Raw genomic sequence first — 53,204 nt, forward strand, 5'->3', positions numbered from 1 at the left:
ACGGATGGGTTTGGCTTCATGCGGTATTTGGCTGGGAATCTTGGGGATATTATGCTTTCATAGTCGCATTTATTTCATATGCGTACATTCTCGTGCAAGTGTTTAAGTTTTTGCCATTTCTGCGAACGATAGGTTCGATTTGGTTTGCGGTCATACAATATGCGCTTATGTTGTTGCCATTAGCTGATATTATGGTCTTTCTTTTACAGTTTTCAGTAGAGAAAGAAGCGGCAATTATTTGGACAGGGGCGGCTGTGATAGTTGCATTTATCTTTATCTTTGCGTATGGAGTATTTAATGCGTATAGTCCGGTAGTAAGAAAGTACGAGGTGCACATACCGAAAAAGGTAGAGGGGCGTAAAAGTTTACGCATTGCGATGGCTTCTGATATGCATTTCGGTAAACTGTCTGGCGTTTCGCATTTAAAAAGACTTGTTCGTCATGTAAATGAGATGGAACCTGATATTATTTTACTGCCAGGTGATATTATCGATGATCATCCAGGTGTGTTCATTCAAAAGAATATGGGACCAATCATGAAACAAATGAAAGCTCCATTAGGCGTATATGGCGTTTTAGGAAACCATGAATATTACGGCAGAGCAGTTCCAGAGTTTTTACAAGAGATGGATAAGATTGATATTCGTATTCTTTTAGATGAAGTAATTACAATTGAAGATGACTTTTATCTCATTGGAAGAAGAGATAAAACAGAGCGAGATCGCCAAAGCTTTGAACAATTAATGAGTACGGTAGATAAATCGATGCCTGTTATCGCAATGGATCACCAGCCATTTGAATTGAAACAAGCAGCAGCGGCAGGTGTAGATTTATTATTATCCGGTCATACGCACCGCGGACAAATGGCGCCCAATCATATTGTAACGAGAAGAATGTACGAGCTAGACTGGGGATACGCACAAAAAGGTGCGTTCCACGCAATTGTTTCTTCTGGATTTGGATTTTGGGGACCCCCGCTTAGACTTGGTAGTAGGTCGGAGATTGTGCAGGTAGAAGTTACGTTTGAATAGGGGTTATGAAATAGAGAGTTGATGGCTCTCTATTTTTTTTAATAAAAACAAATAAAAATAAATATTTATGTTGGTGCTAATTTCATAAAAGAGATACGATTATAAGACTCGATTAAAATAAAGGGGGATTGTAAGTGATCATATCAGATGTACTATACGGAGAATTTGAAGTGGATCAAGTAGTAGAAGAATTAATTTCAAGTAAGTCTATGCAAAGACTAAAGGGAATTCATCAAAATGGCGCAAGTTACTTAGTGAACGAGAAATGGAATGTAACGCGCTTTGATCATTCAGTTGGTGTTATGTTATTAGTTAAAAAACTAGGTGGTTCAGTAGAAGAACAGATCGCTAGTTTACTGCATGACGTATCGCATACTGCCTTTTCCCACGTGATTGATTACGTTTTTGATAATGAAGATGAAAGTTATCATGAAGAGATATTTAGTTCTGTTGTGAAAAACTCAGAAATTCCAGCGATCCTTGCGAAGCATGGTTATAACTATGAAGATATTTTATTAGATGATTCGAAGTGGACATTACTGGAAAGGTCAGCGCCCGAATTATGTGCAGATCGAGTGGATTATACGTTACGAGATATGTATACATACGGATATATTTCTTTAGAAGAGGTTCATAGATTTTTAGAGGATATTATCGCAGTAGAGGGGAAAATGGTCCTTCAAAGTATCGAAATGGCAGAGTGGTTTACAGAAACGTATTACAAAGAAGTAATCGATTTCTTTATGAAACCAATGAATATTTACGGAAATGATATGTTAGTGAAAACGTTAAAGTTAGCTCTTCATAAAAAGGTTATTCATGCAGGTGATTTCCTTCTTGAAGATGCTGAGCTTATTTCGAAATTGCAGCAATGTAATGATTCAGAAGTCCATGCTTTATTAAGAAAAGTTCATCCCAATGTAAAAGTAAAAGAAGATAGAGACGATTACGATTTGTATCAGAAAAATAAAGTCCGTCTTATTGATCCTCCGTTACTTCGTGAAGGTGAAGTTATTCCAGCATCTGTTGTGTCAGAAAACATAAGACAGATGAGTGATATTGCTTATGAAAAAGCGGTGAGAGGGATGTATGTGAAAGTGATTTCGAATTAAAAAAGAAGTAGCGCATCGTTTTTAGAGCGCTACTTCTTTTTTATTAATGATCAAACCAATTCCAAATCTCAATATCTCCAAGAGTCGCATAACGTACGTGCGGGGAGTTTTGTAATTTTAATAACTCTTTCGATGGGCCAGTAATAACAATTCCGTATACTTTTACACCGTTGTCCTTTACATATTGATAACGTTTATCTAAGTTTAGTTCTTTCTCAGAAAGCGCTGCTATTTTGCTTACCGTTTTTTTATGGATAGAAAGGACGCGCATCATTTCGGTTACTTTGTCTTCTTGCGTTTTCTGCCCGTCAGTTTCATTATCGAGGAATCTTACATGTTCTGGAAACCCTATAGCTTCTCCGCCATGTAGGATATAGTCATCTACATTTTTTCTTTCTTGTCCTGTATCTAAAGCGTACCATAAAGGAGTTGGAGGGAGTTCTTGTGCCTCGAATGTGCTATATAAAAGCGGTTCTAATTCTTTTAAAGTGTAAGCTTTATCAAAAGAAATTGCTACTTCTGCAACGGTTCCATCATGTACTTTTGCAAGTGTATCCCATACTTTTTTTGATGAATCCTTTAAATAATCACCCTGCTCTGTTTTTGGATGAACAAAGAAGAGTTTTGGTTGATAGAACGGATTCATCCAAGTTCGCTTCGTAACATCTACAGATGATAAGAAGCTTTTTGTTTCTATTGTACCGAGGGGCATTTCTTTTTTACCGACGGTTCGTACTAAATCAAATTGGCTATTCGTACGGAAAAAAGCTTCTACACTTGTTCCGCCTCCCATAACACGGCTATTTGGGATCGTTGCTTCAAGTGCAAGCGAAGGAACCTCTCTAATTTCTTCTCCTTTATAATAGTCAATATGGACGAGCATTCGGTAAAATGTTTCTTGCATGAGATCTTCCGCATAGTGGGAATCTCCGGTTAGGGAGAGAAGATAGCGAAATAAATCTTGCATATGCTCTGAGTAAATTTCTTCTAATGATTGTTTACGTTTCACTACATTTCCCTCCCTTCATACATAACAACGAAATACATATAAAAAAGTTACAATTTTTTATGGAATTATAGTAAAAAACGTCAAGAATTGGATTGCGTTCTCTTTTATCATAATACATATAAGGCGGGTGAACAGAGATGGAAAGCTATGAAACACAAATTCAAAGGTCAATTGATTATATTGAGGAAGATGTAATGGAAAAACAAACGCTGCGTAATTTAGCGCGGGTTGCAGGTTTTTCTGAGTCTCATTTTCATCGTGTATTTCAGGCGTTAGTAGGTGATACGGTAATGGAGTATGTTCGAAAGAGGAGGTTAGCCCGGGCAGCTTATCAACTTTCTCATACGGATGAAAAAGTTATTGATATCGCGTTTGAACATGGCTTTCAATCTCACGAAACGTTCACGAGAGCCTTTAAAAAATTATTTCAAATGACACCGAGTGAATATCGAAAACAAGAAATCGAAACACCGATGTATTACAGAGTAAATGTAAAGCAAAGAAAATTAAATCCGTATTTAGGAGGCATACAAATGGAATATCGTATTGTAAATAAACCAGAATTTTTAGTGGCGGGTTATGAACTGAAGACGACAAGTAAAGAAGGGAAAAACCATCAAGACATTCCAGCATTTTGGCAAGAATATTTACAAAAAGATCTTGGAACGACGATTCCGAATCGTAAAGATACGAGCCAATGGGTAGAGCTTGGATTATGTACTGATTTTAATTTAGAAACAGGAGACTTCACTTATATTATCGGAATGGAAGTTACAGACTTTGAAAATGTACCAAATGAAATTGCAAAGCGTACTTTCCCGGCAGCAACATATGCAGTATTTACAACGCCGAAAGTTCCTCATGAAGAAATGGTATCGTCTATCCACCAAACTTGGAATGCAGTATTCTCAGAATGGTTTCCGCATTCAGGCTATGAACATTGCGGCGTTACAGAGTTTGAATTATACGATGAGCGTTGCCACGAAGATAAGAGTGAGTTTGCACAAGTAGAGCTTTGGATACCGGTGAAGAAAAAATAATAGGGTAAGAGCGAATCATTGGGAGATGGTTCGCTTTTTTTATAAGTGGATTGTTAAATTTGTATTGTTTTATCTGTAATACATATGAAAATGGTAAAATAAAATAGCAATTAAATATTGCGGGTGGAAGGTTATGCCCTTTCTTCATTTTGTGAAGAAAGGAGGTGTAATCGTATGGAATTTCTTTTGCAAATTTTGTTGGAAATTACAAAAACTATAGCTAGAGAAGGTATAGTTTTTGGATTTAAGAAATTAACGGCAAAAAAGCGCAAAAAGAAGACCACCCGTCTGCCTGCGAAGCGTGGGAAGTCTTCTAAGCGCAAATAAGCTTTAGTTGCAACCTTCCACCTTGCGGTAATTAGTTGCAGTGACGGGGTGTTGGAAGCACCTCGTCTACTTCATTTTATGCAAAACTTAGTTAGTTTATACTTCTATTTATAGTATAACAGTTTAGAAATGTATTTGTTAATAGTTTTATTTTTACTTTTACTTTGTATAGTAGGGAAGCATGTTAGTATTGTCGGTTTTTGTCGGTAAGTCGATATATCTAGAAAATCGCTGATATAATTCGAGTTGCGCTGATATATTCAAAAAATCGCCGATATAATTTCATATACCTCTAAAACACCTCAAAAAAAACGATCCACATAATTTCAATTACAGTAAAATCATCCTAGAAAAGAAAAAAGACGCCACATAGCGTCTTTCCTACGAACGAAACGGAAATACAAGAATAATCGTCGTTCCTTTTCCGAGTGTACTATCAACGGAAATTGTTCCGTTATGAGCATGAACGAGCTGTTTTGTAATGGCTAGGCCAAGTCCAGTTCCGATGTTGCTTTCTTCTGTGTTTGTTCCGCGGTAATATCGTTCAAATAGAAGTTCTTTCGTTTTTTCATCCATTCCTTTTCCGTCATCTGAAATGGAGAGTGTAAAGGAATTAGCGTTTTGTGATAATTTTACGATGACAGTAGTTGTTTCGTTATTATGTTTTACAGCATTTACGAGTAAGTTTTCGATAATACGCTGGAACCATTTTTCTTCAATGAAATATTGAATTTTATTTGAGCTCGGTACGAATTCAATATTTTGATTTTGGAGTGTTGGATTGTTAATAAATTGCAATAACACTTTTTGAACGAACTGATTGATTTCAACGTTTACGTGTTGGGCAGGAAGGCTGTTATTTTTTAATTGATACGTTAAGCTTAAATCATCAATTAATGTCGTCATATATTGAGATTTCTCTTTCATAACACTACCAAATTGCTGAATATCACAATCAGTCCAGTTATATTGATTCGATTCGAGTAATAATGCGTAGCCATATATAGAGCTAAGTGGTGTTTTTAAGTCGTGTGTTAGACCGGTAATCCATTCTTCTCGTGTTTGCTGGAGGACTTGCCTCATCGCATCATTTTTTTTGAGTGTAATAGAAAGGTGTTCTAGTGAACTTGTTACATCTCTAAACAAACGGAATGACCATTTTTCTTTACCAGATCGCCGGAACCTGACGGGTTTTCCTTTTTTACTAATAGGTTCTTCATACTTTCCACCAGCGATATTTTTAAGCCAGCGCATCGCATGTAATAACGGTTTCCCGAATTTATTACCGTACCAAATAGAAAGAATGACTAAATAAACAAATACGATAAGAAGGATTAATCCGCATCCGATGAGAAACTTCTTAGTAAATACATCTTCAATTTCGTCACCTGGATAGTAGTGCTCATTTTTTGCAGTTACAACGAGAAGGTTGCCACTATTTGCATCGTAAAAGCTAGACGTATTTTCTTTATGATTCCACGGTTCTTTTTCATTAAGGGCGATTTGTATTGCTGAAAATGTTTTTTTCTTTCCAGCTGGATAGGCAAAAACCTCTTCGCCATTTTGATTAAATATTTGAAGTGCTGCTTTTTCTTTAGACAGTAACTGTTTTTCTTGATCTGTTAATGTGAACGAATCCATCGTTAAAGAGGAGTGATCCTTTTGAATTGCTGTCAGTAACGCATTGCTTTTTAACATACCACCATAAATAACAAGTACTTTCTTTTCTTCTAATTCAATTTCCCAATATGTAAATTTATAATTACTTTCGATATGATGTTGTATATATGCGACTAAAGATGTCTTCGTATAAGCATTCGGAACATCATTTGGTGTATTAAAGTGGTAGAGGATTTTTCCGTTTTCATCTACAACTTGGAGCCAATCATTTTTCTCCTTTATTAAATCTTGCACTTCAGATTGTAACGAAATATGCCCATCTTCTGAAGAGATGTATCTTGAAATTGTAAAACTATCAGAATCTGGAATGTTAAGTTCGTATAAAGTACTAGTAAGAAGAAAAATTAAATAAGTAAAAGCAGCAACTACAGCGATAAGTAATGTAACTAAAACAAAAACGTGTTGCATGATAAATTGAATAATAAGTCGTTTATTAAAATTCATATCGTCACCCTACTTTGTAACGAACTTATAACCAAGCCCGCGAACGGTTTTTATATATTCTGGTTTACTTGGATCATGTTCAATTTTTTCACGTAGTTTTCGAATGTGGACCATAACAGTGTTGTCATCGCCATTATAGGCAGGTGCTCCCCAAACTTTTTCGTATATTTCCTCTTTCGAAAATACGTAGTTCGGATTCTCGCAAAAGAAGAGTAGTAGTTGAAAGAGTTGAGCGGAGCATTCGACAATGTGCCCATCTACTGTTAGTTCTGCAGAGTGCTGATCAATTTCAAATCTTCCAAATGAAATCGAGTGTGATTTTTGTTCGTGTGGTACGGTTTGTTTCATATGTCTCCGAAGCTGTGCTTTCATGCGTGCTACTACTTCTAATGGATTAAATGGTTTCGTAATATAATCATCTGCACCGTATGAAAATCCGGATATTTTATCTAAATCAGATGCTTTTGCTGATAGGAAGAAAATTGGACAATCTGTTTGTTGGCGAATGATTGGACAAATATCAAAACCAGATTGTCCAGGAAGCATTACATCTAAAATAATTAAATCGTAATTGTTTTGCTTAGTTAGAGATAAAGCCATTTCAGCTGATGTTGCAGTTGTAATATGAGAAAAGCCTTCTTTTTCAAGAATGGTAGTTAGTAATTGTAAAATTGCTGTTTCATCATCAACGAGTAAAATATTTGCTTGGTACATAAACATCCCTCCTAATTTTCTCGAATATCATATCATCATTTTGTAACTTATGGAATTTTTAAGGAAATTTTAAGGTTTTCTTTCGCAAAAAATTAAGAATCAAATGATATGATAAAAGTAACATAGGGGAGGAGATGAGTGTGAACCCGTTTCAAGTGATGCGAGCTAGATATTTTTTAATTGTATTTGCACTATTAATTTTAATAGCGAGAAGTAGTGGCGATTTGCTAACAAGTATATTTCATATACAAAATTCTTCTTTTATAAATATCCTTATATTCTATATCCTTCCGATGGTATGGATTTCTTATGAGTATAGAAAGCACCACATTTCATTTTCATTATTTGTTAATAAAAATGAAACATTTAACTTGGTACAAGTTTTATACATTACGGTTATGTTATGCATGTTTAGTTACGGGTATCTTATTTTGTATATGTATAGTTTTGCATGGATTACACCGGACTTTATTATGAACGCCCTGCATGAACCAATTGTAGATAGTACTGGGGGATATGTATCTCAAGTCATTAGGGTCGTATTCATCGCACCAATTATTGGGGAATTTGTTTTTCGCGGATTTTTACTTCAACGTTTTGCAACAAAATGGGGAACGAGCATAGCGACCATCGTTGTAGCAATATTGTTTGCGTTGTTACATGTTGATTTCCTCGGTGCAGCCATATTCAGCATCGTATTGTCAATCGTATATATTCGTACGAAAAGTTTACTCATGCCAATTGCAATACATATGTTAAACAATGCATTTGTAATAGGTGCGTCTTTTCTAATAAGTAGAGAAAAAATTATGAGTTTTGCCGATTTCTCAAATTATACGACATTCTTTCCTGGACTTCTTATTTTTATAACAGGATTAAACTTAGTACTTATCTTTTTATTTGTTAATCGTAAATATTGGAGTAAAGAAGTGCCAGTTATATATGCAGAGCAGGAAAAGAGCTTTTCAGATGTAGTCGGGAGTAAATAAGATGAAGAAGACGGTTGAAAAAATATTAAAAGACATTATAGATTCTACGTCTATTACAGATATGTGTGATAAAAGCGTTTGTCATTGGCTTCAACCTGTAGTAGATACGATTGTGTTTCCAGAGTATTACGTATTTTCTAGTACTCATTTAAAAGAAAATATTATTTCTCTTCTTATTGTGTTCGGGGTTTTACTAATATTTGGTCTAATTGTAGAAGAAATGATGAAGCGCATCTTCAAAAAGAATGAAGAAAAGTATATGTGGATTCATAAAGTATTCGAGAAAGTAATGGTGGCTTTCCTTTTGTTTTATGGTATGAAAACAATCATTTACTTTATAGCTTTGAAACATCATTAATTCGAAATTTGAAAGGGATGTATAAAATTATATGAATGAAACGATATCATCAAATAAGTTTTTTTATTTGATTTTACTTAGTCTAGTGTTAATAACGACAGTGAATGTTATTTTGCGCTGGGAGGAAGCTTACTTTTTCATGTATTTAGCGCTCCATTTGTTGGGGATTTTATGTATAAGTGGTGGAGTCGTTACTGAAAAAAAGAATGAAGAAAGCGTTAACTATATGTGTGTGATCGGTCTTGTTTTACTTTTAGCTGTACAGGGTATTATGAAATATAGTTCTTTCTCTTTACAAGATTTTAGTTTATTAATAGATGTACTTCCTTAAAGAGGCTTTTTATGTTATCTAAAAAGCAAGTAGGGTACGTGCTGGTTTGTAAGTGCGATTCTTATTCCGGATTATGAACCGAAGAAAGTGTTTAAAGATAGGTAAAACTCTTCTTATGTAGAAGAGTTTTTTTATGTAAATAAAAAGATCCAGAGCAATTCACATAATAAGCTTGTTCTAATTTAGCGTGTACGAACTTACAATAATAATAGACAGGCAGCATAGAGGAGGGAATAGCGTGAGGAAGGTTATCGGTTGGTCGCTTTTTTTGTACGTTGGATTTGCGTTACTTATATATTGGTATTTATTTGGATGGAATCATGAACTTATTCCGGACATGTATAAGGGAACGAGTGCAGATCCAGAAACGTTTATGAGTGCTAGAGAGCTTACGCTAAGCCAAGATTATTCGCGCGTGAAAAATTTACTATACTTTTTAGCGACGCCTCTTGAATGGATTATTTTATTATTTGTACTTGTGCTAGGTATTTCAAGAAAGTTTGAGAAATGGTCGAAGGAAACGACTAAAATAAGTGTTTTGCAAGTTGCGATTTATTTCTTTTATTTATCATTATTGACAACAGTGCTTGCCTTACCGATGCAATGGATTGGCCGGAAAGTGTCCGTTGATTACGGCATTTCAACGCAAAGTACACAAAGCTGGATAAAAGATCATGTTATCGGTTTTTGGGAAAGTTATGCGACTATGTTAATCGTAGTTACCGTTCTATTATGGCTTATCCGAAAATTTCCGAAGAGATGGTGGCTAGCAGGATGGGCGCTCTCTGTTCCATTTACAATCTTTTTAACATTCATACAGCCTGTCGTTATTGATCCACTGTATAACGACTTCTCGACGCTGAAAAATAAAGAATTAGAAACGAAAATTTTAGCGATAGCAGACAAAGCGGACATTCCTGCTAAACACGTATATGAAGTAAATATGTCAGAAAAAACGAATGCATTAAATGCTTACGTAACAGGAATTGGCCCTAACGCCCGTATTGTAATGTGGGATACAACGCTTAAGCAGTTAAAAGATAAAGAGATTTTATTTATCATGGCTCATGAAATGGGACATTATGTTATGAAGCATATATATTTTGGCGTTGCAAGTTATGTGTTGCTATCGTTTATAGGTATGTTTTTAATTAGTCGTATTATAAATATGTGTATTCGCAAATGGGGAGATACATTGCAAATTTCAAAAGTAGCATGTTTCTCCATTTTACCTTTATTTTTCTTAATTTCTTCTGTACTCTCATTTGCAGTACAACCAGCAACAAACTACGTTTCACGTATAGAAGAAAGAGCGGCAGATCAATATGCTTTAAATATGACGAAGGACGGAAAATCTGGTGTGAAAACTTTTCAATATTTATCAAAAACGAGTTTAAGCCAAGTGAATCCGCCTGCGTTAGTGAAATTTTTCTTATACACGCACCCACCAATTTTTGAAAGAATTCATACGTTTGAACAATATGAGAAACAAAGAAAAAAGGAGTAGCTATTATGCTACTTTTTTTTATAGAGATATAAGTTTCATATTGGGAATATTTATCATTGCTTTTTATTGCGATTTTGTAAATAATAAGCTATAAAATTCTAAAAATCTATATATAAAGGAATAAAGGTGAAAAAATGTATTTTTTACAAAATTTAAAAGTGAAATATAAATTATTAGCGCTTATTTCATTAGCAGTTTTAGGTATGGTAATTATAAGCAGTGTAGCAATTCATTCTATTAATAAGATTAAGCACGATACAGAGGTTGTAGTAGATGATTATCAATATTCTGCAATTTTATTAGAAGGAATGCTTCGTACACAAAATTCACTAGAATATAACTTATTAGAGTTAATTACGGCATCACAAAATGAAGTGGCAAATAAAGAGGGAATAATTAATAATATTGAAAAGGATCTTAAAAAATATGATTCTTTATTAAAAGAATATGATGATGGTTTTAATTTAAGTAAGCAAGAGGATGAACTGTTTCAGAAGATGAAGAAATCTTTACCAAGTTATAAAGATACATATAAGAAATTATTTGAAAAGGCGAAGGCAACAAACGAGCCGCAAATGGTAAATGAATTTCAGAAGGAATTAAAACCGAAGGGAATAGAGTTAGCTGGTTATGCAGTGGATCTAGAATCGTATGTTTCAAATTTAGCTGACCAAGTATTTAAAGATTCGCAAAAAATGATTGATCGTTCCGTTATTACCTTTATCATTCTTGTAGTAGTTACTACAATCGTTATATGTATAGTAAGTTATATTATTAGCAAGCTTATAGTTGCTCCTTTACAAACGGTTAGTCGTATGATGGAAAGAGCGAAAGAAGGAGATTTAACTGTACATGGTAATTATACTGCTAAGGATGAATTAGGTGTATTAGTAAGTAATTTTAATGAGATGATTGCAGGGCTAAGAACAAATATGCAAGAAGTAGAGAATAATATTCAGCTTCTATTTCAACATGCAGACGGAGTAGTATCTGCATCAGAAGTATCTAGTAGTGCAGCGAAAAAAATCACTATGGATATTGAAGAAGTCGCAAATGGTGCAGAGAGTCAAATGCAAGCAATGGAACAAACTGCGGGTGCGATGGAAGAGTTGACACAAGGAATGCAGAGTATAGTCAATACATCATCCTCTGTAAATGAATTATCTGCTCAATCAGCATTAGATGCAGAGAGTGGTAACAAATTAATGAAACAAATGATTCAACAGATGGATACAATCCAAAATTCGGTACATAGCGGTGTGAAACAAGTAGAGACTATGAAAGAACAATCAGAAGAAATTGTTAAAATCATTGATGTTATGCAAGGTATTACCTCCCAGATTAACTTATTAGCATTAAACGCCGCAATTGAGGCTGCACGTGCTGGTGAAAGTGGTAGAGGATTTGCAATTGTGGCAGATGAAGTGCGGAAATTAGCAGAACAATCTAGTGATTCTGCAAAACAAATTGAGAATCTTATTACTCAAGTTATGGGAACAACGAACCATACAGTACATATGATGGGGAAAGTAGATAATGAGGTACAGGCAGGTACACAAGTAGTAATGCATACAGAAAAAGTATTTGGAACAATTACAGAAAAAGTACAGCAAGTATCTGAGCAAATTCAAACGGTATCTATGTCTACAGATGAAATTGCAGCGAGTAGTGAGGAAATCTCGGCTTCTGCAGAAGACATGGCTCAAATTTCTCAAAGATCATCTGACCGAACTGATAGGGTAAAAGAGTCTATTCAACAGCAAGAAAAATCTGTTCAAGAGATTTCGGTTTCAATTGAACATATGCATAACGCAGCAGGAAAACTAAAACAAATAGTTGCCCAATTTACTCTTCAAAAGTAGTAGCATATTTGAGTGTTAATAAAGATAAAAAATCATCCTCTTTTAAGAAAAAAGGATGATTTTTTTATCTCGTTATTTGCTGGGCAGTAAGACCCCCACCTCAAAATTCAGCGAAAAATGCTACCCCTGAAATATAAACCATGAATATAGTAGCCTATCTCCTTTAGGTGCCAATAAAGGGAAGTTGTAAAGTGAAAAGGAGTTTATAAAGAGATTGTAGAATGTTTTAGTATATAACACCTTAGATGTGACAACTTCCTTTTTGAAAAAGAAAGAAGGGAGTATAAAGCAGAAAGGTAGTGGAAATATTTCTTCTAGAAGATTTACATTTTATCTTACATTCACCAAAAAATAATACTCCTGAAACAATGAAGTTCATTTTATTTGAATGAAATAGGGAGAGAGGACAATGAAGAAAAAAATATTGGGTGTAATGATGATTGCGACAATGGCAGGAGGTATATTTGCAGGGACGAATGTGACGCCTGTAAAAGCGGAAGAGTATCCACAAATGATTGTGTTTGAAGATGTTCCATACGGATTTTGGGCATATGATGCTATTATGGACTTAGCATATCATAAAATTATATTAGGGTATGGAAACGGGAAGTATGGTGTTGGCGATCTTATAACACGTGAACAAGTAGCTGGGACTATTTACAGAACACTTGAGATAAAAGAAGAAGGGCCAGTAGCGAATCCATATAAAGATGTTTCTGATAGTACAACAACTTTTAAAAAGGAAATTTTGGCGTTAACAAAACGTGGTGTTTTTTCAGGGGATGGCCAAGGGAATTTTAGGCCGAAAGCACCAATCTCTAGAGCGGAAATGGCTGTCATTTTAAAACGAGCATTTCATTTTGAAACGAAACAAAAACATACATTTAAAGATATTCCAAAAGGCCACTGGGCAGAAGATGCAATTAGTGCGTTACAATCTAATAATGTTGTGAGAGGAACTGGGAATGACATGTATGAATTAAATCGCCCTGTACCTAGAGAACAATATGCTCAGTTTATTAATAATGCGATTATTAATTATCATTTGAAAGAGGATTGGAAGTAGAGTGAAATATGAAAGCACAAATAGAAATATTTGTGCTTTTTTGTTTGTTTAAAAAAGAATTATTATTCGTATTTATGTATTTTTATGGTTATACACAAGCTTTATAATCAACCCGATGAAAAAGACATGATGTTTAATATGATTCACAAAACCGTCACGAAATGTGTCGAAAAATATATTGTCACTATACCATTTATTCTGTATATTTTTAAAAAAACATATACATATTGGGGAGATAATTTGATGAGCAAAAAATTATTAAAAACAGCTACAGCATTAACAATTATGGGTGGGGTGTTATTCTCAGCAGAGAGTAACAGTGTAAAAGCGGAAAGTGCACCGTTGCAAAAAACAAATACAATTGTATTTAAAGATGTACCACAAGGGCATTGGGCATATGAGGCAATTCATGAATTAGCGGAACAAGAAATTATTTTGGGATATGGCGATGGAATATTCGGTTTTGGGGATAATGTAACACGTGAGCAAGTTGCAGCTTTAATTTACCGTGTGTTTGATATAGAAGAACAAGATGAATATGAAAACCCATATGGAGATATTGATGAAAATTCAACAAGCTTTATCGAGGAGATATTGGCTTTAACGGAAATGGGAATTTTCCAGGGAGACGAGAATGGAAACTTTAGACCGAAGGCGACGTTAACGCGTGCGGAAATGGCACAAGTTCTTACGAATGCTTTTGACTTACAGGCAAAGGGATCTCATAACTTTAATGACGTTTCAGCAAATTCATGGGCAACGAATGCAATTAGTGCAGTACAAACAAATGGTATTACAATGGGAATCGGAGAAGGTAAATTCGGTCCGTCTATGAAGGTAACGAGAGAACAATACGCACAGTTTTTACATAGAGCAATATTGCATGATATGGAACAAGGGCAGTAATAAAGTTTAACTAGTCAAAGTGAAATTTAAAAATAATACAAAAAGGTCGTTGTTGTATAACAGCGGCCTTTTTTGTATGAAATAAAGCGCGAAAGAATGGCGTTTTGAAAAAAAAATGAAATGAATTTTCAAAAAAAACTTCCTTTTCTGAAGATTTGTTATATAATATAAAACATGAAATCAAATCTGTTATAAAACAGTTTAAGAAGGGGATGCTAATATGTCGACGCAAACTTCACGGGTTACACTCGTTGGAGAAATGTTACCAGCGTACAACGAAATATTGACACCTGAGGTGCTTAGTTTTTTGAAGGAACTACATGAGAATTTTAATGAGCGCCGCATAGAACTTTTACAAAAACGTGTAGAAAAACAAAAGAGAATTGATGCAGGGGAGTTTCCGAAGTTTCTAGAAGAAACAAAACACATACGTGAAGCGGATTGGACAATTGCCAAGCTGCCAAAAGACTTAGAGGATCGTCGCGTAGAGATTACTGGACCGGTAGATAGAAAGATGGTCATTAACGCTTTAAATTCAGGAGCGCATCTTTTTATGGCGGATTTTGAAGATTCGAATGCACCAACTTGGGAAAACGCAGTTGAAGGTCAAATCAATTTACGAGATGCAGTAAAGGGAACGATTTCATATGAAAATGATAAAGGGAAAGAATATAGATTAAATGAGAAAACAGCTGTACTCATTGTACGTCCAAGAGGATGGCATTTAGAGGAAAAGCATATGCAAGTTGATGGGAAAAATATGTCGGGTAGTTTAGTAGATTTCGGCTTGTACTTTTTCCATAATGCGAAAGCTCTTTTAGCGAAAGGGAGCGGCCCATACTTTTACTTACCGAAAATGGAAAGTTATTTAGAAGCGAGATTATGGAATGATGTATTCGTATTTGCTCAAAAATATATCGGCATTCCAAATGGAACGATTAAAGCAACTGTGTTACTGGAAACGATTCACGCTTCGTTTGAAATGGATGAAATTTTGTATGAGCTAAAAGATCATTCTGCTGGCTTAAACTGCGGAAGATGGGATTATATTTTTAGCTTTTTAAAGAGTTTCCGTAATCATAATAAATTCTTACTACCAGATAGAGCACAAGTCACGATGACGGCGCCATTTATGCGTTCGTATTCTTTGAAAGTAATTCAAACATGTCACCGCCGTAATGCACCAGCAATTGGAGGAATGGCAGCACAAATTCCGATTAAAAATAATCCAGAAGCAAATGAAGCAGCTTTTGAAAAAGTGCGTGCTGATAAGGAACGCGAAGCTTTAGACGGTCATGACGGGACTTGGGTTGCCCACCCTGGACTTGTACCGGTTGCAATGGAAGTGTTTAATCACATTATGAAAACACCAAATCAAATTTTTAGAAAACGTGAAGAAATATGTGTAACAGAAAACGATTTACTAGAGGTACCGGTGGGAACGATTACAGAAGAGGGCCTTCGCATGAATATTAGCGTAGGTATTCAATATATTGCATCTTGGTTAAGCGGACGGGGAGCAGCACCCATTTATAACTTAATGGAAGATGCGGCAACAGCTGAAATTTCAAGAGCACAAGTATGGCAATGGATTCGTCATGAAGGTGGAAAACTAAATGATGGTCGTAATATTACGTTTGAATTAATGGAAGAGCTAAAAGAAGAAGAATTAGCAAAAATAGAAAGAGAGATTGGTAAGGAAGCCTTTAAGAAAGGAAGATTCCAAGAGGCGACAACGTTGTTTACAAATCTCGTTCGGAATGATGAATTCGTACCATTTTTAACATTACCGGGTTATGAAATTTTATAAAAAATGAAAAGGGGATGGAACAAATGAAAAACGAAAGAATCGAGAAGTTACAAGAAAGCTGGGAATTAGATGAGCGTTGGAAAGGGATCACACGTCCATATTCGGCAGAAGATGTAATTCGCCTGCGCGGGTCAATTGATATTGAACACACGTTAGCGCGTCGCGGCGCTGAGAAGCTTTGGACATCGCTTCATACAGAAGACTATATTAACGCACTTGGCGCATTAACAGGAAACCAAGCGATGCAACAAGTAAAAGCTGGGTTAAAAGCGATTTACTTAAGTGGTTGGCAAGTAGCAGCTGATGCAAACCTTTCTGGACATATGTATCCAGACCAAAGTTTATATCCAGCGAACAGCGTACCTGCTGTAGTAAAACGAATTAATCAAACGCTTCAACGTGCGGATCAAATTCAGCATATGGAAGGAAGCGATGATACAGACTATTTCGTACCGATTGTAGCAGATGCAGAAGCTGGATTTGGTGGGCAATTAAATGTATTCGAACTGATGAAAGGTATGATTGAAGCAGGTGCATCAGGTGTGCATTTTGAAGATCAATTATCTTCAGAGAAAAAATGTGGCCATTTAGGTGGAAAAGTACTACTACCAACGCAAACAGCAGTACGCAATTTAATTTCTGCACGCCTTGCAGCAGATGTAATGGGAGTGCCGACAATTATCGTTGCAAGAACAGATGCGGATGCAGCTGATTTAATTACGAGCGATATCGATCCTGTTGATAAAGCATTTATTACAGGAGAAAGAACACCAGAAGGGTTTTACCGTACGAATGCAGGTCTTGATCAAGCAATTGCGCGCGGTTTAGCGTATGCACCGTACGCAGATCTCGTTTGGTGTGAAACGTCAGAACCAAATTTAGAAGATGCAAAACGATTTGCGGACGCAATTCATAAGGAGCATCCAGGGAAGCTACTTGCATATAACTGCTCACCTTCATTCAACTGGAAACAAAAACTAGATGAAAAAACAATTGCAAGCTTCCAAAAGGAAATCGCATCTTACGGTTACAAGTTCCAATTCGTAACACTTGCTGGATTCCATTCATTAAATTACGGTATGTTTGAACTAGCACGTGGCTATAAAGAGCGCGGCATGGCAGCATACTCTGAACTACAACAAGCAGAATTCGCAGCTGAAAAACATGGCTACTCTGCAACACGTCATCAACGCGAAGTAGGAACAGGTTACTTTGATGAAGTAGCACAAGTGATTACAGGCGGAACTTCATCAACGACAGCGTTAAAAGGGTCTACGGAAGAAGCACAGTTTACGAAATAAAAGGAAGGGGCACCTTTTTGAAAGGTGCCCCTTATTATTTTTCGCACGATTCGAGAGTAAATAAAAATATATCGACGATTTTTTCGATATATCTATCATAACTTAAAATATATCAACGATTTTTCAAATATATCGACGATTCGACAAAGGATATCGACTTACCGACAAAAAAGACAATATGATCAAATCCACTCAGCTCCATGATCACGAATAAACTTCATATCTTTTTCATAATGCTCTAAATGTCCTTCATCAATCATTCTTTGGAAATTCAAGTCGCCTTCTTGCGCTTTTCGTTTCATATATGTACATAACCCTTCTAATCGAAGCGACACCATTCTTAAGTAATCTTCATCCATATTTTTATCATAGGACTGAACGAACAAATTCATCCTCTCTTTAATGCGATCTGCATGTTGCGATGAGTCATAATGAACGGCTTTACCGGATTCTGTATAATACACTCTACTTAAAGGCACACAAGTATAGAGTGTATAAGCGATATCCCATAGTCTTGGACCAGGAGCAGCAACATCGAAATCAATAATCCCTACTGGCTTCTCATTATTAAAAATAATGTTATATATGGCAAAATCATTGTGACATAAAACCTCAATGTTATTTGGAGTATGATCCATCGGTTTCCAATCATCTAATAACGGAAAATCACTTACAGCATCATGGTAAAGGCGGAGCATCTTTGCTATTTCTTTTAATACATCATTAGATCGCATATATTCTTTTAAAGGATAATTGCCAGCTTCTCCTTCAATAAAGGATAAAATCTCTCTATCCTTTTCATCTACACCTAAAAACTTTGGAGCATAATGAAATCCTTTGTTTTCTAAATGTTGCAATAGCTTATGAATCTTTTCACTGCCTGGCTTTAACTCTCGCCGAACAGTATTTTCAGAACGATATACGCTTGAGACGTTTCCCCCTGTTAGTCTTTCTTCTTTAGCGTAGTTTGACATGTGAAAATTCCCCCTGTAATTAAAAAATCCAATTCCAAATAGTGAATAGACCAATAACGGCAGAAAAGAGAAGGAAAGCAAGCAATGCTAGACAGCCAAAAGGAACTAGCTTATCTTGCCATGTTTCTTTATACTCATAAATTAACTCCTCTGCTACTTTCTTCTGCACTGAAGATAAAGATTGATCTTTATACAAACCTTTTATATGGTTAGAATCGCCTTTAAACTTTAAAGCACGTGCAATATGATGAGGACTATTTCCCATTGATTTTTCAAATAATAAACATGATTCATGCATAATGTCTGTTTTATGCTCCTCTAGATACCAGTAACGTCCAGCCATTTCCGGATATTGTAATTTATAATAAATATCTCCGAGTTGCTTTCGAAGATGTAATTCATTTGGGTATGTAAAGATGAGGCCATGCAATCTATCTCTTGCTTTTCCAAGATTATTATTTTCAATATCCTCTTCAATTCTTTTTAATGTTTTTCTAGGAATTTTATTGGTCATAAACTCCTCCTTATTTGGAATAGAGATAATTATATTTTATAAGAAATACTAAAAATTAGAAATTCTATTTTCGAAAAAGATTGTACATTTTATTTTAATGTGCTATGATGATGTCAGTTGAATAGTTAAATTAAGCAATCCATATGTTATCAAGTGCTGAAAACGAACGAGAAAAAGTATGTGAGAACTAGTTTATGTTTCGTATTTGATAATGTGTGGATTCTTTTTTTAGACAGGAAGACTAAAAAAATTAAATTTGTATTTTCTTAGGAGGAAATAATTATGGCAGTAACAGGACAAGTAAAATGGTTTAACAACGAAAAAGGCTTCGGTTTCATCGAAGTTCCAGGCGAAAACGACGTATTCGTACACTTCTCTGCAATCGAAACTGAAGGTTTCAAATCTCTAGAAGAAGGCCAAAAAGTTAGCTTCGAAATCGAAGAAGGTAACCGTGGACCTCAAGCTAAAAACGTAATCAAACTATAATTTTATAGTTGATGATGGAAAAAAGGATGGCTAATGCCATCCTTTTTTTTGTTGTGGGGAAAGTTTTTTCAGAGCCTGTTTTTATATCTAAATCTCTTTTTCTATGTTACAACGGGTGAAAAATTATCTGGAATGCGTATTAGTTTCTATAGAGGAATTAGTTCAGCAAGAGCATTTACTGCGTATGATAGTAAATAACTATAAATTTGTATTCTCTGTTGAAATGGGGAAATCTTTTCCAGATAGACCTTGAGTAACATCTTTTTTGTTAGTGTTGTTGTTGGAATTTTGTACGTTTTGAGACGATGTTTCTAACAGTTGTTCTTGTTCCTTACTAGGGGTATTCAGAGCATCTGAGGGGATGCTATTAACCTGCTGGCTTAAGAGATTTTCTTTGTCCATAGTATACAGCTCCTTTTTGGAATTCGATAAAAAGCAATGTAATTATAAATAGCTACTTATATATATTGTGTTTTTGAATGACATTATATACAAAACTTATATTACAAAGTTAACTAATTAACGAATTGTTAGTGATGGATAAAGATGTACAAATTTGAAGTGTTTAATAAAAATTAAAAGCGGGTAACAAGTACCAATACTCTTTCTCATGTTTTATATAAGGACCATATTACAAATCAAAAAAGATGTAGGGAACCTTGGGAGAAAATATAGTTGTTTTTTAGGGAGAAGAATAAATAAAATGATGCTACAAATGTAAAAAGGCATTCCATAAAGGAAGGCCTTTTATTGTTCTTGTCCTGATTTTTTCTTCTCACGTTTTTTACATTCTGGACATTTTGATTTACGAAACGGTTTAGCAAAGAATAGCAGAATGAAAAATAAACCGAATATAATACTAGCTGAGTTTTTCACGATAATGACGCTACTATTTTTCATTTGAATCGATGGTTGGATCTCTTTTTCCTCCATAGTGGCCCTCCATATATTGGATTTACATTTTAATTATAGCAAAGTTAATTGTTTTCATGATGTGAAAATAGGAAGGGATAATAAATATTTATAGGTAGTATAAATGCTGTTTTTATAACTTTAAAATTAAATAATCACTATATAGTGATTTTATTATTTAACAAATGTTTGATAAATGATAAAAAAATGTAAAAAAGCGGAACTTGTAAGCTATTTCTTTTTCATAGATGCTAAAATTATATATGCAGCTGCTAATATAAATGGAAAAAAGGAGATAATGGAGTATGGAAAGTAAAGTGGAACGCTATGTCGAAAATTATGTTGTAACGAAAAATACGATGGCCTTACTTCCTGTTATTCTAAGTGAAAAGAAAATTGTTACGCGAGTCGTTGAAATGAATGATTCTTTTTTCGTATTTCAAAAACCTCTAGATATTATAGAAAGAAGTTGCCGCAAGCATGGCTCTAGTTTCTTAGGCAGAAAAGAAGGAACGAAAGAGTTAACTCATATTACACATAAAGCACCGATTGCGATTAGTCCAGCAGATCAACTTTATTTTTTCCCTACCTATTCTTACTCTAGAAAAGAGTGTGCTTGGTTGTCTCATTTTTATATTGAAAGTAATAAAGAATTAAAAGATGGAAATCTTATTATTAGATTTATAAATGGCTTTGCTGTGAAATTAGAGATATCAAAAACTAGTTTTGAAAATCAACAAAATCGTACAGCGAAATTACGTACTGAATATGAAGATCGTAGGAAAAAACAAGGGAATCCTTGTTTTAAAGAGGTTGATAAAAAAGAGGAATCAACATTAAGACCCGCTTATGAGAGTGTGTATTTTGTGAAGGAAGGCGAAGTGTGAAAGGATGGGGGAATCCCCATTCTTTTTTGTTTATCCTGTTATTTGTGGGCAGTAAGACCCCCGCCTCAAAATTCAGCGAAAGCAAAGAAGTTAAGCGGGGGATCAACAAAATCCCCACTGATTAAAGTTTTACTTTATCAGTCTTTGTAGGTAAGGCGATATATTAGAAAAACCGAGTTGTAATTGTTATATTTAGAAAATCACCATTGTAATTTCATTTACCGAAAAAATCAAAAAAACAATCTAAATAACAAAACGAATGACACGTCCTGTCGAATATTGATAGATTATCATAGCTAAATAATGAAGGAATTCTTATGAAAGATATGGAAACTTTAATAAATACATCTCCATATGTCGTATCTACCATTTCCTCTTTCATATAAGCAATGATACAGTAGGGATAGTATTTAGAGTAAAGGGGTAAAGTGTAGAATGGATTTTCAGACAATCAAAGAGTATTTTTCACCAGAAAATATGGATCATATTGTTGAGAGTTATAAAGCGTTCGGACCACTTCTTGGTATTGGTTTACCGATGATAGAGGCGTTGATTCCAGCATTACCGCTTATCGTATTTGTACTGGCGAATGCTGTTGCATTTGGCTTTTGGCTCGGTTTTCTTTATTCATGGCTTGGATCAGTAATGGGTGCATTACTTGTCTTTTTCATCATCCGCCATTTTGGTCGCAGTCGTTTCTTTTCGTTTGTAAATAAGCATGAGAGAGTACGAAAAGCAATGGGGTGGATTGAAAGGAAAGGATTCGCACCGATTTTTGTTATATTTTGTTTTCCGTTTACACCGTCAGCGCTCATAAATGTTGTCGCTGGTTTATCCCGAATTAGTGTAAAACAGTTTGGTCTAGCGTTAGCATTCGGAAAACTTGTGATGATTTTTATTTTAACGTATATCGGTCATGATTTAATGTCATTTATTCATAATCCGGTGAAATCAGTTATTGTAGCGATTGGTATTTTTATTTTATGGTATGTCGGTAAGAAAATCGAAGTAAAGTTAGAACTACATTAAGAATAGTCTTCTTTGTAAAGGAAAGCTTCAGTATTAAAGGATAAGGGGAGAAGCAGATGAAGAAAACTTTGAAAAAAGAAGGCATGGAGTGGATACGAACAATTTTAATTGGTGTATTATTAGCTGTATTTTTTCGAACGTTTTTCTTTTCAACGTATGTTGTAGAGGGGAAGTCAATGATGCCGACATTGCAAGATGGTAATATGCTCGTTGTAAATAAGGTGAGTTATCAAGTGGGGGACTTGAATAGGTTTGATGTTGTTGTATTTCATGCGAACAAAAAAGAGGACTACGTAAAACGAATTATCGGTTTACCTGGGGATCATATTGAATATAAGCATGATAAACTATATATAAACGGACAATTCGTGGATGAACCTTATCTAGAGAAATATAAGAAAGAGATAAATGGACGACAACTAACAGGTGACTTTACGCTAGAAGAGTTAACGAAGGAAAAAACGGTGCCACCTGGATATATTTTTGTAGTAGGTGATAACCGCCTCGGGAGCTGGGATAGTAGACATTTTGGTTTTGTAAAAGCTGATACAGTTGTCGGTAAAGTTGATTTACGATATTGGCCAATTCAAGAGGTGCAAACGAATTTTTCAAAAGGTTGATATAATAGGTAGAAGTATAGAAAAGGCAAACTACTCCGTTTGTCTTTTTTCGTGTCCTATAATACAATTATAGTAGCAAACTAACGTTCGTTATGTAAGTGAAAGGTGGGGTTACATGTCACTTCGATTTGTGATTGGTAGAGCGGGAAGTGGAAAAAGTACACTTTGTTTACGCGAAGTGCAAGAAGAGTTAAAACAACGCCCGAGAGGGAAAACAATATTATATCTTGTGCCAGAACAGATGACATTCCAGACGCAGCAGGCGTTAATTGGAAGTGAGGATGTAAGAGGTTCTATTCGGGCACAAGTTTTTAGTTTTTCACGATTAGCGTGGAAGGTACTGCAAGAAGTTGGCGGAGCGAGTCGTCTTCATATTGATGAAGCTGGTGTACATATGTTACTCCGTAAAATTGTAGAGTCTCGTAAAGATGGATTATCGGTGTTCCAAAAAGCAGCGGAGCAAAACGGTTTCTTTGAACATCTTGGTAGTATGATTGCAGAGTTTAAACGTTACAATGTAACGCCATCTAACGTATATGAAATGTGGCAACAATTAGATGCGCATAGTAGCAGTGCCGAACAAAAGTTACTAGCGAATAAAGTGTATGATTTACAGCTGTTATACGATGATTTTGAACGTGCTTTAATTGGAAAATATTTAGATTCAGAAGACTACCTGCAATTGCTAGTGGAAAAGCTTCCGCAGTCTGAATATGTAAATGGTGCGGAAATTTATATAGACGGATTTCATTCATTCTCCCCGCAAGAGTTAGAGATTGTAAGACAGCTTATGATTTGCGGAGCGAGAGTTACGATCACGTTAACGATAGATGAAAAAACGTTAGCGCAGCCAGTAAATGAACTCGATTTATTTTATGAAACGACGTTAACGTATGAAAAAATAAAACAAGTAGCGCGTGAAGAGAAAATAGAAATTGAAAAAACAATTCCACTTATGGAACAGCCGCGTTTTCATTCTCCGGCATTAGCGCATTTAGAAGCTCATTATGAAGCGCGTCCGAATGAAAAATTTAACGGTGAAGCGAGTGTAACGATTAGTACAGCTGCGAATTTACGAGCGGAGGTAGAAGGTGTTGCTCGTGAAATTCGTAAACTTGTTGCGGATGAAAAATACCGTTACCGAGATATTGCAGTGCTTCTTCGTAATGGGGAAAGTTATTACGATGTGATGCGAACGTTATTTACAGATTACAATATCCCGCACTTCATCGATGAAAAGCGCCCAATGTCACACCACCCATTGGTAGAATGTATTCGTTCTGCACTCGAGATTATTAGTGGGAATTGGCGTTATGATGCGGTGTTTCGCTGCGTGAAAACAGAGCTTTTATATCCATTAGACGTAAGAAAAGAAGCGATGCGTGAAGAAATGGATGAATTTGAAAATTACTGTTTAGCGTACGGTGTACAAGGAAAGAGATGGACTGCTGAAGATCCATGGATGTATCGCCGTTATCGTTCTCTTGATGATACGAACGGGATGATTACAGACAGTGAACGTGAAATGGAAGAGAAAATAAATAGGCTACGTGACGTTGTAAGAACACCTGTTATTCGCATGCAAAAAAGGTTAAAGCGTGCAGGAACAGTTATGCAAATGTGTGAAGCAGTTTACTTGTTTTTAGAAGAACTGGATGTTCCGAAAAAACTAGAAGAATTACGTATACGTGCAGAAGAAAGTGGAGATTTCTTATTTGCGACAGATCATGAACAAGTATGGGAAGAAGTAATGAGCCTTCTTGATACGTTTGTAGAGATGCTTGGTGAAGAGAAAATGTCTCTTTCTATGTTTACGGACGTTATGTCGACTGGTCTTGAGGCGCTTCAATTTGCTAACATTCCGCCGTCATTAGACCAAGTGTTAATTGCTAATATTGATCACTCCAGGTTATCTAACGTGAAAGCAACGTTTATTATAGGTGTAAATGAGGGTGTTATTCCAGCAGCACCTATGGATGAAGGTATGCTTTCTGATGAGGAAAGAGAAGTTCTTGGTGCGGCAGGGATTGAATTAGCGCCAACGACGAGACAAACTTTGTTAGAAGAACAGTTCGTTATGTATCAAATGGTAACGAGAGCATCTGAGAAGTTATACATTTCATGCCCGCTTGCAGATGAAGAAGGAAAGACGTTACTTGCGTCTAGCTTTATTAAGAAAATAAAAAGAATGTTCCCTAATGTGAAAGATTCATTTATTACGAATGACGTAAATGATTTATCACGTTCAGAACAAATTTCATATGTAGCAACGCCAGAAGTAACGTTATCTTACGTTATGCAGCAACTACAAACGTGGAAGCGATACGGATTTGAAGGGAATTTAGACTTTTGGTGGGACGTATATAATTTCTACGTAACTTCAGATGAATGGAAACAAAAAAGTAGCCGCGTCTTATCAAGTTTATTCTATCGAAATCGTGCGAAGAAACTAAGTACAGCAGTAAGTAGAGATTTATACGGAGATATAATTAAAGGAAGCGTCTCTCGTATGGAACTATTTAATCGTTGTGCATACGCTCATTTTGCGCAGCACGGTTTATCGCTTAGAGAGCGTGATATTTTCAAGCTTGATGCGCCAGACATCGGCGAATTATTCCATGCGGCATTAAAGAAAATTGCGGACAAGTTATTGCGTGAAAACCGCACTTGGGCGGATTTATCCATAAAAGAGTGTGAGCATCTTTCTGTTTTAGTAATAGAAGAAATTGCGCCGTTATTACAACGACAAATTTTATTAAGTTCAAACCGTCATTTCTATTTAAAACAAAAACTACAACAAATCATTTTCCGTACGTCAATCATTCTTCGTGAACATGCGAAGTCAAGCGGATTCGTACCAGTTGATTTAGAGGTGCCGTTCGGTATGGGAGGTACAGGGTCACTTCCGCCGATGGAATTCTCATTACCAAATGGTGTAAAGATGGAAGTAGTCGGCCGTATTGACCGTGTTGATAAGGCAGAAGATGAAAACGGGACGTTCTTACGTATTATTGATTATAAATCAAGTTCAAAAGCGTTAGATTTAACGGAAGTGTATTACGGATTAGCACTTCAAATGTTAACGTATTTAGATGTTGTTACTTCGAATGCACAGACGTGGATGAAAAAAGGCCACGCAGCATCACCAGCTGGTGTATTGTATTTCCATATTCATAACCCAATCGTTGAGATGAAAGGTGACGCAACGGAAGCTGAAATTGAAAAAGAAATTTTAAAGAAATTTAAAATGAAAGGACTCGTATTAGGAGATGCTGACGTTGTTCGTTTAATGGATAACAAACTTTCAACCGGAAGCTCAGATATTATTTCTGCTGGTCTGAAAAAAGACGGTAGCTTTAGTGCGCGTTCAAGTATTGCAAGTGAGCAAGAGTTTAACGTACTGCAAAAATACGTACACCATACGTTTGAAAACATCGGGAAAGACATTACAGAAGGTGTTATCGATATTGCTCCTTATAAAATGGGGAATAAAGCGGCATGTACGTTCTGTAACTTCAAATCTGTTTGTCAGTTTGATGAGTCACTGGAAGATAATCAGTTCCGATCGTTAAAAGATATGAAAGATAGCGAAGCGATGGAGAAAATAAGAGAGGAGGTTGGCGGAGAATGATAGAAAATTGGCCTAAAAAACCAGAAGGTAGTCAATGGACAGATGACCAGTGGAAAGCTGTTGTAGCTAACGGACGTGATATTTTAGTTGCTGCTGCAGCTGGATCAGGTAAAACAGCAGTATTAGTTGAACGTATTATTAAAAAGATTATTAATGAAGAGAATCCAGTCGATGTCGACCGCCTGCTCGTTGTAACATTTACGAATGCAGCAGCGCAAGAGATGAAAAACCGAATCGGGGAAGCGTTAGAAAAGGTATTAATTGATGAACCAGGCTCTCAACACGTAAGAAAGCAGCTGAGCCTATTAAATAAAGCTTCCATTTCAACAATTCACTCATTCTGTTTACAAGTAATTAGAGGATATTACTACATGCTTGATGTTGATCCTCGTTTCCGTATTGCGAATCAAACAGAAAATGAATTGTTAAAAGAAGAAGTGCTAGATGACATATTAGAAGAAGAGTACGGAATCGAAGATAATACAATCTTCTTTGAACTTGTTGATCGTTATACGAGTGACCGTAGTGATGATGACTTACAACGTATGATTTTAGCGCTTCATACAGAATCAAGAGCGCATCCAAATCCGGAAAAATGGCTTGATAAATTAGTAGAAGCATATGACGTAGAAGGAAAGACAATTGAAGATTTAGTATATGCTTCTTATTTATTAGAAGATGTGAAATTCCAGCTTGAAACAGCGGAACAGCATATTCGTAAGGCAACTGAACTCGCAATGCTTCCTGACGGTCCAGCGCCTCGCATTGAAACCCTGCAAGCAGATGTAGCATTACTTGGAACGCTATCATCAGCTGCTCGTGAGTCGTGGACAAGTGTGTATGAAGCGATGCAAAACGTATCGTGGCAAACGTTAAAGCGTATTAAGAAAAGTGATTACAATGAAGATGTTGTAAAACAAGTAGACTCTCTTCGTAATAAAGCGAAAGATGAAGTGAAGAAATTACAAGAAGAGTTATTTAGCCGCAAACCTGAAAGTTTCTTACGAGATTTTCAAGATATGCACCCAGTATTAGAAAAGCTTGTTCAACTTGTAAAAGTATTTACAGAGCGTTTCCAAGCGATGAAGCGAGATAAAGGAATGGTCGATTTCACAGATTTAGAGCATTTCTGTTTACAAATTTTAAGTGAACAAAGTGAAAATGGTGAAATGAATCCGTCAGCAGTGGCACTCCAATATCGTAATAAATTTGCTGAAGTATTAGTCGATGAATATCAAGACACGAACTTTGTACAGGAATCCATTATTAAATTCGTAACGAAAGATTCTGAGAGTGAAGGAAACTTGTTCATGGTTGGTGACGTAAAGCAGTCGATTTATCGTTTCCGACTAGCCGAGCCAGGACTATTCCTAGGAAAATATAAACGCTTCACACAAGAAGGATTGGGCGGCGGAATGAAGATTGACTTAGCGAAAAACTTCCGTAGTCGTCATGAAGTACTAGCAGGTACGAACTTTATTTTTAAACAAATTATGGGCGAAGAAGTTGGGGAAATTGACTACGATGCTGACGCTGAACTAAAGCTAGGTGCTACCTATCCAGAAGGTGAAGATGTAGCAGCAGAATTATTATGTATTCAGCAAACGGAAGAAGAAGTAATAGACGGTGAAGAAGGTGCAGAAGTCGAAAAAGCACAGCTTGAAGCTCGCCTTATGGCGCAGCGCATTAAAGCGATGGTTGATTCCGGTTATGAAGTGTATGACCGTAAAAATGATAGTATGCGTCCGGTGCAATATCGCGATTTCGTTATTTTACTTCGCTCCATGCCGTGGGCCCCGCAAATTATGGAAGAGTTAAAATTACAAGGAATTCCAGTATACGCTGACCTCGCGACTGGTTATTTTGAAGCGACGGAAGTAAATATTATGATGAACGTATTCCGCGTTATTGATAATCCGATGCAAGATATTCCGCTTGCCGCTGTACTTCGTTCCCCAATCGTTGGATTGAGCGATGAAGAACTTGCAACGCTTCGTGCTCATGGAAAGAAAGGCTCGTTTTATGAAGTAATGAGCTCATTCTTAAAAGGGGCACCGCTTGAAGAGGAGCAAGAACTTCATGATAAATTAGAGTGGTTTTATAACTTACTGCAAGGATGGCGTGAATTCGCCCGTCAACAATCACTTTCTGATTTAATTTGGAAAGTGTACGGTGAGACAGGTTATTACGACTTCGTTGGCGGTTTACCAGCTGGAAAGCAAAGGCAGGCAAACTTACGCGTACTATATGACCGCGCAAGACAATATGAAGCAACATCATTTAGAGGATTATTCCGCTTCTTACGTTTTATTGAACGTATTTTAGAACGCGGTGATGATATGGGTACGGCGAGGGCCCTCGGTGAACAAGAAGACGTTGTTCGCATTATGACGATTCATAAAAGTAAAGGGCTAGAGTTCCCGGTCGTATTTGTAGCTGGACTTGGTCGTCGTTTTAATACACAAGACTTAATGAAACGTTTCTTATTGCATAAAGATTTCGGTTTCGGTTCGCAATTTATCGATCCGCGTAAACGAATTAAATATACAACATTATCACAGCTTGCGATTAAGCGTAAAATGAAAATGGAATTAATTGCGGAAGAAATGCGCGTACTATACGTAGCATTGACGCGTGCGAAAGAGAAGTTAATTTTAATCGGAACAGTTAAGGATGCAAATAAGGAAATGGAAAAATGGCTTGATGCGAGGGAACATAGTGAATGGTTATTACCAGATCACATACGTGCCGGAGCGTCTTGTTATTTAGACTGGATTGCACCTTCATTATATAGACACCGTGATAGTGAAATGCTTCTTGAATTAGGACAAGGAAGCATTCCGGATGAAATTTACGGATATGACACTAGCTGGAAAGTAGAAGTTGTGGACGGTAACACACTACTTGCACCAGAGCCAGTTCAAGAAGAGAAACAAGAATTGTTAGAAGCGCTTCGTGAGAAAAAGGCTGTTCCCCTGCAAAGTGAACGGAAAGAAGAAGTGTACGACAGATTAATGTGGAAGTACGGATATGAGGATGCGACATCTCATCGTGCGAAGCAATCTGTTACAGAAATAAAGAGAAATTATCAATCTGAAGAAGGTAGCGATAACGCCTTTATTAAAAAACTACGTGCACCAATTAAAACACGCCCGCGCTTTATGGAGAAAAAAGGGTTAACGTACGCAGAGCGCGGAACAGCAGTCCATGCCGTTATGCAGCATGTTGATTTGAAGAAGCCGATTACGGTTGAAGTTCTTCAAGAGCAAATTGCTGGAATGGTAAATAAGGAATTATTAACATTCGAGCAGGCGGAAGAAATAGCGATTGAAAAAGTAATTTCATTCTTTGACAGTGACTTAGGTAAAAGGGTATTAGCGGCGAAAAGTGTTGAGCGTGAAGTACCATTTACGATGATGCTTGCAGCAGAAGAAGCATATCAAGATTGGCAAGGGAAGAGTGAAGAAACGATTCTTGTCCAAGGGGTTATCGACTGCATGATTGAAGAGGAAGATGGCATTACGTTAATCGACTTTAAAACAGATACGATTGAAGGGAAATTCCCAGGCGGATTCGAACAAGCGAAACCAATTTTAGAAGATCGATATAAAGTGCAGCTTTCGTTATATGCAAAAGCACTGGAGAAAAGCTTACAACATCCTGTAAAAGAGAAATGTTTATACTTCTTTGATGGGAATCACGTTGTAAATATTGAAGAATAGAGGGGCTTGTAAATGGTAACGGAAAAAACGTTAAGAACTTGTGAACAGGGACACGAGTACTATAAAAGTAGCGATTGTCCAACTTGCCCAGTCTGTGAGAAAGAGAGAAAACCAAAAGAAGGTTTTCTCTCTCTTCTTTCAGCGCCAGCAAGAAGGGCATTAGAGCACCGTGGAATTCAAACTGTAGAAGAACTCTCAAAATATAGTGAAAAAGAAATTTTAAAACTGCATGGTATGGGACCTGCGTCTTTGCCGAAGCTTAGGAAGGCTTTGGAGGAGAGTGGGTTATCATTTAAATAAAATGAAATAGTGCCTCTTCACTACTTACTTGTTTATACCACTATTTGTGGACTGTAAAGCTCTTGCTTATTAAAATTTCATTTTAATAATTTTGAATTAGATAAAAGAAAAAAGTAGGAGAATATCTCCTACTTTTTTTACGCTGTTCCAATCTGATCTTGATCTGCCACATCAGAATCAAATGTATTCGTTGCACTAACACCGTTAAACGTATTCACGACAAACCCAACATTGGAAGCTCCAGATCCGTTATAGGCTTTCGTGTTTTCTTTCGGAGATACGTTATAAAAATCTCCTAAGTTGAAAGAGCCGTTACTGTTTTGCACGACGAGATTTCCTACAACCGAAGGCATACCATCCACCTACTTTACTAAGCTTTTTAATTACTATATGAATTATTGTGCTGAAGGTTCATCCGTAATATATTGGCGGATTTGTATAATACGAGAGTTATTAAAACCATAATCAACATTTCCAATTTGAAAGCAACCAGAATTTAAAAGTGTCCGCAATTCAACGTTATTCACTTCAATAAAAGGGCATTCATTTACAATATTTAATTTTACATCTGTCGTTCGTTTTGGAATTGTAATGTGTTCATCTGTAAAGATTTCAAAAGCATCAAAGCTACCTTCTCCCCGTATATAACAAGGAATTTCACGGTGGACGGCAATAGCTCTACTTTTTAATTCCATTTGATTGGCATCTCCAACTTGAAATACGGCAGCAATCCCTAACGAAACAATAGAAACATTTTGGACAATAGACACATGATGCAACATAATTTTTCAGTCTCCTTAACCTGGAGTAGGAGGGACATCTGTTACTAATGGTACAAATGGACCCTCTGTAACTGTTTCAAATGGTGTATCGAGAATAGAAGATAGAATGAGGAGATTTGCATCTCCAATTAAAAAGAGTGCGGACGACGATACACCGTTCATTTTAATCTGTCCGACTTTTAACTCACGGTTTACAACGTTAAGGTTCATACATACTTACTCCTTTCGGAAATTTCCCGGTATGTGCTGAATAAAGGAGAGAAAGGCTTTGTCAATATCTTGTTTCATTGCCTGAATAATGATATCTCGTAAATAATCTGGATCTGTTGAAATACCTTCATATGATTGCGCTTGTGATAAATAATAAGGGAGTCGATGCTCCATCTGTTTTTTTATGTCATCCACCATCATTTGTCGATACATTTCATCAAGCGGTGTTCTCTCTTCTTGTTCAAAATGGAGAATACGATTATATGCTTCTTCATCTAAGTATCGATGCATTTCTTGGAGGATACCTTGATAAAAGTCTGGGTTTGTTTCGGTTTCAGGGTTTACCTTCAATGTTTCTGTATCCACTTGAAAATCTTCAATTTGTTGTCCTTTTGCTGAAAATGGGTTTAAACCAATATTTAAAGTACCATTTAAATTTTCGACTTTTAATTGATCGAATTTGTATTCCACTTTTCCTACAGAAGAGGAGGGGCGATTTTTTAATTCGTTAAGCTCTTCTTGGAGTTGGCGCACTTGATCTTCTAAATTTAGGATGGCTGCTTGTTGTGTTTGAAGAGCTTGTTGAAGTTGGTGTAAGTAAGTATATATATCTTGATTCATTTGTGAAACCTCCTTTTCAATAGGGAGGGTAAAAATATTCCTGCTATATATTTATGACAAGGATGTCTTAAGAAGAACTAGTTGATGGTTTGATAGAAATAATTTGTCCTTTTGCCTGTAATGGGCGAAGCGGTTCCGTAAATCCGCCCGTATTTGAAAATTTAGATAGGGCTTTAATACTTCCGGCAGTACCAATTTGGAACACAGAAGAGGTTGTAATGCTATCAATTTTAATACTGTTGATGATGATACTTTGGTTTACATAAAAATTCAATGCAATTGCCTCCTTTAAGTTGAGCCAATTATCGCTTGATCGATTACATCTGAATCGTTGACAGTCGTTGCACTTTGATAATTGTAGACAGAAACATTATCTCCAACGTTGAAAGAGCCGGCCCCGGCGAAAGCACGTGAGTAACTAATAGGCCTAATCGCAAATACATCTCCAATATGAAAAATACCACTTGATCCAATATTGACGATACGAATATGTCCGACCATAGCTGGCATACAAAACACCCTTCGTTTTTAAAATTTTCTTTTCTACTATTGTATGGGCGTTTCCAATAAAATGTGTATTTTTTTGAAATAAAAGAAACACACGCATTATTGCGTGTGTGTTTTGAACGTTTGATTAGGGTGTAAATCCGTATGTACATGACAAATTACATTTAAGAGCCTGTCCAGTTCTTGGCTACAATCCACTGTTTTTTGAGAAGTCATTCCATAGCGTTCAGCAAAATAAATCATTTTTTCACGTTTTTTTTCAATCGCTTGCTCAAACATTGAAATCGGCTCCATCTCTAAATGAAATTTTTAGTATATATGTAGTACATATTATACAAAAACTTCATAAAAAAGAAATGCATTCGCTAAAAAAAGTAAAATTTCTACATTTTATGCCAAATGATAAAGGGGTAACGAATAAGGGATGAGAAGAATATTGTAAAAATTAGCGTGCATGAGAAGGTTTTTTTCTTGCGGATGCGAATACAATTAAAGGGTATGAGTTTTAGGATGGAGAGTGGAAATATTGCGTTTTGTAACGGCGAAGAAAGAAGAAAAGGTATTTGTAGGTATTGTAGATGAAGAAGAAGAAAAGGTATTACACTTAAGAGAAGCGCAAAGACAAAAAGGGGAAAAGGTTACAATCCCTATTACAATGTTAGAGTGTATTGAAAGAGGGACTGAATGCTTTGAGAAAGTATGTGAAATTGTAAATTGGGCAAAAGAGAACGGGGAAGCGGCGTATTATCCGTTAACAGAGGTGAAAATATTAGCGCCGATTCCAAGGCCAAGAAAGAATATTTTGTGCGTTGGAAAAAACTATCGTGAGCATGCGGTAGAAATGGGCGGAGTAGAGTCTATTCCAGAAAATATAATGATCTTTACGAAAGCGCCAACAACAGTTATTGGCATAAATGAGCAAATTAATGGTCACCCTCATGCAACGGACGAACTAGATTATGAAGGAGAATTAGCTATCATTATTGGTAAGCGAGGGAAGCAAATAAAAAAAGAAAAAGCGCTTGAGCATGTTTTTGGTTATACGATTATCAATGATGTAACAGCTCGAGACATTCAAAGAAAACATAAACAGTTTTTCCTTGGGAAAAGCTTCGATACATTTTGTCCGATGGGACCGTATTTAATTCATAAATCGGTGGTTAATGCGCCGAATGCATTACACATTGAAACGGTAGTAAATGGAGAAGTAAGGCAAACTTCTAACACAAATAAAATGATTTTTTCAATAGAAGAAATTATTTCAACGATAAGTAAAGGAATGACTTTAGAACCAGGCGATATTATCGCAACAGGAACGCCGGCTGGTGTCGGAAAAGGTTTTACACCACCGAAGTTTTTACATGCTGGTGATGAAGTGGTCATTACAGTAGAAGGAATTGGTACTTTACGAAATGTAGTGAAATAAAGAAAAGAGCTATCTTGTTAAAAGATAGCTCTTTTTTTATGGCCTTGGGTTATAGAGGTAATCGATAACGGCAAAAGTGTAAAGACCAATGAATGCAAGTGTACAAATGCCAAATAGTATAACCGTAAGTGCGCTTTTTTCTCGTCCAAAACCAATGATAGTAAGAATAACAGCAGTCCAAAATGATGCTTTCAGTAGTGTGAGTGTAGTAGGAGTTGAGTAATGAAGCCATGTTGTGGAAAGTAGGAAACCAAAGAATGTAACTAAAATAAAAGCTGTAGCTAAATAGTTAATATGTTTACCATATCTTAATAGCATGTCGCACCTCCTTTACGATTTTAAAATACAGAAAATTACAATTTCATCTTAATATAAATGAATATAAAAAGAAAGAGGTTGTCCCAACATGTCGGACAACCTCTCTATCATTACGATAATACAGCTTTAATTTTTTGGAATGCCCACTCTAAATCTTCTTCAGAGATTACTAGAGGTGGTGCGATACGAATTACATTTTCGTGTGTTTCTTTACATAATAGACCAGCTGCTTTTAGTTGTTCACAGTAAGGACGAGCTGGCTCGTTTAATTCGATACCGATGAATAAACCTTTACCACGAACTTCAGTGATCATTGGGTTATCAATCTCTTTTAATTGCCCAACTAATTTTTCACCTAATTGAAGAGAACGCTCTGTTAATTTTTCTTCTTCTAACACTTCAAGAGCCGCGATAGAAACAGCACATGCAAGTGGATTACCACCGAATGTAGAACCGTGAGAACCTGGCTCAAATACACCTAAAATGTCGCGGTTTGCTGCTACGCAAGAGATTGGGAACACACCGCCGCCAAGTGCTTTACCAAGTATGTACATGTCAGGAGTTACATTGTCCCAGTCACAAGCAAATACTTTACCAGTACGGCCTAAGCCAGTTTGGATTTCATCTGCTACAAATAAAACGTTTTCTTTTTTACATACTTCAAAAGCTTCTTTTAAGTAACCAGCTGGTGGGATATTAATTCCTGCTTCACCTTGAATTGGCTCTAAAATGAATGCTGCTGTGTTTGGTGTAATTGCGGCTTTTAATGCTTCTAAATCACCGTAAGGAATTACAACGATGCCAGGAAGCATTGGACCGAATCCACGCTTGTACTCTTCATTTGAAGACATAGAAACAGAACCCATTGTACGTCCGTGGAAGTTATCTTCACAAACGATGATTTCAGCACGGTTTGCTTCCACTTTCTTCACATCATAAGCCCAGCGACGAACTGTTTTAATTGCAGTTTCAACAGCTTCAGCACCTGTATTCATTGGAAGTACCATTTCTTTATTAGTTAGTTTCGCAACTTTTTCGTACCAAGGACCTAATTGATCGCTATGGAAAGCACGAGAAGTTAACGTAACACGATTAGCTTGGTCAATTAAAGCGTTAATAATTTTCGGGTGACGATGACCTTGGTTTACTGCAGAATATGCACTTAATAAGTCCATATAGCGGTTTCCTTCAGGATCTTCTACCCAAACACCTTCTGCTTTAGAAATAACGATTGGAAGTGGGTGATAGTTATTTGCTCCGTATGTGTCTGTAAGTTCGATAATATCCTTAGTTTGAATCATGATTGTTCCCCCTTTTGTTATTACAAGAAGTTTGTAAATACTCTAAATATTATAGCATTTAAATGTAAAAAAGCGAAACATTTCCTGAAAATAAATGAACATGTTATCATATAGAGTGAAAAAGTGTGAAAAGAGGAGGTAAGGGATACGATGGTACATATGCATATTACAGCATGGGCGTTAGGTTTAATTTTATTCTTCGTTGCGTATTCACTTTATTCAGCAGGAAGAAAAGGGAAAGGTGTACATATGGGGCTTCGCCTAATGTATATCATTATTATTGTGACAGGCTTCATGTTGTACATGAGTATTGTGAAGACAGCAACAGGTAGCATGCACATGTGGTATGGCTTGAAAATGTTAGCTGGTATTTTAGTTATCGGTGGAATGGAAATGGTTCTTGTGAAAATGAGCAAAAACAAACCAACAGGGGCGGTTTGGGGCTTATTTATTGTTGCGCTAGTAGCAGTATTTTACCTTGGGCTGAAATTACCGATTGGCTGGAAAGTATTCTAATAAAAAATAAAGCCACCTTATAATCTCAAAGACTTGGGAGATTATAAGGTGGTTTTTTACTTTATCCCGTAAACATCAGATTGGTGAAGGCTAATAATCAGTGGGCTCCCCCACTGATTAAAGTTTCACTTTATGTCGCATCGATATGCAACTCTTCTCCATTTACTTTCGTAAAACGGAACATATTTTTATTTGACGTAGTGTGACGGACGAAATGGTGCTGCAGTGTACAGATCATTTCTTCGTTATCAAACAAAAGAATATTTACTCCTTCGCGTGACTCCTCTTGCGGTAAGAAAGATAAATAATTATGACAATACATGCAATCATATAAAGAGTAGTGAAGTGATTGCAATGATTCTGTTAATAATGTGAAGACAGAGTCAGGTAATTCCTCCAGCCATTCATTATAGCTAAGAAGTAACTTTTTTCGAATACGTATCATTTCACCGTTTTGCAAATGGTGTTGCTCGTTGGCGATTTGTAATACATCTTGTTCATAGAAACGGGCTGGTAGCCAATTGTTATTATACAAAATTTCAAACCCATCTTCGGCAATATCTTCTAATAAAAACGCTTCATCATTTTCATCATCAAAGAATACCCACTCATTGTTTATATATTCTACATTACCGACTGTATGAGCACGGGGCTGATTATATAAAATATGTTTACGTTGTATCATACACGATTTCTCCTTTATGAAAAGTAGTTATTCCTGTTATAGACAGTTCGTGCATTCTTTATAACTAGACACATATAGACATAGGTGGGCATACAATAAAACACGTTTTACTGAGTGAAAATGCTATTCCATATGTGGATAGTAGGTTATCGTCAAGTTTTTCATTTTTTTAATCCGCACTCTTAGGGTGGGGATTACTGCACGTTCAAGAAAAGAAATAAGATGGAAGGATGATTTATATGTGCGGGATTACAGGATGGGTGGATTATAAACGCTCATTAGAAGGAGAAAGAGATGTCGTTACGAAGATGGCTGAGACGTTAGCGAAACGGGGGCCGGATGATAATAAAGTTTGGATTAAAGGAAATGTCGCATTTGGGCATAAGCGGTTAATCGTTGTGGATCCTGAGGGCGGTAAACAGCCGATGACTTGTTTAAAAGATGAAACGAATTACGCCATTTGCTATAACGGTGAACTTTATAACACAGAAGACATTCGAAAGGAATTATTAAGAAGAGGATATACGTTCAAAGGTCATTCTGATACAGAAGTATTATTAGCTTCTTATATTGAATGGAAAGAAGAATGTGTCGATCATTTAAACGGTATATATGCGTTTGCAGTATGGGACGAACAGAAAGAACAAGTATTTATTGCGAGAGATCGATTAGGTGTAAAGCCACTTTTTTATAAATATGATAGCGGACGCTTACTATTTGGTTCGGAGTTAAAAGCGATATTGTCGCATCCAGATGTGAAGGCGGAAGTAACGTTAGAAGGATTATCAGAAATATTCGGGCTCGGACCGTCAAGAACGCCTGGCCACGGTATTTATGCTGGTATAAAAGAATTGCGTCCAGGTCATGCGATGACATTTTCAAAGAACGGTTTATGTATATGGAGATATTGGAATGTAGAAAGTAAAAAACATGAAGACTCTTTTGAAGAAACAGTAGAGAAAACGCGCTTTTTATTACAAGATGCTATTACAAGACAGCTTGTTTCTGATGTACCACTATGTACTTTTTTATCGGGTGGTGTAGATTCGAGCGCTATTACAGCTATTGCAGCGAAAGAATATGAGAGATCGGGAAAAGGGCAATTACACACGTATTCTATTGATTACGAAGATAATGACAAATACTTTAAAGCGAATGCATTCCAGCCAAATTCAGATGCTCCGTTTATTAATTTAATGACTGAGACATTTCAAACAACCCATCATCGCTGCGTCATTTCGAATGAAAAATTAGCAGAGTATTTAACTGAAGCAGTACTCGTTCGTGATTTGCCTGGTATGGCAGATATCGATTCGTCATTATTATGGTTTTGCCGAGAAATTAAACAAGATTTTGTCGTTGGCTTATCTGGAGAATGTGCAGATGAAATATTTGGTGGATATCCGTGGTTTTATAGAGAAGATGATTTACAATCGAGTGCATTTCCGTGGATGCGTTCTACAGAGGCACGTGAACAACTTCTAAAAAAAGAATGGAGAAATAAATTAAATTTACAACAATATGTACAAAGGCGCTATGAAGAGTCGATTCAAGAAGTTCCTATTTTAGAGGGGGAAAGTCCGCTAGAAGCAAAAAGACGCCAATTATTTTATTTAAATATGGTATGGTTTATGACAACATTATTAGACAGAAAAGACCGCATGAGTATGGGGGCGAGCTTAGAAGTACGTGTTCCATTTGCAGATCATCGTCTTGTCGAATATGCGTGGAATATTCCTTGGGAAATGAAAATGTATAAAAACCGCGAAAAAGGTCTATTACGTAAAGCGTTAGAAGGTGTACTTCCACATGACATCTTATATAGAAAGAAGAGTCCTTATCCGAAAACGCATAATCCACACTATACAAAAGCAGTAACAGTATGGCTTCAAAGTTTATTAACGGATAAAGGTTCAATTTTACACGAACTGTTTGATAAAGAGCAGTTGAGCGGATTGATTCAGTCTGGCGGCAGTGCATTTCAAACACCATGGTTTGGTCAATTGATGACTGGGCCACAGCTTTTAGCTCATTTAGCACAGATTCACATTTGGTTTAAAGAATATGGGGTAAATATTAAGGAATAAGGGAAAAGCGACTTACAATTATGTAAGTCGCTTTTTATTAAAGAAATTTTCATATAAAATTCAAAATCACCTTATAAATAATATTTAATTAGAATTATTATTTTGACGTATTTATTATTACTTGTTATAATTGGAAACGAATGTTCTGAAAAGTATTCTCATTTATAAAATTGAGGTGTTATATAGATGACAAAGAAAAAAATAGGTTTACTCGTAATGGCGTATGGAACACCAGAATCATTAGACGATGTAGAGGCGTATTATACACATATCCGTCACGGGCGTAAGCCATCAGAAGAAGCGCTTGAAGATTTAATTGAGCGCTATAAAGCGATTGGTGGAATTTCGCCGCTTGCAAAAATTACGAAAGAACAGGCGCATAAATTAACAGATTCAATGAATAATATATTTACAGAGTATGAATTTACTTGTTACTTAGGTTTAAAACATATAGCTCCATTTATAGAAGATGCTGTAGAAGAAATGAAGCGTGATGGGATTGAGCAAACGATTAGTATCGTATTAGCGCCGCATTATTCTACATTTAGCATTAAAGCGTATAATGACCGTGCTATTCGTCTTTCAAAAGAAATCGGTGGTCCTGTTATTGAACCAATTGAACAATGGTACGATGAACCGAAGTTTATTTCGTATTGGGCAGATCAAATAAAAGAAACATTTACAAAAATTGAAGATAAAGAGAAAGCGGTCGTAATTTTTTCAGCGCATAGTTTACCAGAAAAAATTATTGCAGCAGGAGACCCTTATGTAGAACAACTAAAGCATACGGCAGATTTAATTGCAGAAGCTGCAAATATTCAAAACTATACAATCGGTTGGCAAAGTGCTGGGAATACTCCAGATCCGTGGATTGGTCCAGATGTGCAAGATTTAACGAAAGATTTATATGAAGAGCATGGGTACGAATCTTTCATATATTGCCCAGTTGGTTTTGTAGCGGAGCATTTAGAAGTTTTATATGACAACGATTATGAATGTAAAGTTGTAACGGATGAATTAAATGCCAAATATTTTAGACCAAATATGCCGAATGTGCAATCTGCATTTATCGACTGTTTGGCTGAAATTGTTTCCAAGAAAGTGAAGGAAATAGTTGACAAAGATATAGTTTTGAATAATAATTAGTTTATAATAATTTTAAATAAATAATAATTACTATGAAAGAAAGAGGAGGATCCCCCTAGATGAATCCAAATAATCGCTTAACAACAAACCAAGGTGCTCCAGTTGGAGACAACCAAAATTCTCGTACAGCTGGTCGTCGTGGACCAGTATTATTAGAAGACTATCATTTAGTAGAAAAACTTGCACACTTTGATCGTGAACGTATCCCGGAACGTGTTGTGCATGCGCGTGGTGCAGGTGCTCACGGTGTATTCGTAACGAAAAATAGTATGAAGCAATATACGAAAGCTGCATTTTTACAAAATGAAGGAACTGAAACACCTGTGTTTGTTCGTTTTTCAACGGTTATTCATGGTCAAGGTTCTCCTGAAACAGCACGTGATCCACGTGGGTTCGCTGTTAAATTTTATACAGAAGAAGGAAACTATGATATCGTAGGTAATCATTTACCGGTCTTCTTCATTCGTGATGCAATTAAATTCCCTGATATGGTGCATTCTTTAAAACCAGCACCTGATACAAATATTCAAACACCAGATCGTTACTGGGATTTCATGACGTTAAGTCCAGAATCTACACATATGATGACATGGGTATTTTCTGATTACGGTACACCAGCAAGTTATCGTGAAATGGAAGGTTTCGGCGTCCATTCATTTAAATGGATTAATGAAGAAGGTAAAATTGTTTATATTAAATATCACTGGAAACCACAGCAAGGTGTACGTAACTTAAATGCAAAAGAAGTGCAAGAAGTACAAGGAAAAGACTTTAACCATGCAACTCGTGATTTATTCGATGCAATCGAAAAAGGGAATTATCCAAAGTGGGATTTACACGTACAAGTGATGCAACTAGAAGAAACGGATTCTTTAGATTTCGATCCGTTAGATCCAACGAAAGTTTGGCCAGAAGATCGTTTCCCGTTAATGGAAGTAGGGACAATGACGTTAAATCGTAACCCGAAAAACTTCTTTGCGGAAGTAGAACAAGTGGCGTTCTCTCCAAGTGCAACTGTAAATGGTATTGAACCATCTGAAGATAAATTATTACAAGGTCGTTTATTCTCTTATCCAGATACACAGCGTTATCGCCTTGGTGCAAACTACTTACAAATTCCTGTAAACTGCCCATATGCAGCTGTTCATAACCAACAACGTGATGGTGCGATGCAAATAAATCAAAACCCATCTACAATCAACTACGAACCGAGCCGTCATGCTGAAAATCCAGTTGAAGACCCAGCTTACCGCGATTCAACTATGAAAGTAGAAGGCTATGTATCTCGTGAAAAAATTGACAAACCAAATGACTTCAAACAAGCAGGTGAGCGTTACCGTTCATTCTCTAAAGAAGAGCAAGGCAACTTAATTGCAAACTTAACAAATGACTTAAAAGACGTAAATGAACGCACGAAATTACTAGCTGTTTGTAACTTCTTCCGTGCAGATCAAGAATACGGTATGCGTTTAGCGCAGGCATTAAATGTTGATATTACGCAATATGTAGGAAATGCTCCGAAATAAATCGGAAAAGACGACTGGGTTTCGGTCGTCTTTTTTATGTGTAAAGTTAAACGCGGGTATTCTTCAGTTTCGTTATGTCGGAATTTGTTGGTAAATCGATATCTTGTGTCGAAACGTTGATATATTGAAAGGAACAATCGATATATTTGAAAAATCGTTGATATATCCAAAAAACCGTTAATATATTTTCAATTATACTAGGTGGGGTATGTTGCCCGGTGCGCAAAAAAGAGATGCAATCTATTACTAATAGATTGCATCTCTTTTTTAGTTCACTCGCTCAGTATACTCATAAGCTTTCTCCCCATGCATCGAAATATCAAGTCCCATATGTTCCTCGTGCTCATCTACCCGGACAGGGAGGAAGAAGTTGATTGCTTTAATAATGGCATACGTCATTATAATTGTGAACGCATATGTTGCGCCGATCGCTACAAGTTGTTTCAACAGCAGCGAGGCGTTTCCGTAAAATAATCCGTTAGCGCCATCGCCGTTTACGGCAGTAGTTGCAAATAATCCTGTCGCAATACCGCCCCAAGTTCCACCGATGCCGTGACATCCGAATGCATCGAGTGTATCGTCGTATCCGAATTTTGTTTTTAAGAAAAAGACCGCTCCGAAGCATAATACGCCGCCAATTGCTCCGATAAGAAGAGCTGAGAAAGGTGTAACGAACCCGCAAGCTGGTGTAATAGCGACTAGACCGGAAACGGCGCCACAAGCAGCTCCCATCGCAGTCGGTTTTGATTGGAAGAACCACTCTGAAAGCATCCAAGTTAATGCTGAGGCAGCAGCAGCTATATTTGTATTAATAAATGCAGTTAAAGCTACATCATTTAAAGATAATGCGCTTCCGACGTTAAAACCGAACCAGCCAAACCATAATAAGCCTGCGCCTAACATTGTAAATGGCAAATGGTGAGGAGAAGAACCATTTATGTTTTTTCGTTTTCCAAGGAAAATAGCTAATACAAGACCAGCAACTCCGGAAGTGATGTGAACGACGTTTCCGCCAGCGAAGTCTAGTGCACCAAGTTCCCTTAGCCACCCGCCGACGCCCCATACCCAATGAGCGACAGGATTGTAAACAATCGTTGTCCATAGAAGGATAAAAATAAGAAAGGCAGAAAATCGCATTCTTTCAGCAAATGCACCTGAAATTAAAGCTGGAGTTAAAATGGCGAACATGAGTTGAAACATCATGAATAAATTGTGAGGAATAGTAGATGAGTAGTCTGGATTTGGTGCGTAGGTAACTCCGTTTAGACCGAACCAATCAAGTGTACCGATAAGCCCGTGCCAATCTGGTCCGAATGATAAAGAATAACCGATAACAATCCATTGAATCGAAACGATAGCCATTGCACTATAACTATGCATCGTTGTACTGAGTACATTTTTGCTGCGAACCATACCTCCATAAAAAAGTGCCAATCCTGGTGTCATCAACATGACCATTACTGTCGTCACAAACATAAAAACTGTATCTCCCATATTCATGAGCTCTCCTCCTATAATGTTAGAAAAAATAACATCGTTTTGTTATGTTTCATATCATATTCGAAAATCAACTAAAAATCAACTAAAAATTCAGAAAAATATATACATGATGTTAGAAAATGTAACATAGATTATTTTGTGAGGATTGAAATCGACATATGCGTTTCTCTCGGATAATTGGTATAATATTCTTACAATTAAAAACTTGGGGGATGCGTGTGGGAAAAATACGGACTAGGAAACTATTCATTTGTTTTTGTTTAGCTTTTGTTTTGTTTGTACCAATACATACTTTTGCAGACGAAAAAAGAGAGTGGAAAGATGAAGTTATATACTCCATTATGATTGATCGCTTCAATAATGGAGAACTGAAAAATGACAAACAATTAGAAGTTGGTAATTTAGAAGGGTATCAAGGCGGAGATATAAGAGGAATTATAAAAAGGTTGGATTACATAAAAGAAATGGGTTTTACTACCGTTATGCTTTCGCCGCTTTTTGAAAGTGGAAAGTACGATGGATTAGACGTGCGAAATTTTAAAAAGGTAAATGAACATTTCGGGACAGACAATGATGTGAAAGAACTTGTAAAAGAAGCTCATGCAAAAGGAATGAAAGTTGTATTTCAATTTCCGCTTGGAGAAAACGAACAACAGGTAATTGACGCAATGAAATGGTGGATAAAAGAAGTTGATTTAGACGGAAGTTATGTTATACATAGTGAAAAAAAGCCGCGTTTCTTTTGGGATAACGCGCAAAAAGATATGCAAGTGATAAAGAAAGATTTTCGTATTATGACAAAGGAGGATAGCGAATACAACGAAAAAATAGTAGAATCGTTTTCCAAAGCGGATGTATCGGTGAAATCGTTATACGATGTGAGTAAAAAAGAAGGGGAATTTGTTACGTTTTTAGATGATCAAGAAACAAAAAGATATGCACGTATTGCAAAAGAAAATATGTATTATCCGCCATCACGTTTAAAGTTGGCGCTTACTTATTTGTTAACATCACCTGGGATTCCGAATTTTTATTACGGAACTGAAATTGCATTAGATGGAGGAAGTGTACCCGATAATAGACGATTAATGGATTTTAAGTCAGACGAAAAGTTTATGCAACACATAACAAAACTAGGTGAACTTAGGCAGGCGAGACCGTCTTTACGACGCGGTACGTTTGAGCTTCTGTATGATAAGAGCGGGATGAGCATACTAAAACGAAAATATAAAGATGAAGTAACTTTAGTAGCAATTAATAATACGAAAGAAACACAAAAAGTCTCCTTACCTGCAAGTGCAATTGGTGAAAAACAAGAGTTAAGAGGATTGTTACAGGATGAAATTATAAGAGAAGAAAACGGAAAATTTTATCTCGTTTTAAAACGTGAAGAATCAAATGTGTATAAAGTTAACGGAGAAACAGGTGTGAATTGGTTATTTATCTCCTTAATAATCGGTGTGAATGTATTATTTATTGCGTTTCTAATTGCAGTTAAAAGGAAGCGTAGATGAGATGAGAAATTACTCGCTCTATGTTCATGTCTTCTTATTGTATTTGTAAGTTTGTTCGGCGGGGCAATAGTGTTATTCTGTTGATATGAAATTTCTTAAGAGAAACGATGTGAGAATGAAAACGTCCCTAGTGAGAGGAGGGCCAGGTTAGGAAGAGGATTTTCTTCCTAACCTGTTTTTTGTGTTAGCACCGATAGGGAAGAATCTTTGAAGCAATCAATAATTGCAACTATATTAATTTTACATTACATTAAAAGTTAGAGAATACTCTTATACTAATACAGTGCTAAATAGTAGGTGGGAAAATGGAGTTTTACGATTTGGGTATTACCATTAAAGAGCTTAGAATTAAAAAAATATATTACAATCCGAATTATGTCATGGAATATGTTCACAAAGTCAAATTAGCAAAATAGAAAAAGGTGTGATTTATCCATCTAGTATATTATTATATCAATTATCAGAAAGACTTGGTATTGACCCAAATAATATATTTGCATTAACTCAAAATAAAAAATTAAAATATATAGAAAATGTAAAATGCGTAATAAAAGATTGCTTAAAGCAAAAACAATATAAAGAACTTTATGAAATAGTAAAAAAAGAGAAGAACTTAAATAATTTTCAAACAAAAGAAGATAAACAATTTCTAATATGGCATGAAGCAATTGCTATATTTATGGTGGATAAATCAATAAAAACTGCTTTAGATTTTTTAAATAATGCATTAAAACTGACTTTAACTAATTCTGATTTTTTATCAGAAAGAGAAATAGATATTATGCAAACAATGGCTATATTTTATGCGGAAAATAAAGAATATGAAAAAAGTATTAATATATTAAAAAGATGTTTAACTAATTTTAATAAGTTAGATTTTCCTAGAGATAAAGAAATTAAATTGAAAATTATTTTTAATTTAGCAAAAATTTTAGGTCATGCAAATCAACATGAAGAGGCAGTAAAATACAATGATATGGGTATTAAACTAGCTATTAATCTAAATACTTTATATTTACTAGGTGAATTATACTATGGAAAAGCTTGGAATTTATTGAAACTTAAACAACCTAATGAAGAAGATGTTGCAAATAACATGAAAAAAGCATTATTTATATTTGAACTAACAGAAAAAGAAAATCTGATAAAAATGGTTAAAGAAAAATATTTTGAAAACCAAAATGAAAAAAGCCACTCATAATTCATTTGGGAATTACTTGAAATATAATAAAACCTACAGGGGAAATCCCTGTAGGTTTTATACTTATAAACTTGTTTCTAAAATATTAGTGCTTAATATAAATTTTTGAATAAGAGTTTACTTAGCGCTTTAGCGTACTTTTTTATTTTGAAGCCTGCATCTTTATTAAAGATGTATGCTTCTTTTTAAATCCATCCGAATATTATTGGTTCAAGTCGGAGGAAGGTACTTTGGGGTGTCTTTTCTTTAGATCTTTATCATTAACTATTTAATGTTTTTTAAATGATTACATGACATATTTTTTTTGTACCAAGCTTTGTTGATACAGTTAGATTTATCCGTTAGTGTATTCGTATTATTAGAACATCCTACAGTATTTAGGGAGAATGTGGCTAATAAAAACCATAATATTAATTTCTTCAAAAAACCACTTCTAACTCTTTTTTAATTAACATTTTTTAAGTTCCTTATTAATTTTACATTACATTAAAGGTTGGGAAATATTCTTATACTCATAAATTGTTACGTTTTGGCGGGGGGAGGAATTATGAGTTACAGCGATTTTTAAGATGACTTTGGTCTAGGGTGTAGTTACTAAGAAAAGTAATTCAAATCGAAGGGGGAAACGTCTTGAGGTGTCTTTTTCTTATTTTCAATAAGGTCTGCTAAATACATGTATAAAACAAATTCTACAATAAGGCCTAGTTTAATCATGCGCTCACTTGTAAAGTATGCGTATGGTTAGACTCTGTTCACTTAGCAATTTTCACCGCATATACCTTTTTCTATAGTTTGTTCTCGTAATATTGTCTCTACAAGACAAAAAAGAAAACTCCTCTAATTAAGAGGAGTTTTCTTTTTAGCGGTAGTTAATGAACTGTACGTCGATTGGTAAATCAGCGCTACGAACAGCTGCGATTACTGCTTGTAAGTCATCACGGCTTTTTGCTGTAACACGTACTTGATCATCTTGTACTTGTGTTTTTACTTTTAATTTCATTTCTTTAATGATGTTGTTAATTTTTTTCGCGTTATCTTTATCGATACCTTGTTGAAGTGTTGCGCGTTGGCGAACAGTGTTGCCAGTTGCAGCTTCAACTTTTCCATAATCTAAGTTCTTAATTGGAACGTTACGTTTTACAAGTTTAGAGATAAGAACGTCTTTTACTTGCTCTAATTTAAACTCGTCATCAGAAGTTAAAACAAGTACTTCTTTTTCTAATTTAATATCACTTTTACTTCCTTTAAAGTCATATCGGTTTTGGATTTCTTTTAATGCGATATTAATTGCGTTTGTTACTTCAGGTAATTCTACTTTCGAAACGATGTCAAAAGAACTATCTTTTGCCATAGTTAGCACCTCCAAATAAATTTCTAATCTTGTTATGTACTGTACATACTAAAGTATAGCTGAAAACGAGTCTAGACTTAAGTGTTTTCGTACTTATATTCATGTAACCTCATTTTATTATAGTGAATTTTGGGCAGTTGGACAAATACAGGAAAAATCATGTTATAATTAACTTTTGTTTGGAATGATAAAAAAGATAATTTTATATATATAGAAGGGAATTAAAAAATATGTATTTGCAAATAGGATCGATTGAACAGGTAACTGTTTTACGCGAAACAGAAATCGGATATATGGTTGGGAATGAAGAAGAAGAAATTTTCCTACATAAAAACGAAGTAGCTGGAGAAATTGAAGAAGGCGATACGATTGATGTATTCTTATACCTTGATCACCAAAATCGTATTTCAGCAACAATGAAGGAACCAATTATTACAACTTATGACTGGAACTGGGTAAAGGTTGTAGAAGTTATTCCGAGTTTAGGTGTGTTTGTTGATATTGGTGTGTCAAAAGATATACTAATTCCAGCTGATGAGTTCCCGATTTATATGCCAGTATGGCCAGAAGTAGGCGACGAATTATATTGTACGTTAAAATTAACGAATCGTGATCGTTTAATTGCTCTTCCGGCAAGAGACAGTGATATGCAAGAAATTATCGTAGATGCAACGCCATCTATGCGTAATAAAAACGTAAATGGACGTGTATATCGTTCGCTTCAAGTCGGTTCATTCGTACTAACTGATGAGCATTTCCGTGCTTTCTTACACCATACAGAAAGAAAAGAACAAGTCCGCATCGGTCAGCGTGTAACAGGACGTATTATTGACGTAAAAGATGACGGTACAATTAACATTTCACTTCTTCCTCGTAAAGAAGAAGGAATGGAAGACGATGCTGCAGTAATTTATGCATATATGGAAGAACGAGGCGGAGCAATGCCGTTTTGGGATAAGAGCCATCCGGAAGATATTAAAGAACGCTTTAACATGAGTAAAGCTGCATTTAAGCGCGCACTTGGTAAGTTGATGAAAGAAGAAAAGGTTTACCAAGAAGAAGGCTGGACGTACTTTAAGAAATAAAGTAAATGAAAAAAGAACTATTCTTTCTCTGAATTTTTAAGAGAAGGGATAGTTCTTTTTATTTTTAATAATGTATTCGCTCTATAAGGTAGATATTGTGAAAGAAGTAGGCAGGATGGAAACTAAAGTTATAGAAGAGGTATGTTATAAAGTTTTAAAAATATATGGTTAATTATTATATAGTTTTTTAAGTGAGATTTTGATTGTAGTATTTCTTATGTGATTCATTAAAAAGGCTAAAAGAATATAAGAGATTTATCGCAGTGTTTGTACTGCCTATCCTGCTATTTGCCGGGCAGTAAGATCATCACTGATTAAAGTTTCATTTTATGTATAAAATTGTGATAGCTTTTACACTGTGTTTTGAATTTTTACAACGCTGACAGTATTAAAAATATAAAATAATTAGGATGATTATATGCATATTTGGACACTGACAAATTGGCAGAAATATTATAATTTAGAAGACAAGAGCCACCGTACAGGATTAAGATTAAAGTTTGATAAAGATGTTGATCCTGAGGTAAGAAGAGCAATTAAAGAATTTTGTAAATGGTTACGACAAGAGTATTATTTCCCTATTAGAGTACCGATATATATGAAATCCGCATGTAAAATTAAAGCGATGGATGGAGAGCTAGTCTATGGAACTTTCTTTGAGCCATTTAATCGAAATGATGAGCCATATATTCGTATTTCAACAGGTGATTATTATGAAATGTTAAAAAAAATGGAAAAGATGATGCATTAGGATATTATCTGGTTACTATTGCTCATGAGCTGACCCATTATTTCCAATGGATTAATGATATTAATTTAACTAAAATTGGATATGAAAGGCAAGCTACTACCTATTCGGGATATATTATTGATGAATATAAAGAAACGAGAGAACACCCTTAATGTTTAAATTGAGAAAAAGGCACTCAGCGGAATCAATGATTGGAAGTACGATGATAGTAAGTAGGGACATAACTTTATGTCCTTACTTACTTATATAGGACGAGATAAATCAACTTGTTGCCTTAATGAGCAAAGGTGAAAAGAACGTAAACGGACAAGTAACCCGTTATACGAAACAGAAGGAAACGGAAAAGTCCTTCGTCAGTACGTTTACAACAAAGACGGTGTCCGCCTAGCAATGACCGACAAAGATGGACAAATAGTCGCAAGCTATGAATATGACGCATGGGGTAACGTCTTAAAGAGCGAAGCAAAAGGAATCGCAGCAGACAATCCGTTTGGATATGCAGGATAGATGTATGATAAAGAAATTGGCATGTATTACTTGATTGCGAGATACTATAATCCGGAGCATGGTGTGTTTTTATCGGTGGATCCTGATCCGGGTGATGAAGATGATCCTGTGACGCAGAATGGGTATACGTATGGTGATAATAATCCAGTGATGATGGTGGATCCAGATGGGCATTGGGTGTGGTTTGCAGTAAATGCTGGTTTTGCAGCTTATGATGGCTATAAAGCTTATAAATCAGGAAAGGGTTGGAAAGGGGTAGCAAAAGCTGCAGCTATAGGCGCAATTGGCGGAGGAAAATTAAAACTAACAAAAACAATTACAAAACCGGTTTATTTTACAAAGTTATTAGGAAAAAATGCAAGAGCGCATAAATCAAGAATTAATACGGATTTGCCAGGTGGAAAAGCTGTTGCAAAAAGTATTTTTAGACATTATACAAAAGGGCAAAAGGTGATAAATCATAGAAAAGGAAATTCAGTTAGAAGACATACTAAAGACAATCGAATTCAAATTAGAATGGTAAAACGTAAAGATGGCACGTGGAAAGTTAATTTAGATATTAAAAGAAAAAGAATATACGAAGATATTCATTTTTAAGTATATAATACTGAAATTTTAATTAGGAGTGAAGAAGATTGATAGGAATGCCACATTATATAGTTCCGGTGCAAGTTCATCCAAAAGCTATAGATGCTTTAATGAAAGAAGCGGAGATCAAGATATTAAGTTTAACACCTATAATGCAAAAAGATGATAATACTATAATCAGTTCAGAAATAGCCATTCAACTAAAAGATAATTTATATTTAAATGTTTCTGTTGCTAGGTCAGAGATGAAATTTGAAGATGAAGTAGAGCACCTTCAGGTAATAGTGGAAAGAAATGTTCCCAATATAACCGATGGAAATCCTAAAAATATACTAGTTTTCGAAAAGTTTTTGAGGATAAGGGGAAATGTTCAGTGTGAACTATTAGTGGAAGAAGAAAAATATACAGATTTATCTTCAAAGAAAGTACTCTATACTTCCGAATGTGGAACAGGTATATTATTAAAAAATGATGAGGAAACTGTCTTAATAACTTGTAATGAATTTTGTACAATTTTAGTAACAAAAGATCAAGAAATAATTAATGATATATTAAATAAGCGTTATAATTTTACTAGATTAAAAGGATGAAATGAAAAATAAGGGAATGTAAATAAATCTGTACTATTTGTAAAGGACATATATTTAACAAAGGAATCCAGTTTGTCAAGTTTGGAAATAAATCGTTAATGTTTCGGGATGCATTTTTTATTTTAAATAATTCATTTTTTCATTAGCATTATAAAATAAAGAAAAAATTAGAAATAGTGATGGAAGATTAAAAAGCACGATCTTATTTTTAAATAAGGTCGTGCTTCCTTTTAATTCTCCTGCTCACGCGTAAGAGTAAACGTATCTTTCAAATCACTATCATTTATTTTAATATTTGCCTTTTTTAATTCCTCTTGTAACAATTTTTTGCTGAATACAGGATCAGCAGTACGTTCTTCCTCTAAGTTTTTGCGAATAGAGTCTTTCACTTCATCATAAGGCTTTAAAGCTTTTTTATCAGTTAATTTAATAACGTGATAACCGTTTGATGATTTTACGGGATTGCTAATTTGTCCAACATTTAGTTTGTAGGCAGCGGTTTCGAATTCAGGAGCCATTGTACCTGAATTGAAGTATCCAAGGTCTCCACCTTTATCTTTTGATAGCAGATCTTGTGATTCTTGTTTTGCTAATTCTTCAAATGAAGCACCAGCATCTAGTTTACTCTTTATTTCTTTCGCTTCATTTTCGTCACTTACTAAAATGTGACTCGCTTTAATTTCTGGCTTATAGTGGTCTTTTACGTCTTTTTCTGTAATGCTTTTCTTAATCGCTTCATTCATAGCAAGTTTGAACTTAATTTGATTTTTGAAATCCTCTTCATCTTTTAAACCATAATTTTCTAATACTTTTTTGAATTGATCTCCATATTGTTTTTTTACTTTTTCTACTTCTTTATTTACCTCTTCATCAGGTACTTTATATTTTTTTGTGATGACGTCTTGTGCCATCATTTCGTATAGCATGTCTTTTCCGTAACGATCTTTCAATTGTTTTTCGAAGTTATCCTTTGTAATGGTGGAGTCTGTTGCTGTAGCGACTGTAGCTGAGCCATTCTTTTGTCCGCAAGCAGATAGCATCAATATACTTATTAGTGCAGTAATAATGAAAATATGTTTCCCTCTCATGCCAACACCTCATCCGAATATGTTATCGCTATTGTAGAATATAGAAGTGAACATGAAGTGAATTTTTAATGTTTTTTCCTTTAAAATGTAAAAAAGTACATCAACATAATTGTTGATGTACGATGGAATCAAAGGTGATCGGTCTTTTTAGAGTATGCACGTTTACCTTGCTGAATATTTTTTTGCTCTTGCTCATTTTTTTGTGTGCGTTTTGCGTTATTATCACGTGCTTTTTTGTCATTATCACTCGTATGTGGCATATGTATCAACTCCATTTCTAAACGTTGTACGTTTATCATTTCCTTTTTCGTAAAGACTATGTATAGCGGTGCATTTATGAAGGGTAAAGGTGGATTCGAAATGGATTTGAAGTTGAATTATACTGAACTTATAAAGAAGTTAATCGTTGTAATCATCGCAGGTTTATTAAACGCGATTGGGATGAATTTATTTTTAACGCCAGCAAAAGTGTATGCGAGCGGCTTTGCTGGATTGTCTCAATTATTATCACAAATATTAGGTGATTTTTTATCGATTCACATATCTACGGGAGTATTGTTTAGCTTATTTAATATTCCTGTCGTTATTTTAGCGTGGAAAAAGGTTGGAAAGGCCTTCACCTTTTTTAGTTTTCTTTGTGTTATATTTATGACTTTGTTTCTAGAAATCATCCCTGTTAGAGCGGTTTCGAATGATATCATATTAAATGCGATTTTTGGCGGGATTATTTCGGCAATTGGAGTAGGGATTGCTTTAAAGTGGGGTGCTTCTACAGGTGGATTAGATATTATCGCCATGATTTTATCAAAAATAAAAGATAAGCCTGTCGGTACATACTTTTTCTTTTTTAATGCAATTATCATTATCGCTGCTGGCTATGTATATGGATGGGAAAAAGCGTTATATACGCTAGTGACTTTATATGTATCAACGAGAATTATTGATGCAATTCATACTCGTCATGTAAAGATTACAGCATTAATTGTTACGAAGAATGGGGCAGACGTAAGAAAGGCGATTCACTCGCGATTAGTAAGAGGGATTACAACGATACCAGCAACAGGTGCTTATACAAATGAAAATAAAGAAATGTTAATGATGGTTATTACCCGTTATGAGTTATACGAATTAGAGAGGATTATTAAACAAGTGGACCCAGGTGCATTTACAAATATACTGCAAACAGTTGGGGTATTCGGATTGTTTCGGAAAGATTAAAGAGGACCAAAGTTGGTCATCTCCCTGTCAAGTAGACAGTAATAAAAAGAGTATTATGCCACGGCCTTTTCCCGATATTCTATCGGGGAAAGGCCGTGAAGTTTTTCTTGGAACCTTTCTGTAT

The 53,204-nt window shown here is 35.6% G+C and carries 51 protein-coding genes and 5 pseudogenes (1 of these 56 only partly in view); 33 read left to right on the plus strand and 23 right to left on the minus strand.

All coding sequences use genetic code 11. From position 1 onward, the window contains the following. Together MR136_RS21170 and MR136_RS21175 are read left to right on the plus strand one after the other, a co-directional pair. A protein-coding gene (locus MR136_RS21170) for a metallophosphoesterase (protein ID WP_000793729.1) crosses the window boundary here: on the plus strand, nt 1-1,031 show its 3' portion. 76 nt of this gene lie to the left of the window's left edge; the window shows 1,031 of its 1,107 coding nt (coding positions 77-1,107); its start codon lies beyond the left edge, outside the window; it ends in the stop codon at nt 1,029-1,031. Nucleotides 1,032-1,165: 134 nt separating this feature from the next. Continuing rightward, the gene (locus MR136_RS21175; RefSeq protein ID WP_017674271.1) at nt 1,166-2,143 is read left to right on the plus strand and encodes an HD domain-containing protein; all 978 of its coding nucleotides are present in this window, start codon (nt 1,166-1,168) and stop codon (nt 2,141-2,143) included. A 43-nt stretch (nt 2,144-2,186) separates the two neighbouring features. Here MR136_RS21175 and MR136_RS21180 read toward each other — a convergent pair. Together MR136_RS21180 and MR136_RS21185 are read right to left on the minus strand one after the other, a co-directional pair. Continuing rightward, a pseudogene (locus MR136_RS21180) lies at nt 2,187-2,996 on the minus strand (anti-sigma factor); the annotation flags it as partial. After that, nucleotides 2,985-3,152, minus strand: a pseudogene (locus MR136_RS21185) (sigma factor); the annotation flags it as partial. The pseudogenes MR136_RS21185 and MR136_RS21180, both read right to left, overlap by 12 nt. 137 nt (nt 3,153-3,289) lie before the next feature. Here MR136_RS21185 and MR136_RS21190 point away from each other — a divergent pair. After that, nucleotides 3,290-4,192 carry an AraC family transcriptional regulator gene (locus MR136_RS21190; protein WP_000446855.1) on the plus strand — a complete coding sequence of 301 codons (903 nt, stop codon included), beginning with the start codon at nt 3,290-3,292 and terminating at the stop codon, nt 4,190-4,192. 174 nt (nt 4,193-4,366) lie between these two features. After that, nucleotides 4,367-4,519, plus strand: a complete 153-nt coding sequence (locus tag MR136_RS21195) for a hypothetical protein (RefSeq protein ID WP_000394943.1) — start codon at nt 4,367-4,369, stop codon at nt 4,517-4,519. 381 nt (nt 4,520-4,900) lie between these two features. On the opposite strand, the gene MR136_RS21200 is transcribed toward MR136_RS21195, so the two are convergent. Both MR136_RS21200 and MR136_RS21205 read right to left on the minus strand, forming a co-directional pair. Continuing rightward, nucleotides 4,901-6,643, minus strand: a complete 1,743-nt coding sequence (locus MR136_RS21200) for a sensor histidine kinase (RefSeq protein WP_103621876.1) — start codon at nt 6,641-6,643, stop codon at nt 4,901-4,903. A 9-nt stretch (nt 6,644-6,652) separates the two neighbouring features. After that, nucleotides 6,653-7,357 (minus strand): response regulator transcription factor, encoded by a 705-nt coding sequence (locus MR136_RS21205; RefSeq protein ID WP_000283871.1) that lies wholly within the window; start codon nt 7,355-7,357, stop codon nt 6,653-6,655. Between the two features lie 140 nt (nt 7,358-7,497). On the opposite strand from MR136_RS21205, the gene MR136_RS21210 reads away from it, so the two are divergent. From MR136_RS21210 to aceA, 10 genes and pseudogenes are all read left to right on the plus strand, one after another. After that, nucleotides 7,498-8,346, plus strand: a complete 849-nt coding sequence (locus MR136_RS21210) for a CPBP family intramembrane glutamic endopeptidase (RefSeq protein ID WP_001067987.1) — start codon at nt 7,498-7,500, stop codon at nt 8,344-8,346. Between the two features lies 1 nt (nt 8,347). Beyond that, nucleotides 8,348-8,704, plus strand: a complete 357-nt coding sequence (locus MR136_RS21215) for a hypothetical protein (protein ID WP_000754338.1) — start codon at nt 8,348-8,350, stop codon at nt 8,702-8,704. Between the two features lie 31 nt (nt 8,705-8,735). Beyond that, a complete protein-coding gene (locus tag MR136_RS21220; protein ID WP_001006050.1) occupies nt 8,736-9,035 on the plus strand; it encodes a DUF2101 family protein in 300 nt (99 codons plus the stop codon). 238 nt (nt 9,036-9,273) lie between these two features. Continuing rightward, the gene (locus MR136_RS21225) at nt 9,274-10,542 is read left to right on the plus strand and encodes a M48 family metallopeptidase (RefSeq protein ID WP_001233319.1); all 1,269 of its coding nucleotides are present in this window, start codon (nt 9,274-9,276) and stop codon (nt 10,540-10,542) included. A 134-nt stretch (nt 10,543-10,676) separates the two neighbouring features. After that, a pseudogene (locus tag MR136_RS28770) lies at nt 10,677-11,456 on the plus strand (MCP four helix bundle domain-containing protein); the annotation flags it as partial. Between the two features lie 156 nt (nt 11,457-11,612). After that, the gene (locus MR136_RS28775; RefSeq protein WP_404978265.1) at nt 11,613-12,404 is read left to right on the plus strand and encodes a methyl-accepting chemotaxis protein; all 792 of its coding nucleotides are present in this window, start codon (nt 11,613-11,615) and stop codon (nt 12,402-12,404) included. 409 nt (nt 12,405-12,813) lie between these two features. Beyond that, a complete protein-coding gene (locus MR136_RS21235) occupies nt 12,814-13,470 on the plus strand; it encodes an S-layer homology domain-containing protein (RefSeq protein WP_000727102.1) in 657 nt (218 codons plus the stop codon). Between the two features lie 138 nt (nt 13,471-13,608). Then, entirely contained in the window at nt 13,609-14,376 is a 768-nt protein-coding gene (locus tag MR136_RS21240; RefSeq protein ID WP_242259587.1) for an S-layer homology domain-containing protein, read from the plus strand. A gap of 220 nt (nt 14,377-14,596) precedes the next feature. Continuing rightward, a complete protein-coding gene (gene aceB / locus MR136_RS21245) occupies nt 14,597-16,186 on the plus strand; it encodes a malate synthase A (RefSeq protein WP_000107339.1) in 1,590 nt (529 codons plus the stop codon). A gap of 23 nt (nt 16,187-16,209) precedes the next feature. Beyond that, nucleotides 16,210-17,487: an isocitrate lyase gene (gene aceA, locus MR136_RS21250; RefSeq protein WP_000787346.1), complete on the plus strand. Its 1,278-nt coding sequence runs from the start codon at nt 16,210-16,212 to the stop codon at nt 17,485-17,487. A gap of 182 nt (nt 17,488-17,669) precedes the next feature. Here the strand turns inward: aceA and MR136_RS21255 are convergent, their stop codons facing one another. Both MR136_RS21255 and MR136_RS21260 read right to left on the minus strand, forming a co-directional pair. Then, complete coding sequence (locus MR136_RS21255; protein WP_000073795.1) at nt 17,670-18,461, minus strand: phosphotransferase; 792 nt, start codon at nt 18,459-18,461, stop codon at nt 17,670-17,672. 19 nt (nt 18,462-18,480) lie between these two features. Continuing rightward, a complete protein-coding gene (locus MR136_RS21260; RefSeq protein WP_000182393.1) occupies nt 18,481-18,975 on the minus strand; it encodes a DUF6584 family protein in 495 nt (164 codons plus the stop codon). A 282-nt stretch (nt 18,976-19,257) separates the two neighbouring features. Here MR136_RS21260 and cspA point away from each other — a divergent pair, with 282 nt between their 5' ends. Beyond that, entirely contained in the window at nt 19,258-19,461 is a 204-nt protein-coding gene (gene cspA, locus MR136_RS21265) for an RNA chaperone/antiterminator CspA (protein WP_000301522.1), read from the plus strand. A 198-nt stretch (nt 19,462-19,659) separates the two neighbouring features. Here cspA and MR136_RS21270 read toward each other — a convergent pair whose 3' ends face one another. Both MR136_RS21270 and MR136_RS21275 read right to left on the minus strand, forming a co-directional pair. After that, nucleotides 19,660-19,863, minus strand: a complete 204-nt coding sequence (locus tag MR136_RS21270; RefSeq protein WP_000356916.1) for a hypothetical protein — start codon at nt 19,861-19,863, stop codon at nt 19,660-19,662. Between the two features lie 345 nt (nt 19,864-20,208). Continuing rightward, entirely contained in the window at nt 20,209-20,394 is a 186-nt protein-coding gene (locus MR136_RS21275; RefSeq protein WP_000391373.1) for a hypothetical protein, read from the minus strand. Nucleotides 20,395-20,678: 284 nt separating this feature from the next. Here MR136_RS21275 and MR136_RS21280 point away from each other — a divergent pair, with 284 nt between their 5' ends. From MR136_RS21280 to MR136_RS21305, 6 genes are all read left to right on the plus strand, one after another. Beyond that, nucleotides 20,679-21,260, plus strand: a complete 582-nt coding sequence (locus MR136_RS21280) for a competence protein ComK (RefSeq protein ID WP_000444443.1) — start codon at nt 20,679-20,681, stop codon at nt 21,258-21,260. Between the two features lie 435 nt (nt 21,261-21,695). Beyond that, nucleotides 21,696-22,289 (plus strand): TVP38/TMEM64 family protein, encoded by a 594-nt coding sequence (locus tag MR136_RS21285; RefSeq protein ID WP_000347517.1) that lies wholly within the window; start codon nt 21,696-21,698, stop codon nt 22,287-22,289. A 56-nt stretch (nt 22,290-22,345) separates the two neighbouring features. Further along, nucleotides 22,346-22,909 carry a signal peptidase I gene (gene lepB, locus MR136_RS21290; protein ID WP_000751918.1) on the plus strand — a complete coding sequence of 188 codons (564 nt, stop codon included), beginning with the start codon at nt 22,346-22,348 and terminating at the stop codon, nt 22,907-22,909. Nucleotides 22,910-23,024: 115 nt separating this feature from the next. Continuing rightward, nucleotides 23,025-26,540 (plus strand): helicase-exonuclease AddAB subunit AddB, encoded by a 3,516-nt coding sequence (gene addB / locus MR136_RS21295; RefSeq protein WP_017673053.1) that lies wholly within the window; start codon nt 23,025-23,027, stop codon nt 26,538-26,540. Beyond that, on the plus strand, nt 26,537-30,262 hold the full coding sequence (gene addA, locus MR136_RS21300) for a helicase-exonuclease AddAB subunit AddA (RefSeq protein WP_000572298.1): 3,726 nt from the start codon (nt 26,537-26,539) through the stop codon (nt 30,260-30,262). The genes addB and addA overlap by 4 nt, the downstream gene beginning before the upstream one ends. 12 nt (nt 30,263-30,274) lie before the next feature. Next, complete coding sequence (locus MR136_RS21305; protein ID WP_000255728.1) at nt 30,275-30,562, plus strand: RNA polymerase alpha subunit C-terminal domain-containing protein; 288 nt, start codon at nt 30,275-30,277, stop codon at nt 30,560-30,562. 137 nt (nt 30,563-30,699) lie between these two features. Here MR136_RS21305 and gerPF read toward each other — a convergent pair whose 3' ends face one another. The 7 genes from gerPF to MR136_RS21340 form a co-directional block, all read right to left on the minus strand. Next, nucleotides 30,700-30,915 (minus strand): spore germination protein GerPF, encoded by a 216-nt coding sequence (gene gerPF / locus MR136_RS21310; RefSeq protein WP_001141566.1) that lies wholly within the window; start codon nt 30,913-30,915, stop codon nt 30,700-30,702. A gap of 42 nt (nt 30,916-30,957) precedes the next feature. Further along, nucleotides 30,958-31,344: a spore germination protein GerPE gene (locus MR136_RS21315; protein WP_000902331.1), complete on the minus strand. Its 387-nt coding sequence runs from the start codon at nt 31,342-31,344 to the stop codon at nt 30,958-30,960. A 15-nt stretch (nt 31,345-31,359) separates the two neighbouring features. Next, a complete protein-coding gene (gene gerPD / locus MR136_RS21320) occupies nt 31,360-31,554 on the minus strand; it encodes a spore germination protein GerPD (RefSeq protein WP_001052807.1) in 195 nt (64 codons plus the stop codon). 6 nt (nt 31,555-31,560) lie between these two features. Then, nucleotides 31,561-32,175, minus strand: coding sequence for a spore germination protein GerPC (gerPC, locus tag MR136_RS21325; RefSeq protein WP_001070760.1), 615 nt, complete (start codon nt 32,173-32,175; stop codon nt 31,561-31,563). Between the two features lie 67 nt (nt 32,176-32,242). After that, nucleotides 32,243-32,449 (minus strand): spore germination protein GerPB, encoded by a 207-nt coding sequence (gerPB, locus tag MR136_RS21330; RefSeq protein ID WP_001012508.1) that lies wholly within the window; start codon nt 32,447-32,449, stop codon nt 32,243-32,245. Nucleotides 32,450-32,463: 14 nt separating this feature from the next. Further along, a complete protein-coding gene (gene gerPA, locus MR136_RS21335; protein ID WP_001111187.1) occupies nt 32,464-32,685 on the minus strand; it encodes a spore germination protein GerPA in 222 nt (73 codons plus the stop codon). A gap of 96 nt (nt 32,686-32,781) precedes the next feature. Beyond that, nucleotides 32,782-32,961 (minus strand): aspartyl-phosphate phosphatase Spo0E family protein, encoded by a 180-nt coding sequence (locus MR136_RS21340; RefSeq protein WP_000462841.1) that lies wholly within the window; start codon nt 32,959-32,961, stop codon nt 32,782-32,784. Between the two features lie 247 nt (nt 32,962-33,208). Here MR136_RS21340 and MR136_RS21345 point away from each other — a divergent pair, with 247 nt between their 5' ends. After that, nucleotides 33,209-34,108 (plus strand): fumarylacetoacetate hydrolase family protein, encoded by a 900-nt coding sequence (locus MR136_RS21345; protein WP_001213071.1) that lies wholly within the window; start codon nt 33,209-33,211, stop codon nt 34,106-34,108. A 36-nt stretch (nt 34,109-34,144) separates the two neighbouring features. Here MR136_RS21345 and MR136_RS21350 read toward each other — a convergent pair whose 3' ends face one another. After that, entirely contained in the window at nt 34,145-34,426 is a 282-nt protein-coding gene (locus MR136_RS21350; RefSeq protein WP_000926857.1) for a hypothetical protein, read from the minus strand. A 110-nt stretch (nt 34,427-34,536) separates the two neighbouring features. After that, nucleotides 34,537-35,727, minus strand: a complete 1,191-nt coding sequence (gene rocD / locus MR136_RS21355) for an ornithine aminotransferase (RefSeq protein ID WP_000616658.1) — start codon at nt 35,725-35,727, stop codon at nt 34,537-34,539. Nucleotides 35,728-35,877: 150 nt separating this feature from the next. On the opposite strand from rocD, the gene MR136_RS21360 reads away from it, so the two are divergent. Beyond that, nucleotides 35,878-36,243, plus strand: coding sequence for a YisL family protein (locus MR136_RS21360; protein ID WP_000233494.1), 366 nt, complete (start codon nt 35,878-35,880; stop codon nt 36,241-36,243). A 130-nt stretch (nt 36,244-36,373) separates the two neighbouring features. Here MR136_RS21360 and MR136_RS21365 read toward each other — a convergent pair whose 3' ends face one another. Further along, entirely contained in the window at nt 36,374-36,928 is a 555-nt protein-coding gene (locus MR136_RS21365; RefSeq protein ID WP_000616046.1) for a DUF2777 domain-containing protein, read from the minus strand. A gap of 239 nt (nt 36,929-37,167) precedes the next feature. Between MR136_RS21365 and asnB the strand changes: the two genes are divergently transcribed. The 3 genes from asnB to katB all read left to right on the plus strand — a co-directional run bounded on the left by asnB (nt 37,168) and on the right by katB (nt 41,687). After that, complete coding sequence (gene asnB, locus MR136_RS21370) at nt 37,168-39,015, plus strand: asparagine synthase (glutamine-hydrolyzing) (RefSeq protein ID WP_242259588.1); 1,848 nt, start codon at nt 37,168-37,170, stop codon at nt 39,013-39,015. Nucleotides 39,016-39,201: 186 nt separating this feature from the next. Further along, entirely contained in the window at nt 39,202-40,161 is a 960-nt protein-coding gene (hemH, locus tag MR136_RS21375) for a ferrochelatase (RefSeq protein WP_098583297.1), read from the plus strand. Between the two features lie 59 nt (nt 40,162-40,220). Continuing rightward, nucleotides 40,221-41,687: a catalase KatB gene (gene katB, locus MR136_RS21380; protein WP_017673056.1), complete on the plus strand. Its 1,467-nt coding sequence runs from the start codon at nt 40,221-40,223 to the stop codon at nt 41,685-41,687. Nucleotides 41,688-41,954: 267 nt separating this feature from the next. On the opposite strand, the gene MR136_RS21385 is transcribed toward katB, so the two are convergent. Beyond that, on the minus strand, nt 41,955-43,187 hold the full coding sequence (locus MR136_RS21385) for an ammonium transporter (RefSeq protein WP_001055855.1): 1,233 nt from the start codon (nt 43,185-43,187) through the stop codon (nt 41,955-41,957). A gap of 158 nt (nt 43,188-43,345) precedes the next feature. Between MR136_RS21385 and MR136_RS21390 the strand changes: the two genes are divergently transcribed. Both MR136_RS21390 and MR136_RS21395 read left to right on the plus strand, forming a co-directional pair. Then, complete coding sequence (locus tag MR136_RS21390) at nt 43,346-44,701, plus strand: alpha-amylase family glycosyl hydrolase (protein ID WP_061456920.1); 1,356 nt, start codon at nt 43,346-43,348, stop codon at nt 44,699-44,701. 305 nt (nt 44,702-45,006) lie between these two features. Then, a pseudogene (locus MR136_RS21395) lies at nt 45,007-45,902 on the plus strand (helix-turn-helix domain-containing protein). Nucleotides 45,903-46,761: 859 nt separating this feature from the next. Here MR136_RS21395 and MR136_RS21400 read toward each other — a convergent pair. After that, nucleotides 46,762-47,253: a YajQ family cyclic di-GMP-binding protein gene (locus MR136_RS21400; protein WP_001040149.1), complete on the minus strand. Its 492-nt coding sequence runs from the start codon at nt 47,251-47,253 to the stop codon at nt 46,762-46,764. 230 nt (nt 47,254-47,483) lie between these two features. On the opposite strand from MR136_RS21400, the gene MR136_RS21405 reads away from it, so the two are divergent. The 4 genes and pseudogenes from MR136_RS21405 (at nt 47,484) to MR136_RS21420 (ending at nt 50,774) form a co-directional block, all read left to right on the plus strand. Beyond that, entirely contained in the window at nt 47,484-48,338 is an 855-nt protein-coding gene (locus tag MR136_RS21405; protein ID WP_000281262.1) for a CvfB family protein, read from the plus strand. A gap of 418 nt (nt 48,339-48,756) precedes the next feature. Beyond that, nucleotides 48,757-49,089, plus strand: a complete 333-nt coding sequence (locus MR136_RS21410; protein ID WP_031312059.1) for a hypothetical protein — start codon at nt 48,757-48,759, stop codon at nt 49,087-49,089. 312 nt (nt 49,090-49,401) lie between these two features. After that, a pseudogene (locus MR136_RS21415) lies at nt 49,402-50,193 on the plus strand (RHS repeat domain-containing protein); the annotation flags it as partial. Between the two features lie 47 nt (nt 50,194-50,240). Beyond that, a complete protein-coding gene (locus MR136_RS21420) occupies nt 50,241-50,774 on the plus strand; it encodes a hypothetical protein (RefSeq protein WP_002197523.1) in 534 nt (177 codons plus the stop codon). A 230-nt stretch (nt 50,775-51,004) separates the two neighbouring features. Here the strand turns inward: MR136_RS21420 and prsA are convergent, their stop codons facing one another. Further along, complete coding sequence (gene prsA, locus MR136_RS21425) at nt 51,005-51,862, minus strand: peptidylprolyl isomerase PrsA (RefSeq protein ID WP_001214212.1); 858 nt, start codon at nt 51,860-51,862, stop codon at nt 51,005-51,007. Nucleotides 51,863-51,990: 128 nt separating this feature from the next. Then, nucleotides 51,991-52,122 carry a DUF3941 domain-containing protein gene (locus MR136_RS21430; RefSeq protein ID WP_001120851.1) on the minus strand — a complete coding sequence of 44 codons (132 nt, stop codon included), beginning with the start codon at nt 52,120-52,122 and terminating at the stop codon, nt 51,991-51,993. Nucleotides 52,123-52,222: 100 nt separating this feature from the next. Between MR136_RS21430 and MR136_RS21435 the strand changes: the two genes are divergently transcribed. Then, the gene (locus MR136_RS21435) at nt 52,223-53,080 is read left to right on the plus strand and encodes a YitT family protein (protein ID WP_000364431.1); all 858 of its coding nucleotides are present in this window, start codon (nt 52,223-52,225) and stop codon (nt 53,078-53,080) included. Nucleotides 53,081-53,133: 53 nt separating this feature from the next. On the opposite strand, the gene MR136_RS28635 is transcribed toward MR136_RS21435, so the two are convergent. Beyond that, the coding region (locus MR136_RS28635) for an IS3 family transposase (RefSeq protein WP_325782447.1) at nt 53,134-53,204 on the minus strand (71 nt) is incomplete at its 5' end.

Source organism: Bacillus cereus group sp. BfR-BA-01311 (assembly GCF_022664295.1).
In the GTDB taxonomy this organism is placed as follows: domain Bacteria; phylum Bacillota; class Bacilli; order Bacillales; family Bacillaceae_G; genus Bacillus_A; species Bacillus_A cereus.

Coding starts and splice junctions, on each gene's coding strand:
- MR136_RS21400 (WP_001040149.1), bottom strand. CDS start 47,253: ATGGCAAAAGATAGTTCTTTTGACATCGTTTCGAAAGTAGAATTACCT.
- MR136_RS21190 (WP_000446855.1), top strand. CDS start 3,290: ATGGAAAGCTATGAAACACAAATTCAAAGGTCAATTGATTATATTGAG.
- MR136_RS21365 (WP_000616046.1), bottom strand. CDS start 36,928: ATGATACAACGTAAACATATTTTATATAATCAGCCCCGTGCTCATACA.
- cspA (WP_000301522.1), top strand. CDS start 19,258: ATGGCAGTAACAGGACAAGTAAAATGGTTTAACAACGAAAAAGGCTTC.
- MR136_RS21435 (WP_000364431.1), top strand. CDS start 52,223: ATGGATTTGAAGTTGAATTATACTGAACTTATAAAGAAGTTAATCGTT.
- MR136_RS21420 (WP_002197523.1), top strand. CDS start 50,241: ATGCCACATTATATAGTTCCGGTGCAAGTTCATCCAAAAGCTATAGAT.
- MR136_RS21205 (WP_000283871.1), bottom strand. CDS start 7,357: ATGTACCAAGCAAATATTTTACTCGTTGATGATGAAACAGCAATTTTA.
- gerPC (WP_001070760.1), bottom strand. CDS start 32,175: ATGAATCAAGATATATATACTTACTTACACCAACTTCAACAAGCTCTT.
- MR136_RS28775 (WP_404978265.1), top strand. CDS start 11,613: ATGCAAGCAATGGAACAAACTGCGGGTGCGATGGAAGAGTTGACACAA.
- lepB (WP_000751918.1), top strand. CDS start 22,346: ATGAAGAAAACTTTGAAAAAAGAAGGCATGGAGTGGATACGAACAATT.
- MR136_RS21260 (WP_000182393.1), bottom strand. CDS start 18,975: ATGACCAATAAAATTCCTAGAAAAACATTAAAAAGAATTGAAGAGGAT.
- MR136_RS21340 (WP_000462841.1), bottom strand. CDS start 32,961: ATGTTTGAGCAAGCGATTGAAAAAAAACGTGAAAAAATGATTTATTTT.
- MR136_RS21255 (WP_000073795.1), bottom strand. CDS start 18,461: ATGTCAAACTACGCTAAAGAAGAAAGACTAACAGGGGGAAACGTCTCA.
- prsA (WP_001214212.1), bottom strand. CDS start 51,862: ATGAGAGGGAAACATATTTTCATTATTACTGCACTAATAAGTATATTG.
- gerPD (WP_001052807.1), bottom strand. CDS start 31,554: ATGAACCTTAACGTTGTAAACCGTGAGTTAAAAGTCGGACAGATTAAA.
- addA (WP_000572298.1), top strand. CDS start 26,537: ATGATAGAAAATTGGCCTAAAAAACCAGAAGGTAGTCAATGGACAGAT.
- MR136_RS21350 (WP_000926857.1), bottom strand. CDS start 34,426: ATGCTATTAAGATATGGTAAACATATTAACTATTTAGCTACAGCTTTT.
- MR136_RS21280 (WP_000444443.1), top strand. CDS start 20,679: ATGGAAAGTAAAGTGGAACGCTATGTCGAAAATTATGTTGTAACGAAA.
- aceA (WP_000787346.1), top strand. CDS start 16,210: ATGAAAAACGAAAGAATCGAGAAGTTACAAGAAAGCTGGGAATTAGAT.
- MR136_RS21200 (WP_103621876.1), bottom strand. CDS start 6,643: ATGAATTTTAATAAACGACTTATTATTCAATTTATCATGCAACACGTT.
- katB (WP_017673056.1), top strand. CDS start 40,221: ATGAATCCAAATAATCGCTTAACAACAAACCAAGGTGCTCCAGTTGGA.
- hemH (WP_098583297.1), top strand. CDS start 39,202: ATGACAAAGAAAAAAATAGGTTTACTCGTAATGGCGTATGGAACACCA.
- rocD (WP_000616658.1), bottom strand. CDS start 35,727: ATGATTCAAACTAAGGATATTATCGAACTTACAGACACATACGGAGCA.
- MR136_RS21285 (WP_000347517.1), top strand. CDS start 21,696: ATGGATTTTCAGACAATCAAAGAGTATTTTTCACCAGAAAATATGGAT.
- gerPA (WP_001111187.1), bottom strand. CDS start 32,685: ATGCCAGCTATGGTCGGACATATTCGTATCGTCAATATTGGATCAAGT.
- MR136_RS21275 (WP_000391373.1), bottom strand. CDS start 20,394: ATGGAGGAAAAAGAGATCCAACCATCGATTCAAATGAAAAATAGTAGC.
- MR136_RS21215 (WP_000754338.1), top strand. CDS start 8,348: ATGAAGAAGACGGTTGAAAAAATATTAAAAGACATTATAGATTCTACG.
- MR136_RS21235 (WP_000727102.1), top strand. CDS start 12,814: ATGAAGAAAAAAATATTGGGTGTAATGATGATTGCGACAATGGCAGGA.
- MR136_RS21410 (WP_031312059.1), top strand. CDS start 48,757: ATGCATATTTGGACACTGACAAATTGGCAGAAATATTATAATTTAGAA.
- MR136_RS21405 (WP_000281262.1), top strand. CDS start 47,484: ATGTATTTGCAAATAGGATCGATTGAACAGGTAACTGTTTTACGCGAA.
- MR136_RS21385 (WP_001055855.1), bottom strand. CDS start 43,187: ATGAATATGGGAGATACAGTTTTTATGTTTGTGACGACAGTAATGGTC.
- MR136_RS21220 (WP_001006050.1), top strand. CDS start 8,736: ATGAATGAAACGATATCATCAAATAAGTTTTTTTATTTGATTTTACTT.
- asnB (WP_242259588.1), top strand. CDS start 37,168: ATGTGCGGGATTACAGGATGGGTGGATTATAAACGCTCATTAGAAGGA.
- MR136_RS21360 (WP_000233494.1), top strand. CDS start 35,878: ATGGTACATATGCATATTACAGCATGGGCGTTAGGTTTAATTTTATTC.
- MR136_RS21270 (WP_000356916.1), bottom strand. CDS start 19,863: ATGGACAAAGAAAATCTCTTAAGCCAGCAGGTTAATAGCATCCCCTCA.
- MR136_RS21305 (WP_000255728.1), top strand. CDS start 30,275: ATGGTAACGGAAAAAACGTTAAGAACTTGTGAACAGGGACACGAGTAC.
- MR136_RS21195 (WP_000394943.1), top strand. CDS start 4,367: ATGGAATTTCTTTTGCAAATTTTGTTGGAAATTACAAAAACTATAGCT.
- gerPF (WP_001141566.1), bottom strand. CDS start 30,915: ATGCCTTCGGTTGTAGGAAATCTCGTCGTGCAAAACAGTAACGGCTCT.
- MR136_RS21390 (WP_061456920.1), top strand. CDS start 43,346: ATGCGTTTCTCTCGGATAATTGGTATAATATTCTTACAATTAAAAACT.
- aceB (WP_000107339.1), top strand. CDS start 14,597: ATGTCGACGCAAACTTCACGGGTTACACTCGTTGGAGAAATGTTACCA.
- MR136_RS21430 (WP_001120851.1), bottom strand. CDS start 52,122: ATGCCACATACGAGTGATAATGACAAAAAAGCACGTGATAATAACGCA.
- MR136_RS21240 (WP_242259587.1), top strand. CDS start 13,609: ATGATTCACAAAACCGTCACGAAATGTGTCGAAAAATATATTGTCACT.
- MR136_RS21315 (WP_000902331.1), bottom strand. CDS start 31,344: ATGTTGCATCATGTGTCTATTGTCCAAAATGTTTCTATTGTTTCGTTA.
- addB (WP_017673053.1), top strand. CDS start 23,025: ATGTCACTTCGATTTGTGATTGGTAGAGCGGGAAGTGGAAAAAGTACA.